The following is a 54806-nucleotide window of genomic DNA, read 5'->3' as shown; positions in this document are numbered from 1 at the left end:
CTGAGTGCGGGCGCGAATGACGAGGAGATTTTCTTCTCGGTCAGCGACGAGGGGCCGGGGATTCCCGAGGATGAACGGGCGAAGATTTTCGACATGTTTTACACCGCTGCCCGGGGTGATCGCGGGGGGCAGGGCACCGGCCTCGGCCTTGCAATCTGTCAGGGCATGGTCGGCGCGCACGGCGGTCGTATCAGCGTCGCCGACGGCATCGACGGACACGGCACCTGCATTACCTTGCACTTGCCGTTGCAGACCCAGCCGGGAATGGACAATGAAGCCTGATCGCGACTGCGCTACTCTCTTGCCAATCTTTTGTGTTGATGTGAATTCATGAGCCAGACCGCGACCATTTTGGTCATCGACGACGAACCGCAGATCCGCAAGTTTCTGCGCATCAGCCTCGCTTCCCAGGGCTACAAAGTGCTCGAGGCCGGCACCGGTGCCGAAGGGCTGGCGCAGGCCGCACTGAACAAGCCGGACTTGTTGGTGCTCGACCTCGGTTTGCCGGACATGGACGGCCAGCAGGTGCTGCGCGAGTTTCGCGAGTGGGCCACGGCGCCGGTGCTGGTGTTGTCGGTGCGCGCCAGCGAAGGGCAGAAAGTCCAGGCGCTGGATGGCGGTGCCAATGATTACGTGACCAAACCGTTTGGCATTCAGGAATTTCTCGCCCGGGTTCGTGCGTTGTTGCGTCAGGCTCCGGCAGGGGAGGCGCAACAGGCGGCGCTGACGTTTGGCCCGCTGACGGTGGACCTGGCCTATCGGCGGGTGTTGCTCGACGGTGTCGAAGTGGCGCTGACCCGCAAGGAATACGCAGTGCTGGCGCAACTGGCACGGCATCCGGGACGGGTGATTACCCAGCAGCAATTGCTCAAGGATATCTGGGGGCCGACGCACACCGAGGACAGCCATTATCTGCGGATTGTGGTGGGGCATTTGCGCCAGAAACTGGCGGATGATCCGACGCGGCCGCGGTTTATTGTCACTGAGGCCGGGGTTGGCTATCGGCTGTTGAGTGATGTTGGCTGATCTGGCCTCTTCGCGAGCAGGCTCGCTCCCACACTGGATCTGCGTCGTTCACAAATCCCCTGTGGGAGCGAGCTTGCTCGCGAAGATGTCATCAAACACACCCGAGAAATCAGGCCCGATCACCCCTGCTCACTGTCATACCGATCCAGCGTATCCCGGGCAATCTCGCGTCCCAACGCGATCAACTCTGGCGCCTTGTAAAACTCGAAAAACCGACACACCCGTTTCGGCACGTTGATCAGGATATCCGGCGGATACCCGGCGATCTTGTACTGCGCCAGCGAGGTCTGCATGACCTCGAAACTCTGGTTGATCAAGTCCAGCAACGAGGCCGGCCCAACGTTATCGATGATGAATGAACCGGTGGCCGATTTCGGTGCGCCTTCACGCTCGGGCGCGGCCGCCGGTTGCTGGCTCTCCGGCTCGGCGCCGTCAAGCCAGGGGTTAATGTCCGCCGCTTCGGCGCGCAGCGCTTCCTGTTCGAGGCGCAGCAGTTGCTCGGCCTGTGTACGGCGGAACGGCATCTTCGATCCCAGTGAACTGATCAGGCTGTCGAAGCGTGAGCGGAACGCCGCCGGGCGCTGGATCACCGGCAATTTGTAGTGACGCTGGTTGGTCGAGTTGAGATTGACCGCGATGATCAGATCGCAGTGGCTCGACACCACCGGCACGATCGGCAACGGGTTGAGAATGCCGCCGTCGACCAGCATGCGATTGCCCTGCATCACGGGGGTGAACAGGCTGGGAATCGCCGCCGAGGCGCGCATGGCCTGATGCAGGCAGCCTTCCTGAAACCAGATCTCCTGTTGATTGGTGAGGTCGGCGGCGACGGCGGTGTAGGGGATGCGCAAGTCTTCGATGTTGACCTCGCCGACGATCTTGCGGATCTGGCCGAAGACCTTTTCGCCGCGAATCGCACCGAGGCGAAAACTGACGTCGACCAGGCGCAAGACGTCGAGGTAATCGAGGCTTTCGATCCAGTTCTTGTAAACGTCGAGTTTGCCGGCGGCATAGATTCCGCCAACCACGGCGCCCATCGAACAGCCGGCAATGCAGGCGATTTCGTAACCGCGTTTCTCGATCTCTTCAATAACCCCGATATGGGCATAGCCCCGGGCGCCACCGGAACCCAGCACCAGCGCAACACGTTTTTTCATCCAGCGTCCTCCCGACAAGGTTCCACAATGCACCCATCGCCGGGCAGGCTCAATCGCCGAAGTCGTTGAGTGCGCCAGTGACGTCGTTTTTTCGCTACTGCATGGCCCTTCAGCGCTATCCTTCTCAGTTGCGTGGTTTCACCCGCCGGCGAGGCACTTTTTCGCAGCCAGACCGTCTTACCTGCACGACTGTTGACCTATTTGAGGTGTGAGTGATGAAAGCCTGGATCTGTGTGCCGTTGATGGCCTTGGCATTGGCCGGTTGCGCCGGTAAAACCGCTTACCGCGACAGCTGCGGCAGCCAGCTCGACGCGGCCTGGCATGAACTGGATCTGGCCAAGGCTGAAGGCTTTGCCGGCACCGTCAGCTACTCCAAAGCGTTGTCGCTGCTGACCGCCGCCAAGACCCAACAGCAATTCGAAGGGTTCGAAGGCTGCAGCAAGAAAGCCGAGAAGGCGCGCTTCTACATTCGCGAATCCCGCGCCGGGCGCTAAGCTGCTGACGTGAAGCAAGGAGGCTGCGTTCACGAAACGGCAGCATGTTCTTCAGAGCCATTTGAATCAGGAGCAAGTGATGTCTGCGTTGGTTGATCGGTTGGTGGCTCATGTCCTGAGTCTGGAAGTGCGGCTGCTGGCCTGTCAGGCGCGCTTGACGGCACGTACCGACCCCGAAGCGCTGCATGATCTGCGCACCACGGTGCGGCGTTTGCGCAGCCTGTTGCGACCCTTGCGCGGTTTGCCCGGGGTCGAGCAACTGGAAGATGCCGCCTCGGCCGTCGGCCAATTGACCACCCCGTGGCGCGATCGCGAGGTGTTGGCGGCCTACCTGCTCGCGCATGATCAGCCTGATGCTGCGCAACGTCGCATGGCGCAAATGGCCGAGGCCTATCCGGCGCTGGCGGCGAGTGCCGAAGTGGCCTCGCTGCTGATGATTCTCGACGCGTTCCCGCGATTCCTGCGCGCTTCCCAGCGTCAGGGCTTGCTCAAGGGTTTGGACAAGCGCATCGAAAAACGCTTGGGCAAGCAATGGCAGAAACTCGACGAGGCGCTACACGACCCGGCCCACGACCGCCATCGCCTGCGCTTGTTGATCAAACGCGTGCGTTACGGCATCGAAGCCTATCCCGAACTGGACCGCTTGCCCGAGGCGGCGCTGGCGCGTCTCAAGTCTGCTCAAGGCGCGTTGGGTGACTGGCACGACTGCTGGCAGTGGCTGGCGAAGGCCGAGCTTGAGGCTGATTTACAGCCCTGTGTCGCCACTTGGCAGGCGACCATGATCAACGCCGAAAGCAAGGCTGATCGCGTGCTGGAAAAACTCAGTTCAGCCTGTTTCAAATAACCTGAGCCCCGCGATATCCCCTGTAGGAGCTGCCGAAGGCTGCGATCTTTTGATCTTGTTGTTAAAAATCAAAATCAAAAGATCGCAGCCTTCGGCAGCTCCTACAGGGTTTTGTGACTAAATTTGAAATACGGTAAGGCCTTTCTGTCAGCCCATTTGACCGGAATAGACGCTGCGGCGCTGTGCAGGTCTGGTTAAGATTCCTGCATTCCTTTCTCGTTTTCTGAGGTTGCCATGCGCTTTAGCGATCTGCTCGAGGCGGTCCGCCGTCAACCGGAACTGACGATCCCTGCCGAATGGGGCCAGGGCCGTGCCAGTTTCGGTGGCCTGGTGGCCGCGCTGCAATACGAAGCCATGCGCGCGAAAGTCCCAGCGGATCGTCCGGTGCGTTCGTTGGCGATCACCTTTGTCGGCCCTGTCGAACCCGAAGTCCCGGTGAGTTTCGAAGTCGATGTACTGCGCGAAGGCAAGGCCGTCAGCCAGGTCATGGGCCGGGCGATGCAGAATGGTCAGGTGGTGACGATCGTTCAGGGCAGCTTCGGTGCTTCGCGGCCCTCGGAGGTGGCAGTCGAAGCGTATCCGGCGCCATCAATGAAGCACTGGGACGAATGCCAGGAGTTGCCGTATATCAAAGGCGTGACCCCGGAGTTCATGCGCCATCTGGCGATGCGCTGGAGTGTTGGCGGTATGCCGTTCACCGGCACTCAATCGCGGCTGATGGGCGGCTGGGTGCGCTTGCGCGGAGATGTCAAAGAAGAGCCGGTCAATGAGGCGCATCTGCTGGCCTTGGTGGACGCGTGGCCGCCCGCGCTGTTGCCGTATCTGAAGAAGCCTGCCCCCGGCAGTACGCTGACCTGGACCATTGAGTTCGTACAGCCGCTACACGATTTGAGCACGCTGGACTGGTGCCAGTACCTCGCCGACATCGAGTACGCCGCCGACGGCTATGGCCATGTGGCCGCCAAGCTGTGGAGCGCGGAAGGTGAGTTGATTGCCATGAGTCGCCAGACCGTCACGATTTTCGCCTGACTCAATGCCGACGGTGGCGCTCACGCCAGGCGCGCCACCAGCCGCCACTGAGAAAGAAGCGCGGAAAGGTCAGAAACTGCTCGACCAATAAACGCGACATCGCGTCTTTACGATCACTGAACGGCTCGGAGGCTTGCGCCTCCAGGCTGTGGCCATGACGCTGCAAACCCAGCGCCGCGATGATGCCGATTACGCCGATGGCGACGCTGGCCAGACTCAGGCTGAACACCCCGGAGACGATCAGCAGAAACGCGACGATGAACAACGGCACGGCAATCAGGTGCAGCACCAGATTGGTCGGGTGCTGATGATTGCCCGGGTAAGCGCGCCATTGCCACGCGGGAAGGTTGGGGTGACGTTTGCCCATGTTGACTACTCCTCGATCCATGTTGAACACATGGTTGAAGAATAGGCCCGGGCGCGGAGGGCGGCGAATCAAGGTTGGCTATTGGCATCATAGGGATGATGGACAAAAAAGATCGCAGCCTTCGGCAGCTCCTACATTGAAATGCGTACATCTGTAGGAGCTGCCGAAGGCTGCGATCTTTTGATCTTCAGAGTTTCAACTGCCCAATTGCTTTGTTGAGCTCCCCAGCCAGCGTCGCCAACTCATTGCTGGTCGTCGCCGAATCCACAGTCTGCTGCACAGTGTTCTCGGTCACATCGCGAATACTCACCACTGCCCGGTTCATCTCCTCGGCGACCTGGCTTTGCTGCTCCGCCGCCACGGCAATCTGCGTATTGCTTTCACGCATCTGCGCCACCGCGCCGGTGATTTCCGCCAGCGCCTCGCCAGCTTCTTGCGCTTGCTGCACGCAGTCGTCGGCCTTGTACGAGCTTTCCTGCATGAAATCCACCGCATCGCGGGTGCCAGCCTGCAGCGCCGAAACCATGGTGGTGATCTCGTCAGTCGAGGTCTGCACACGTTTGGCCAAGTTGCGCACCTCATCGGCCACCACCGCAAAGCCTCGGCCCATCTCACCGGCGCGGGCGGCTTCGATGGCAGCGTTCAGTGCCAGCAGGTTGGTCTGCTCGGCAATGCTGTGAATCACGCTGACCACGCCGTTGATCTTCTGGCTGTCTTCGGCCAGCCGTTGAATCATCTCGGCCGTTTGCTGCACTCCGCTGGAGAGTCCGGCAATCGACTGCTGCACTCGCGCGACGACTTGCTGACCGCTGCCGGCGAGACCATCGGCGGTCTGCGACAGGTCGCGGGTGGCGCCGGCGTGCTGGGCGATGTGGTAAACGGTGGCGGTCATTTCGTTGATCGCGGTGGCGGCCTGATCGGTTTCGCTCTGCTGGCCGAGCATGCCGTGGCGCACTTCGTTCATGCTCGATGCCAGCCGCGCTGCGCCGACATCCAGTTGCCGCGCGGTATTGGCCACCGTGGTGACGACACGTTGATAACCGGCCTGCATCGCGTTGAACGCATTGGCCATCTGCCCGACCTCATCTTTTCCGGCCAGCGGTACGCGAGCCGAGAGATCGCCGCTTTTCTCGACGTGGAGCATTACGTCTTTCAAGGTGTTGAGCTGGCTGAGCAGGAAGCGAATCAACAGTTGTGAGGCGCACAGCATGGCTAACATCAGAATGAACACCGCCGCTGCATAGTTGGCGAAACGCTCACTGAAGACCTGGCTCAGGCTCGGGCCATAAGCAATCACCGCAACCTGCTGGCCATCGGCACGACTGAACACCTCAGCGCCCATCAACGGATTTTCGCCGAACAACGGCATGTAATTGATGTCGTTCCAGCCGTTGCGTTCAGTGATTTCCAGCAAGGGTTGATCGTTCAGGCGCGGTGCTTCACCGCGTTTAAAGGTCAGCACTTGATCCGCCTTCGGCAGCGGCTGCCCGGCCGGCCAGGCCTTGAGCAATTGCGCCTGGGTTTGTGCGGATACTTGTGACGCGTGACTGCGCGCCTGTTGTTCGAGCTGCACGGCGTACAGCACCAGCAGCAGGGTGGTGACGAAGGCGACCGCATTGACCGCCCAGAATTTGTATTTCAGCGAGATATTGCTAAGCCAGGCACCCATGGAGGTCTTCTCTGATAGCGGAAACAGTTTTGGCAAGGTGCCAGCATTGTGCCGCTATGCAGAAGGCTCTATTTGATGTGGGTCAAGAGATCAAAAGATCGCAGCCTTCGGCAGCTCCTACATTCGGATGGCGTACACCTTGTAGGAGCTGCCGAAGGCTGCGATCTTTTGCGGCATTACGCCAATGCCGGGAGGTTGTAGAACGTTCGGGCACAGGCAGTGGTGTGCGCCGCCAGATCTTCCTCGGTTTCGCCGCGATGCAACGCCACTTCACGCAGCACTTCAGTCAGATACGCCGGCTCATTGCGCCCGTTCTTCGGTTTCGGCCGCAACGTGCGCGGCAACAGATACGGCGCATCGCTTTCCAGCATCAACCGTCCACGCTTGATCTCTTTCACCAGCGGATGCAAATGCGTGCCCCGGCGCTCATCGCAGATCCAGCCGGTAATACCAATGTGCAGATCCAGATCGAGGTAGCTGAACAGGGCTTTTTGCTCGCCGGTGAAGCAGTGCACCACAGCGGCCGGCAGGTGATCGCGGAAGTCCTTGAGGATTTCCAGCAGGCGCTGACTCGCGTCACGTTCGTGCAGGAACACCGGCAATTGCAGCTCAACGGCCAGCGCCAGATGCTCTTCGAGGACTTTTTCCTGCTGTGGGCGCGGCGAGAAATCCCGGTTGAAATCCAGCCCGCACTCACCCACCGCGACGACATTGGACTCCTTCAGCAAACTGCGCAGGCGGCGCGCGCTGTCAGCGTTCCAGTCACTGGCCGAATGCGGGTGAATACCGGCGGTGGCGAACAGTCGCTGGCCGCTTTCATCGAGTTGCTGGCACAGCTCCAGGGCTTGCTCGCTGCCCTCGACGCTGGTGCCGGTCAGCACCAGTTGGCAGACTCCGGCGGCATAGGCGCGCTCGAGCACGGCCTGATGTTTGTCGGCGAAACTGGGATTGGTCAGGTTGACGCCGATATCGATGAGTTGCATGGTTGCTACCTCGGGCCGAAGGCCGGAAAGCATACCAGAGCTGTAGATTCATAAGAAAAGCCAAGAACTACAACGAGTTATAGCTGTCTGTTGATGCCGCGACGCAGACCGGTTTGGTAGAAGTGCCATTACTGTGCCAGTCTCTCGCACGTTGCCAGCGCTCATGGCGCTCTGTTTTCGTCGGTGATTTCGATCTTTTAACGATGAAATCGCCCCGTATTCTTTCCGGAGAGTGGATGGTTCGTCCCTCGGTTTTGCTCCTGTTGTGTGGCTCGCTGCTACTGCCGATGACGGCGGTCGCGCGCCTGCCCGGGCCACTACAAGCCGTGCCGGCAGCCAAGGTGCGTGACCTGTCCGAGATTCGCAGCAGCCGCGTGTTGCGCGTACTGGTCAACCAGAGCCGCAACAGCTCCGGCGAAGTCCAGGGCCAGGCCATCGGCGTTGAATACCATCGTCTGCGCGCCTTCGAGCAATACCTCAATGGCCATGCCCGCGACGGCCAGGAAATCACCCTCAAGATCATTCCCAAAGCCAAGGATCAATTGCTCGGCGCCTTGCAACGTGGCGAGGGTGATCTGGTTGCGCCGGGCGAATTGCTTGAGCTGCAACCGGGCTATGCGGTTGCCAGTAGCGAACCGATCGCCAGCAACGTGCCGCTGGTGCTGGTCGGGATCAAGGGCGAGCGGCGTTACACCAAGGTCGAGCAGCTTTCCGGCAAAACCCTGGCGTTGCCCACCGGCAGTGCGGCGGGGGAGGCGGTCAGTCAACTCAATCAGAAACTCGCGTTGCACAAACTGGCACCGATCAAAATCGAATGGGTCGATCCGACCCTGGCCGTCGAAGATGTGCTGGAGATGGTGCAGGGCGGGATTTTTCACCTGACCATCGTCGAGCAACCCATCGCCGAGCGCTGGGGCAAGATTCTGCCGAAGCTGCGTTTTGACCGGCAACTGATGATCAGCGAGCCGGGCGAGGAGTACTGGTTCGTACGCCGCGACGCCTCAATGCTGCGTGCAAGCATTGATCGCTTTCTCGGCGGTTACAAGAAGCCATCCAATGAAGATGCGGCGTTTCTGCGCATCTATCGCCGTCTCTATCAAGTCCACTATCCATTGGCCAAGGCTGATCGCCAGCGCCTCGAAAAACTGCGCCCGACCCTGCAAAAGCATGCCGACGCGCAGAACATGGACTGGTTGAATCTGGCCGCGCTGGCGTTCAAGGAATCGGCGCTGCAACCCAACGCGCGCAGTGGCAGTGGCCCGACCGGGCTGATGCAGATCACCCCGTCCGCTGCTCAGCGCGTCGGCGTCAACAACATCCAGAATCTCGATGCGAATGTGCAGGCCGGGGCCAAGTACCTGGCGATGATCCGTCGCAAGTTCTTCAACAGCCCCAAGCTCAATGAGCGTGAACGCATGGCGTTCACCTTGGCGGCCTACAACATCGGCCCCGAGCGCGTGCAGGGCATGCGCGCTGAAGCCCGGCGACGTGGGCTGAACCCCAACCAGTGGTTCTTCCAGGTCGAGCGCATCGCCATGGAGCAGGTAGGAATGGGGCCGGTCAGCTATGTTAATAGCGTGAACAAGTATTACTTGGCGTTCGACCGGGAGCGGGAGTCGCTGGAGCCCGGGGCGCAAAAAGTCGTCTCACGGAAATGATCTAATAAACTGATTGTTATGGCGGAATAATTGCGCTTTTAACATGAGATTTACTGATTAATATAGCGGCCAACCAACACTCACAACTTCTCGCAAAAACAAGGAATGCCCCATGAGCTCTCTGATCAACAAAGTACTGTTCACCCGCGCCGGCTACGGTCTGACCATTCTGCGCATCGCTGTCGGCGTGATCTTCGCCGCTCACGGGTCGCAAAAACTCTTCGGTCTGTTCGGTGGTTATGGTTTGGCAGGCACCGCCCAGTACATGGACAGCATCGGTCTGCACCCGGGCTACCTGATGGCGACGCTGGCGGGCGGTACTGAGTTCTTCGCTGGCCTGGCGTTGATCATCGGCCTGCTGGTGCGCCCGGCGGCGTTGGGTCTGACCTTCCTGTCGCTGGTGGCGATCTTCACCGTGCACATCAGCAACGGTCTGTTTATGGCCAACAACGGTTACGAGTTCGCTCTGGCCCTGCTCGGTGGCAGCCTTGCTGTCCTGATCGAAGGTGCTGGTAAGCTCTCAGTGGATCGCGCCATCGCCGGTTAAACGCTCAGGCTCAAGGAAAAGGCCCGCATTGTGCGGGCCTTTTTTGTTGCGGCTGATTCTTGACACTGATCGGTCACGTTCTCTAGGATGTTGCCCATGCGCCGATTTAAACAGCTACTTGCGGGGCGCCAGGTGACTTTCAATAGTTACCGTCAGAAGCCGGAACAGGGCTTCGAAATACCGCTAAAGCGCTGGTTCGGTGTTGCCTCTCACCTGCCATGCAGACTTTTGAGGCAGAGACACGACACGATGAATGCACTACGCCCTCCAGCACGTCCTGCGCCGATCACTGCGCATATCACTCAACGCAACCCGAAAATTCTCCTTGGCGGCAAACATCAGCCGACGCTGTTGCGTTATCTCGATGGCTGGCCACGTCGCAGCGGCGGTCCTGCCGCATTCCTCATCCAGTTTGTCGAAGACGGCGAGTCGCTGGCGCGTTTTGCCAGTGACAGTTTTGATCTGGCGGTGATTCAGACGCCGAGCGCGGAAGATGCGCCGGAGATGATCAAACAACTGGTCCGCGTTGCGCGGCAGGGGCTGATCACTCGCCGTTGATACGCTTCACGGATAGTCGATGGCGACGATGTAAACGAACTGCTCACCGGTTGGCGTCTGCACCCTGACTTCTGCATCCAGTGCCTTGCCGATCAAGGCGCGGGCCAGTGGCGAGTCGATGCTGATCAGACCCAGTTTCAGATCCAGTTCATCCGGGCCGACGATGCGATAGCGCGATTGCTTGCCGTCTTCGTCCTCGATGGTCACCCAGGCGCCGAAGTAGACCTTGTTCGGGTCACTGGGTTTTTCGCTGACGACTTTCAGAGCTTCCAGACGTTTGGTCAGAAAGCGCACGCGACTGTCGATCTCGCGCAGCATTTTCTTGCCATAGGTGTACTCGGCGTTTTCCGAGCGATCACCCTGAGCCGCCGCCTCGCTGACCGATTGCGTCACCTGCGGGCGGCGCACATGCCACAGCTCATGGAATTCGGCGCGCATCCGCGCTTCACCTTCGGGGGTGATCAGCGCGGTGCCGGCAGTGCGGGGAGGGCGATAACGGCTCATGGCAACTTCTTGTGATTAAGACCGCTTGAGTCTATCAACCCTCGCGCAACACTGTCAGTGGACTTGCATTGAGTGCCCGGCGCGTACCGAATACACCGGCACCACCAATCAACGCCGCGCCAATCAATGGCAGCACCAGCAACCATGGGTGCGGGTGCCACGGCAGATCGAACGCGTAGCGATACAGCACCAGACTCACCACTTCCGAGCCGATGGCGGCGAGCAAGCCGCTCACTGCACCGAGCAGGCCGAATTCGATACGCCGCGCCTTGATCAGCAACTGCCGCTCCGCACCTAATGCACGCAACAGCGCACCTTGGCGAATGCGTTCATCCAGTGTCGCCTGCAAGCCTGAAAACAGCACTGCCATTCCCGCTGCCAAGACAAACAACAACACATACTCCACGGCCAAAGTGACTTGGGCAAGGATGCTGCGCAGCTGCTCCAGCAGCGCCTCGACCTGAAGAATGGTCACGGCCGGGAAGGTTCGCGACAGTTCGACGATCTGCTGATCATGACCGGGGGCCAGATAGAAACTGGTCAAATAAGTCGCTGGCAGATCCTTCAGCGTGCCGGGCTGGAAGATCATGAAGAAGTTTGGCTGGAAGTTATCCCAGTTGATCTCGCGCAGGCTGGTGACCTTCGCTTCACGATTGACCCCGCCGACGCTGAACACCATGTGATCGCCGAGTTTGAGCTTGAGGCTTTCGGCGACTTTGCCTTCCACTGATACGCCGGGAACACCGTCGGTTGGCTGATCCTTCCACCACTCACCGGCAGTGAGCTTGTTGCCCGCCGGCAAATCCGCTGCCCAAGTCAGGCTCAAATCGCGCTGCACGGCACGGTCGCCCGCCGAATCCTTGCTGACGATTTGCTGCACGGCTTCGCCATTGATGCTGATCAATCGGCCGGGCACTACCGGATACAGTGGCGCGGCTTGCGCAGACACTTTGATCAGGTGATCGGTGAACGCTTGTTTATCTGCCGGCAGAATATTCAGGGCAAAGTAGTTCGGCGCGTTTTTCGGCAACTGGTTTTGCCAGGTGTCGAGCAGTTCGCCACGCAGCAGCGCAATCAAGGCCATCGACAACAGAATCAGGCCGAACGCCAGCGACTGACCGGCCGCTGCCAAGGGGTGGCGCAGCAACTGGCCCAGGCCCAATCGCCATGGCAGCGAAGCACGGGCGAGCATCCGTCGCAGGCTTTGCAGCAGCAACAGCAGCATGCCGCCCAAAAGCAACGCGGCGACCACGCCACCGCCGAGCAGGGCGAATGTCAGCAGCAGATCGAGACTCAGGCGCCACATGATCAAACCGAGCGCACCCAGGGCGGCGCCGTAAACCATCCAGGTGCTCGACGGTATTGGCAGCATGTCCCGGCGCAGCACACGCAGCGGTGGCACGCGACCCAATGCGGCCAGCGGCGGCAAGGCGAAACCGGCCAATGCGACCAGCCCGGTGCCGATCCCGGCAATGGCTGGAAACAGACCGCCCGGCGGGACATCGGTTGGCAGCAAGTCATGGAGCAGGGCGAACAAGCCCAACTGCGCGAGCCAGCCAAGCAAAGCCCCGCTGAGCGCGGCGAACAAGCCGAGCACGGTCAGTTGCGAACTGAACAGCACCATGGTTTCCCGACGCGACAGACCGAGGCAGCGCAGCAAGGCACTGGCGTCGAAACGGCGACTGGCGAAACGGTTGGCCGACAACGCCACTGCTACACCCGCCAACAACACGGCGACCAGGCTGGCCATGTTCAGATAACGTTCGGCTTTGCCTAGCGCACCGCCAATCTGTCGGTTGCCATCGCGGGCGTCTTGAATCCGCTGGTTCGCGGCGAGCCCGGGTTTGATCAGTTGTCGATAGGTTTCCAGCGCCTGCGGCTCGCCGCGCCACAGTTCGCGATAACTCACGCGGCTGCCGGGTTGCACGACACCGGTGGCGGCAAGGTCTTCGAGGTTGATCATGACCCGTGGCGTGAGGCTGTAGAAGTTGCCGGCGCGATCCGCTTCATACGTCAGCACTCGGGCCAGTTTCAGTGTCTTCATGCCGACATCGATGCTGTCGCCGATCTTCAGATCCAGTGCGGTCAACAGCCGGGCCTCGACCCAGGCTTCGCCGGGCTGCGGTTCGCCACCTGATTCTTCGGTGGCGAACGGCGCTGGCGCACTCTTCAGTTCGCCGCGCAGCGGATAGGCGCGGTCGACGGCTTTGATGCTCGACAATTGAATGCCGTTGTCGGTGGCGATGACGCTGGAAAACTCCACCACCTGCGCATGCTTCAGACGCAGCTCGGTGCCACTCCTGATCTGCTCTTCACGGGCTGGCGAGCTGCCCTCAAGCACCAGATCGGCGCCGAGAAATTCGGTCGCGCGCAGCATCATGGCGCCGTTCAGACGGGCGCCGAAGTAGCCTATGGCGGTACTTGCCGCCACCGCCACAACCAAAGCGAAGAACAGCACCCGCAATTCCCCGGCGCGGGCATCGCGCATGAGTTGACGCAGGGCGAGACTGAACAGACGCAACAGCGGCAAACGTGCCATCAAGGCTCCAGAGGGGCGACCAACAGCCCGGCTTCAAGACGGATCAGGCGCCGGCAGCGATGGGCCAGGCGTTCGTCGTGGGTCACCAGCACCAGGGTGGTGCCGCGTTCCTTGTTCAATTCGAAGAGCAAATCGCTGATGCGCTCGCCGGTGTGGCTGTCGAGGTTGCCGGTCGGCTCGTCGGCGAAGAGCACGTCAGGCTCGGCAGCGAAGGCGCGGGCAATGGCCACACGTTGCTGCTCGCCGCCGGAGAGCTGGCGCGGTGAATGCGTCAGGCGCTGGCCGAGACCGACGCGCTGGAGCAATTCGGTCGCACGCTCACGGGCATCTTTGCGGCCGTCGAGTTCCAGCGGCAGCATCACGTTTTCCAGGGCGTTGAGGCTGTCGAGCAACTGAAAGGACTGGAAGACGAAGCCAACATGCTCGGCACGAATGCGTGCACGCTGGTCTTCATCAAGATTGCTCAGGCCCTGACCGGCGAGGATGACTTCGCCGCTGCTCGGAAGATCGAGACCGGCGAGCAGGCCGAGGAGGGTGGATTTACCCGAACCGGACGCGCCGACGATGGCGAGGCTGTCGCCCTTGTTCAGTTCCAGGCTGAGTTCGTGCAGGATAGTCAGTTCACCTTCCGCGCTGGGAACCACTTTGCTGAGGTTCTTCGCGGTGAGAATGCTTGCGCCCATGGAGAATCCGATGCGTGTGTGGTTTTTGAGTGCTGGCCTGGCCTTGATGTGCATGGCCCAGAACGCAGCGGCGGGTACTGTCCTGATCGTTGGCGATAGTATCAGCGCCGGTTTCGGACTGGATACCCGCTTGGGATGGGTATCGTTGCTCGAACAACGGCTCAAACAGGAGGGTTTCGACGACAAAGTGGTCAATGCCTCCATCAGCGGCGACACCAGTGCCGGAGGCCAGGCACGGCTGCCTGCGCTGCTTGCAGAGCATAAGCCGGAACTGGTGATCCTCGAACTGGGCGGCAACGACGGCTTGCGCGGAATGCCGCCAACTCAATTGCAACAAAATCTTGCCTCGATGATCGACAGCTCTCGTCAGAGCGGGGCCAAGGTGCTGCTGCTCGGCATGCAGCTGCCGCCTAATTACGGCAAGCGTTACACCGATGCCTTCGCCGAGGTCTACGGCAAACTCGCCGACGATAAAAAGATCCCGCTGGTGCCGTTTTTCCTCGACGGCGTCGGCGGTCATCCGGACCTGATGCAGGCCGATGGTCTGCACCCGGCGGCCGGGGCTCAGGGCAAGTTGCTGGAAAATGTCTGGCCGACGCTAAAACCGCTGTTATGAGGCTTTTCTAGTGGCAGGCTTTCGGCTAATGTGGCGCCCCCTTATTTGGAGCCCCCGATGTCGCGTTCTGCCTGGTCCCTGTTTGCCTACCAACTGATCGAGCCTGACGAGCAGCTGGATCTGTTCGCCTGCCAGGAAGTGCGGGTGCATCTGGTGACCCGTCAGCTCGAACTCGGTGGCTCGGCCGATCGCACCCTGTGCGGCAGTCTGCTGCCGGCGCAGCCGCGCTGGTCGAGTGTGGATCGCCGGGTGTTTCAGGATCAGCGCTTGTGTTCGCTGTGCCGGGCGATTCTGGAATCGCAGAAGCGCGGCACCTCGCCAATCTGGCCAGAGCTGCGTTTCGAGCTTTAAAGTCAAAAAGATCGTCCGGTCACGGCCCGAGCCTTCGGCAGCTCCTGCATGAAGAGTTTGCCTGCCTATCGGGCCATCTCCCCGAATATTCAAAGCGCGGTGTACAATCGCGCCCTTATACCCTTGTTGATCATGCGAAGGATTTTCCGGATGTTGCCGCGCTTTCCTGCCGTCACCCGCTGCCTGTCACTTGCCGCCCTGTGTGTGGCCGGTCCCGTTGCTGCATTGGAGTTTCCCCTGCCACCACCCGGTGAAGACATCATCGGTCAGGTGCAGGTGATCAAAGCCAAGTACGAAGACACCTTTGCCGATCTCGGCACGAAGTACGATCTGGGCTACTCGGAGATGGTCGCGGCCAACCCGGGCGTCGATGCCTGGTTGCCGGGGGCCGGCACCGAAATCGTCTTGCCGACCCGTTTCATTCTGCCGCCGGGCCCGCGTGAAGGCATCGTCATCAACCTCGCCGAATACCGCCTCTACTATTTCCCGAAAGGCCGCAACGTGGTGTACACGTTCCCGCTGGGTATCGGTCGTGAGGGTTGGGGGTCGCCAATCGCGCACACTTCGATCATCGCCAAGACGCCAAACCCGACCTGGACGCCTCCTGCGTCGATCAAGGCTGAACACGCTGCGGATGGAGATCCCCTGCCAAACGTCGTGCCGGCCGGCCCAGACAATCCATTAGGCCCGTTCAAGTTCACCCTGGGCACGCCGGGGTACCTGATCCACGGTTCGAACAAGAAATTCGGTATCGGCATGCGCACCAGCCACGGCTGCTTCCGCATGTTCAACAACAACGTGCTGGAAATGGCCAGCATGGTGCCGGTAGGCACGTCGGTGCGCATCCTCAACGATGCCTACAAGTTCGGCAGCAGTGGCGGCAAGGTTTATCTGGAAGCGCACACGCCGATCGACGACAAGGGCAACCCGTCGGTGGTCGACAAGCACACTGCGGTGATCAACGCGATGCTCAAGCGTGAAGACGTCACCAGCAATCTGCGCGTGAACTGGGATGTGGTGCGCGATGTGGTCGCGGCCGAAGATGGCCTGCCTACGGAAATCGGCACACCGAATACCTCGGCGCCGATGGTCTCGAATACACCGATCGACTTGCAGCAGTAAGTCGGAGGGCAGAACCCGCCGATGCGTGAAGCGTCGGCGGGTTTTTTATTGCCCGGGCAAAAGCATCAGGCATAAAAAAGCCGACCCGAAAAATCGGGTCGGCTCGATAACAATCCCGAAGGATTATTACTTGCGGCTAGCTTTGTCCAGCATGCGCAGAGCACGCTCGTTAGCTTCGTCAGCAGTCTGTTGTGCTTTTTGAGCAGCAGCCAGAGCTTCATCAGCTTTACGGTAAGCTTCGTCTGCACGAGCCTGGGAGCGAGCAGCTGCGTCTTCAGTAGCGGTCAGACGTGCTTCGGTTTCTTTCGATGCGCTGCTGCAACCGGTAGCCAGAACTGCGGCCAGAGCCAGAGCAGAGAATTTCAGAACGTTGTTCATCGTGTTCCCCTTCAAGGACTTTCAAATTAAGTGGCTGTCTCCTCACGATTGAGGAAATAGCCGGCGTACATACTACCCATTACTTGTAGTAAGTAAACTGACGTGAGGCAAGAAGCAAAAAAAATTGTAGGCGTTGATTCTTTTTCGAGCAACTTTTAACTGCGCTGTTTAAAAAATACCCAGCTGCAAGCCCCGAGCTGAGCGAGTTAATGAGAAAAAGTTCCCGTTGCCAGGTGCTGTTTTTGCAGTCTCGGCCAAAGTATGTCTAGATGAATACGTCCATACTTTTGTTCCGATTTTGCGTGCTGCTTCGCGTATCTTTCTGCATGTTGAGGTGACTTTAAAAAAGGTCGCACGTCTTAAGTCTCAACATCCGGCAATGTTCAGGTGAGCAGCCCGGGAAGATCTTCTTCCAGGCCCCACCCTGCGCCCATCGGAGCACCCCCCGTCAACTCGCTTGATGACGAGCGTACCTTGAGCATTTTTGCCAATGGTGCCTACTATTTATCAGGTGCCAGGTTGCGCGAGATCGGTGTGGCTCTTCTCGGTGTCCATCAGGCACGGGGTGGCGTAGATGTTCCTTCGCCGGAAAAACATCGGTAAGGTAGGGGTCAGAATTCAAGACCCGCGAGGAGTAGTGATGAGCGAGGCGTTGTCCATCCACCATGACCAGGCTGGTCATCAGTTCGAGACCAATGTGGACGGTCATCGTGCCTACCTGACCTATATGGATCTGGGGAAACAGACCCTGGATATCTATCGCACCTTCGTGCCCAACGCCCTGCGTGGCCGTGGCATTGCCGCAGCGCTGACCGAAAGCGCGCTGCAGTACGCTGAAGAAATGGGCTACACGGTGATCCCGTCGTGCTCCTACGTCGAGCGCTACATGGAACGTCATCAGCGCCGCGCCGCCAAAATCTGAATCGCACACACAAAAACGCCGGGCATTGCCCGGCGTTTTTTTATGCCTGTAAAACGCCTGTCAGCTGCGCTGGCGTTTTGGCAGAACATCCTTGAGCTTGGCGTGCATGCTGCGCAGGGTGTTCTCGGTGGCGGACCAGTCGATGCAGGCATCGGTGATCGACACGCCGTATTGCAGGTCGGCGAGGTCTTTCGGAATCGCCTGGCAGCCCCAGTTCAGGTGACTCTCGACCATCAGGCCGATGATCGACTGGTTGCCCTCGAGGATCTGGTTGGCGACGTTCTCCATCACCAGCGGTTGCAGAGCCGGATCCTTGTTGGAGTTGGCGTGGCTGCAGTCGACCATGATGTTCGGCTTGATCTTCGCTTTATCCAGCGCCTGCTCGCACAGGGCAACGCTGACCGAATCGTAGTTCGGCTTGCCGTTACCGCCGCGTAGCACCACGTGACCGTAGGCATTGCCTTTGGTGGTAACGATCGACACGCCACCTTCCTGGTTGATGCCGAGGAAACGGTGCGGGCTGGACACCGACTGCAAGGCGTTGATCGCCACAGTCAGACCGCCGTCGGTGCCGTTCTTGAAGCCGACGGCCGAGGACAGGCCGGAGGCCATTTCCCGATGAGTCTGCGATTCGGTGGTGCGTGCGCCGATGGCCGACCAGCTGATCAGGTCCTGCAGATACTGCGGGGAGATCGGGTCGAGGGCTTCGGTGGCGGTCGGCAAGCCTTTTTCGGCCAGATCCAGGAGCAACTGACGACCGATGTGCAGACCGTCCTGAATCTTGAACGAGTCGTCCAGGTACGGATCGTTGATCAGGCCTTTCCAGCCGACGGTAGTGCGCGGCTTCTCGAAATACACGCGCATGACCAGATACAGGGTGTCGGAAACTTCCGCCGCCAGCACCTTGAGGCGATCGGCGTATTCGTGGGCAGCCTTGATATCGTGGATCGAGCACGGGCCGATCACTACGAACAGACGGTGGTCGGTGCCATCAAGAATGTTGCGAATGACTTCGCGGCCCTTGGTGACAGTGCGCAGGGCAGCGTCGCTCAGAGGAATATCACGCTTGAGCTGATCGGGAGTGATCAGGGTCTCGTTAGAGGCGACGTTTAGGTCGTTGATCGGTAAATCAGCCATCGTTTACTCGTCAGGTCACGGGTGCCGGCCGCCAGCGATCCCCGCGCGGCGGAGCACAGCAGATTTAAGCGCGTCGGGGAGCGGAACCTTAGCGCGTAAAGCGCCTGCTCGACAATGGGCAAGTAACGGTTTAGAGAAGAGCGTCAGTCCAGCACTGGCTGGGCGAAAGCCTTGCGCACGCTGTCGTGGGAGAACTCGTCGGCATGCTGCTCGACCCATTGCAGGGCCAGCGCCTGAATATTCTGCAGGTCCTCGTGGGTTTCGTGCATGCGGCAGTAGCGCTCGATCTGACACACTTGCTCACCCATTCGCGCACTGAACAGCGTCTGCTCATCGGTAAACGCGATGCCCACCAGATAGCCTTTTTTGCGCCGCAGGCACCACGCCACGTAGCCCGGATAACAAATGTCGGCATTGAGTGTCGGCATGCGCACTTGCAGCGCCGTGCCATGGCGCCAGGCACGGTGGTAATTGCAAGCGATGCCGCCGAGGCTGATAGTGTGCAGCTGTTGCCTGGAAATACACTCAGGCTTGAGCAAGGTTAATTCAACCGGCACCTCGTCCGGATGAGGAATGAAACGTCCCATGAGCACAGACTCCCTGTGTCGGCCATTTGACATTGTTTCCCCCAGTATAGTGGTCGAATCCGAACTGACCGATTTCGACGCCGATCAACGGTTGTTGGCGCTGAGCGGCGTATCGCTGGTGATTTTCACCAGCGTCGGCTGCGCCAGTTGCCGTTATGCCCGTGAGGTGTTGCCGGGACTCGATCTGGCAATCGATCAGCTGTGCTGGATCGATGCCGGCGACAATGGCGGGTTGGTCGAGCGCTATCAGGTCTTTCATTTGCCGGCGTTGTTTGTGGTGCGCGACGGCGAGTTCTTTGGGGCATTGCACACGCGCCTGACGGCTGATGCGCTGAACGCGGCGCTGGCGCAGGCACTGGGTCGAATTGCAGAGGAGTTGCCGTGATGGGGGCAGTGAATACACCAGGCTTGGATAAACCCAAGGTGGGGATTATTGGCACCGGCGCAATTGGCGGTTTTTACGGTGTGATGCTGGCGCGTGCCGGGTTCGATGTGCACTTTCTGTTGCGCAGCGAGTTCTCGGCAGTCGCCGAGTGCGGATTGCAGGTGAACAGTGCGGTGCACGGTCAACTGACGTTGAATCCGGTGCAGGCCTATGCCGCGGCGCAAGACATGCCCAAGTGTGACTGGCTGCTGGTCGGCGCCAAGACCACCAGCAATGCCGGACTGGCACCGTCGATCATTCAGGCCGCGAAGCCCGATGCGAAGGTGTTGGTGTTGCAAAACGGCCTCGACGTCGAAGACAGCTTGCGTGAACTGCTCCCAGACTCCCTGCATCTTTTGGGCGGGCTGTGCCTGATCTGCGTGCATCGCGAGGAGCCCGGGCACATCACCCATCAAGCCCTGGGTGCGGTCAATGTCGGTTATCACAGCGGGCCGGCCATGGATAATGCCGAACGCATGGCGCTGGTTGAAGAAGGCTCTGGTCTGTTTCGGGCGGCGGGCATCGATTCGCAAGCGATGCCCAATCTGCATCAGGCGCGCTGGCAGAAACTGGTCTGGAATATTCCCTACAACGGTCTGTCGGTACTGCTCGGTGCGGGCACCACACTGCTGATGGCCGATGCCGACAGCCGCGCTTTGATCCAGGCGTTGATGGCCGAGGTCGTGCAGGGGGCCAAGGCATGCGGGCTGGAGGTGCCACCCGGTTATGCCGATTTCCTGTTCACGATGACCGAGAAAATGCCTGACTACCGGCCGAGCATGTACCACGACTTTTTGCACAAACGACCGCTCGAACTGGAGGCGATCTATGCTCGGCCACTGGCGGCGGCGAAAGCGGCGGGATGTGAACTGCCGCGGATCGAAGCGCTGTATCGAACGTTGAGTTTTATCGACCGACGCAACACTTGAGTCGACTTTTTGCGGTAGGTGGGGAGAAGGCATGGCCAAGAACATCGATGACAAACTGGTGCTGGCGATTTCGTCGCGCGCCTTGTTCGACCTGAGCGAGAGCCACAAGGTCTACCTGTCGAGCGGCGTCGAAGCCTACCGGCAATACCAGATCGAACACGAAGACGAAATTCTTGCGCCCGGCGATGCCTTCCCGCTGGTGGAAAAACTCCTGAGCCTTAACAGTCGCCTCGGCCGTGCACGGGTCGAGGTGATACTGGTCTCGCGCAACAGCGCCGACACTGGGTTGCGCGTATTTAACTCGATTCACCATTACGGTCTGGCGATTTCCCGGGCGGCGTTTGTCGGCGGACGCAGTCCGTATCCGTATCTGAAAGCCTTTGGTTGCGACCTGTTTCTTTCGACCCATGCCGAAGACGTGCGCGCGGCGCTGGACGCCGGTTTCGCTGCGGCGACGATTCTGTCCGGCGGCGCCAGCCGTGCGGCCAGTGACGAATTGCGCATCGCCTTCGACGGTGACGCGGTGATTTTTTCCGACGAGTCGGAACGCGTTTATCAGTCCGGCGGGCTCGAAGCGTTCCAGGCCAAGGAACGCGAGTCGGCTCGCGAGCCGTTGCGCGGTGGGCCGTTCAAGGGCTTTCTGGCGGCGCTCAATCTGTTGCAGCGCGAGTTTCCCGATGACGATTGCCCGATCCGCACGGCGCTGGTCACCGCGCGCTCGGCACCGGCCCATGAGCGGGTGATCCGTACCTTGCGCGAGTGGGACATTCGCCTCGATGAATCACTGTTCCTCGGCGGCCTGACCAAGTCGGCGTTCCTCGAAGCGTTCGCCGCCGACGTGTTTTTCGACGATCAGGCCGGGCACTGCGAACTCGCCCGCGAAGTCGTTGCCACTGGCCACGTGCCGCATGGCATCAGCAACGAACCGTCGGTCTAAAGCCTACGTGCTTCAAGACGTTGCGTCGCACGTCGTACTCGTCAAGGCACTGCTAAGCTGAATCAAATCTCCGCCATGTTGGCACGCGAGGAGGTCATATGATTCGTTCGATGCTGTATGCCACTGACCTCGGTCTGTACGCACCGCTAGTGATGCAGCATGCCCTGGCGTTGGCGCGAACGTTCGATGCCGATCTGTACGTGGTGCACGCGGTGGAGCCGATGGGGCTGTTTGCCGAATCGGTGTTGCAGAGCTATCTCGACGAGCAGGCATTGAACGAATTTCACAGCCAGGGTCTGAAAACAGTCATCGCCAATATCGAGCAGCGGGTGCTGGAAAGCTTTCGCGAAGAACTGGGCGATGAAGGCGCGCAGGATCTGCAGCGCATTCGCGCCGTGCGCGTGCTGCAGGGCGATCCGTCGCAGGTGATTCTCGACCAGGTGCAGAAACTCTCTGTCGATCTGGTGATCGTAGGCAGTCACAGCCACGGGGTGGGCGCGGAAACGCCGTTGGGGCGCACGGCGGCGCGGGTTCTGCAATTGGCTAAGGTACCGGTCTATCTGGTGCCGTTAGTGGAGCGTCGGCGGCGGGAGGATCGCTGAAACGGGAATAATGGCGCTTTGATAAAAAAGTTCTAGATTTATTATTCAAACCATTAATATAGTTATATACCGTCGCTGATGCCCGTGGCGTCTACCTGCTTTGAGGGATACATATGAAGCTTCAACAACTGCGCTACATCTGGGAAGTGGCGCACCACGACCTCAACGTTTCCGCTACAGCCCAAAGCCTTTACACCTCGCAACCGGGCATCAGTAAACAAATCCGCCTGCTGGAAGACGAACTCGGCGTCGAAGTGTTTGCCCGCAGCGGCAAGCACCTGACCCGCGTGACCCCGGCCGGCGAGCGCATCATCACCACTGCCGGTGAGATTCTGCGCAAGGTCGAAAGCATCAAGCAGATCGCCCAGGAATTCTCCAACGAGAAAAAAGGCACCCTGTCGATCGCCACCACCCACACCCAGGCACGTTATGCACTGCCGCCGGTGATCAGCAATTTCATCAAGCAATACCCGGACGTGGCGCTGCACATGCACCAGGGTTCGCCGATGCAGATCGCCGAAATGGCCGCTGACGGCACCGTCGATTTTGCCATTGCCACTGAAGCGCTGGAGCTGTTCGGCGATCTGGTGATGATGCCGTGCTACCGCTGGAACCGTTGCGTGGTCGTGCCGCAGGGCCACCCGCTGACCAAGCTGCCCAAGCTGACACTGGAAGCCCTGGCCGAATACCCGATCGTGACTTACGTATTCGGTTTCACCGGCCGTTCGAAACTCGACGAAGCCTTCAGCCATCGCGGCCTGACACCGAAAGTGGTGTTCACCGCCGCTGACGCCGACGTGATCAAGACTTACGTGCGTCTGGGGCTGGGCGTCGGCATCGTCGCTAAAATGGCGGTCGACACCAAACTCGACAACGACCTGGTGGTGCTGGACGCCAGCGAACTGTTCGAATCGAGCGTGACCAAGATCGGTTTCCGTCGCGGCACCTTCCTGCGCGGCTTCATGTGCGACTTCATCGAGAAGTTCGCGCCGCACCTGACTCGCGAAGTGATGGCCAAAGCCATTCAGTGCCACAACAAGCAGGAACTGGAAGAGCTGTTCGACGGCGTCGAGCTACCCGTTCACTGATCAGTTGCCTCACAGCACCTCGGTGACAGCAAACTGTTGCCGGGTGCCCGCCACCAGAATCTCCACCTCATCACCTTCGCACTTGCCCAATAGTCCTTTGCCCAGCGGCGAGCGCGGAGTGATGACGGTAATCGGCTGACCGACCACATCGACTTTCAGCCCTGCCGCATCCGGCGCCAGAAACAGCCATTGCTCGCGACCCTTTTCGTCTTCCAGACCGAGCAGGGCGCCGACTTCGATGCCTCGATTTTCATCGTAAGCACGCAGCGTCAGGTTCTGGCACAGCGCCAGTGACTGACGGATTTCCTCGACCCGTTTCGCTTGCCCGGCTGCCAGATACGATGCTTCAAGACCCAGGGTGTCGTACTTGTTTTCGGCGATGTTCTCTTCGTGCGTGGCAGTTTCGTAAGCGGTTTGCGCGGCGCGTTCGGCGATGTCGAGGTCGACGCGCAGTTTGTCGAGAATCTGTTGGTGGACGATGTGCTTGTTCATGATCAATCGCAGAATTGCAAAACGTTGGCGCGGGATTTTTCGCTTGGAGCCGTCTGATCCTGTTGCAACCAGAACTGGCATTTTGGATTGGACTGGTTACGCGTGCTGCCGCGTGCCTGATCCAGACGCGCCTGTTGTTCGTTCTTGCGCAGGTTTTCTTCGTATTGCTGGAACAGCGGGCTCGGCGGCGGAATGTCCGGTTGCACCTGCACGGCCGGTGGATTGGCCAGTTGCTGTACCGCGTGTGCAACCGGTGCGAGTTGTTCTTTGAAGACAAACTGCGACAGCAGCCAGCAAGTCAGCGCAATGGCGACAAAGCCCAGCCACAAGCCCAGGGCAATGCTGCCAGTCAAATGCAGCGCGCTAAGCTGAACAGGCAACGGGCGACGCGGGTTGGGGCGATAGGGCATGGCTGCCTCCTTGCGGATGATTGCGGGCAAGGGGCGATTGTCGCACGAAGATTAATCGCCGTCGGCTCTTCTGCACGAGGTCATTTATGCGGACAATTGCTGCTTTTGCCAACGGGAGTCTTGAATGCCGGAACTGAAACCCCGCTGGGATATTTTCTGCACCGTGGTCGACAACTTTGGCGACATCGGCGTGACCTGGCGTCTGGCCCGGCAATTGGCGGCCGAGCACGGTTTGGCGGTGCGCTTGTGGGTCGATGATCTGCGCGCCTTCGAGCGCATTTGCCCGGCGATTGATATCAATGCTGCACAGCAATGGCAACAAAGTGTCGAAGTGCGGCACTGGCCGGCCGAGTGGGTGCACACCGAGGCGGCGGATGTGGTGATCGCCGCGTTCGCCTGTCAGTTGCCCAGTGACTACATGGACGTGATGGCCGCGCGGGAGCAGCCGCCGTTGTGGATGAACCTCGACTATCTCAGCGCCGAAGACTGGGTCATTGGCTGTCACGGCTTGCCGTCGGTCAAATACAAATCGGTGCAGAAGTTCTTTTTCTTTCCCGGATTCCAGCCTGGCACTGGCGGGCTGTTGCGTGAGCGCGGCTTGCTTGAGCAGCGTCGGCAGTTTCAACAGGATGCCGATGCCCAGCGCCAATTCCTGCAAGGTCTCGGGGTTGATCGCGCAGCGGATGCGCAGCTGATTTCGCTGTTTGCCTACGAGAATGCCGGGCTGGCCAGTTGGCTGGATGTACTGGCTGCCGACGTGACGCCGACTCATCTGTTGGTGCCGGAAGGGCGGATTCTCGGCGATGTGGCGCGCTGGCTCGGAGTAGAGGCCCTGACGGTGGGCGAGATCAATGTGCGTCAGTCGTTGACCGTGCAGGTGTTGCCGTTCGTCCGTCAGGATCAATACGATCAGTTGCTCTGGTGCTGTGATTTCAACGCGGTGCGTGGGGAAGATTCGTTCGTACGGGCGCAGTGGGCGGGGCGGCCGATGCTCTGGCACATCTATCAGCAGGACGAGGATATCCATCTGGACAAACTCGACGCCTTCCTCGCGCTCTACACAAAAGGCCTGTCACCGGCCGCTGCCGAGGCGATCAACGGTCTCTGGCGTGCCTGGAGCGCCGGTCAGCCGATCGGCGAACACTGGCTCGACGCCCGTAATCATTGGCCGCAACTGCAGGAAAACGCCGAGGCGTGGTGTCTGGAACAAGGCTTGCAAGCCGATCTTGCCGCAGCGCTGGTAAGGTTTTACCTAAATTGGATATGATACGCGGCCTAGATTTTTGTAAATCCCATCCAAATTCGGATATTCGCAATGAAAACTGGTAAAGAACTCAAACCCGGTACCGTGATCCGTATCGACAACGATCCTTGGCTGGTTCAGAAAGCTGAATTCACCAAGTCGGGCCGTAACAGCGCGATCATGAAGACCAAGCTGAAGAACCTGCTGACCGGTTACAAGACCGAAACCGTTTACGGTGCGGACGACAAACTGGACGACGTGATCCTGGATCGTAAAGAAGCCACCCTGTCGTTCATCAGCGGTGACACCTACACGTTCATGGACACCACTGACTACACCATGTACGAACTGAACGCCGAAGACATCGAAAGCGTTCTGCCTTTCGTTGAAGAAGGCATGACCGACGTTTGCGAAGCCGTGTTCTTCGAAGAGCGTCTGGTTTCCGTAGAGCTGCCGACCACTATCGTGCGTCAGGTTGACTACACCGAAGGTTCCGCTCGCGGTGACACTTCCGGCAAGGTGATGAAGCCTGCCAAACTGAAGAACGGTACCGAACTGTCGGTTGCTGACTTCATCGAAATCGGCGACATGATCGAGATCGATACCCGCGAAGGCGGTTCCTACAAAGGCCGTGCCAAATAAGCACTGCTTTTTACGGAAAGAAAAAGCCCGACCATTGAGTCGGGCTTTTTTGTGCCTGCGATTTGAGGTTCACACCTATCCCCTGTGGGAGCGAGCCTGCTCGCGAATGCGTTCTGTCAGCCAGCACTTCAGCGGATGACACGCCGCTTTCGCGAGCAGGCTCGCTCCCACAATGGGATTGTGGTTACTTCAAGTGTTGTTTCAGTTCTTCAGACGCCTGCAGCATTGCCGAACGCACTGCTGGTACTTGGCTGACCACGTTAAGCAAACCGTAGTCGTGAATCATGCCGTTGTAACGCACCGACGTCACCGCCACACCGGCCTCGTCGAGTTTACGTGCGTAAGCTTCACCTTCATCGCGCAGCACGTCGGCGCCGGCGGTCTGCACCAGTGCGGGCGGCAGGCCCTTCAGTTGCGCGGGAGTTGCCCGCAGAGGCGAGGCGTAGATCTCGTTGCGCTGTTTGGCGTCGGTGGTGTAGTTGTCCCAGAACCACTTCATCATGTTGCGCGTGAGGAAGTGTCCTTCGGCGTACTGATTATACGAACCAGTGTCGAAACTGGCGTCCGTCACTGGCCACAGCAATACCTGGAATCTGATCGCCGGGGTGCCTTTGTCTTTGGCCATCAGCGCCACTACGGCCGCCATGTTGCCGCCGACACTGTTGCCCGCCACGGCCAGACGCTTGCCGTCGACATTGATCTCTTTACCGTGCTCTGCCACCCATTTCGTCGCGGCGTAGGCTTGGTTGATTGCCACCGGGTAATGCGCTTCCGGCGAAGGCGTGTAGTTGACGAATACCGCCGCCGCCCCCGAACCGACCACCAGATCACGCACCAGTCGTTCGTGAGTCGGGAAATCGCCCAAGACCCAGCCGCCGCCGTGGAAGAACATAAACACCGGCAGCTCGCCCTTGACCCCGGCCGGCCGGACGATGGTCAGGCTCAACGGTTGGCCATCGACCTGGATAGTCTTCTCGCTGACGTCGGCTTTGGGCAGCGTCAGCTTGACCCCGGACTGCGCGCCGACCAGCACGGCTCGGGCATCTTTCGGCGACAGCTGCTCGATCGGCTTGCCGCTGCCGGCATTCAGCACATCGAGAAAAGCCTGAGTGTTGTGTTCGACATCACCGGCGAATGCGCTGTGGATGGACAGGGCGAGAAGGGTACCGGTCAAGACTTTGCTGAAAGTGTTCATGTTCATTTCCTGTTCGGGCCTGGGGCGTCAATGGTTAAACGGTGACGTGCAGACGCACATCGACGTTGCCACGGGTGGCGTTGGAGTAAGGGCAAACCTGGTGAGCCGCGTCGACCAGCGCTTGCGCATCGGCTTGTTCCAGGCCTGGCAGGCTGATGTGCAGGTCGATGTCCAGACCGAAGCCGCCAGGGATCTGGCCGATACCGACGTGAGCGGTGATCGAGGCGTCGTCAGGGATTTTGCGTTTGCTCTGGCTGGCGACGAATTTCAGCGCGCCGATGAAGCAGGCCGAATAGCCGGCAGCGAACAGCTGCTCAGGGTTGGTCGCCGCGCCGCCGGCACCGCCGAGTTCTTTCGGGGTGGCCAGTTTGACGTCGAGGACGTTGTCGCTGGAGATCGCACGACCATCACGGCCGCCAGTGGAGGTTGCGATTGCGGTGTAGAGAGTTTGCATGGTGCGAGCCTCGTTGAGTGTGTCTGTTCGCGCTAATTGTTTGCGCGCTAAGTAAGTGCGAGGTGAATGTATCGCGCTAATATTTAGTGCGCAAGATAAATTTTTGAAGAAACTGCGCTTTTACGAAGGAGCGGGTATGGGAGGGGGGCTGTAAGGCTTGAGTTAGAGCGGATGGGGCGGTAGGTCAGGTGTTGAAAATATTCTGCTGGCGATGAAATCCATGTGGGAGCGAGCCTGCTCGCGAATGGGATGTCCCACTCAACAAACAGGTTGGCTGAAAGATCGCATTCGCGAGCAGGCTCGCTCCCACAGGGGACTGTGTGAAGGTCAGATCAGGCTTTCCTGCAAATGACCGCGCAGTGCCTGCAGCTCCGCTTGCAGGTTTTGCAGGCGTTCCAGAGAAAAACCGCTGGCGCCAAGGATGCATTGGGGAACGGTCTGGGCTTTTGCTTTCAACGCTCGGCCTTGCTCGGTCAATTCGACGATCACCACACGCTCATCCTCGCGGCTGCGGGTGCGGCTAAGCAAGCCTTCGCCTTCCAGGCGCTTGAGCAGTGGCGTCAGCGAGCCGGGATCGGTCAGCAACCGTGTGCTGATTTCTCCAACGGTCAAACCATCCTTCTCCCACAACACCATCATCGCCAGGTACTGCGGATAGGTCAGGTTCAAGGCTTGCAGCAGCGGTTTGTAGACCTTGGTCATCATCAGCGAAGTGGAATGCAGGGCGAAGCAGGCCTGGTTATCCAGCAGCAGGTCGTCGCAGTTGTCGCGTTCGGAAGTCATGTCAAAGCCTTGTTCGGTGATGGTCATGAATCTAGCGCTCGAATCTTTAATGCGCCAGATAATTCTCCGGATCTAATGGCGTCCCAGATCCCGTTGCAACGCCAGATCCCATGGCGGCACCGGACTGAAACGAGTCTTGAGGTATTCAAGCAACAAGCGGCTGCGCGAGTTGGTTTGCTGTTCCATGCGCAGAGCGTAGATGCCGGTGGATTCCGGCGCCGGCAGGCCGTTTTCGCAGAACAGCGGGACGAGTTCCCCGCGCAGCAGGTATTCGCTCGCCAGCCAGGTCGGCAAGTGCGCAACCCCTAATCCCGCCAAAGCCCCACACACCAACGCTTCGGCATTGTTGGCGCTCATGCGAATGCGTGCCGGACGGTGCAACTGCATCTGGCCGTCATGCTCGAACCGCCAGGCGAAGGGCGGGGCGAGGCCTTCCCAGTCCAGGCCATCATGCTCGCCAAGTTGCGCCGGGCTGCCGGGCACGCCCCGGCGTTTCAGATAGTCAGGACTGGCGCAGGCGATGCGCACCATGCTCGCCAAAGGCGTGGCCACCAATCGCGTGTCAGCCATTTGCCCGGCCCGCAGCACCAGATCGACTTTGCCCAGATTCGAGCCGCCCATGTCGACGAAACTGTCGATCAAGTGCAACTGCACATCCAGCCCCGGGTAAAGGACGAGAAAGTCGGCGATCACCGGTGCCAGATGCCGGCGCCCGAACGCGGCGGGGGCATCGATGCGAATCAATCCTTCCGGCGCGCTGCTCAAGGACACGGCTTCGGCCCGCGCCAGTTGCAATTCGGCGACAATGCGCCGGGCACGTTCGGCGAACGCCAGACCGGCCGGCGTCGCGCGTACTGCATGGGTGCTGCGTATAAATAACTGACTGCCGACGGCGCTTTCCAGGCTGTCGATGCGTCGCGCGACGGCCGAAGGTGTCAGCGGATGACGGCGCGAGGCTGCAGAAAAACTGCCGCTCTCCAGTACATCGAGAAACAGCCCGAGTTGGTCAGTCAGTTGGTTAGGATTCATGTGAATTCACGCTTGTGCGAAATCGGCATAGCCATTGTGCGTTGCTGTGCGTTTCCCCGCCAGCCGTGACTGCGTAGGATGAATCGCCTGACGTAAGAGGAATTCAGCTGTGATGGAGTTTGTGTTGTACCTGCTGTTCGGCGCCGCCCTTGGCACACTCGGCGGCATATTCGGCATCGGTGGCGGTTTGATCGCTATTCCGTTGCTTGGCGTGTGGTTTGGTCTCGATCAGCAGATCGCCCAGGGCACGGCGTTGGTCATGGTGGTGCCGAACGTGATGTTGGCGTTGTGGCGTTATCACCAGCGCAATCGCATCGAACTGCGGCATGCGCTGCCTTTGGCGGTGATGGGTTTCTGCTTTGCGTGGATCGGTTCGATCTGGGCGGTGGGCATCGATGCGCAAACCATGCGCATTGGTTTCGTCGCGTTTCTGGTGGTGCTCTCGGCGTACAACCTGCTGAAGATGTTCGGCAAGCCACCCGCTGCGACTTCTGAAATGCGTTATTCCTGGCCGTGGCTCGGCGTGCTCGGCGCGGCGTCCGGAACCATGGGCGGTTTGTTCGGTGTCGGCGGCGCGGTGGTGGCCACGCCGGTGTTGACCAGCCTGTTTGGCACCACGCAAGTGGTCGCTCAGGGCTTGTCGCTGGCGCTGGCCTTGCCGAGCACTGGCGTTACCCTGGTGACCTACGCGGTGCATCACGAAGTGGACTGGATGATCGGTCTGCCGCTGGCCATCGGTGGTCTGGCGAGCATCAGTTGGGGCGTAAAGGTCGCCCACGCCATGCCGGAAAAACTCCTGCGCGGGCTGTTCTGCGGTTTCCTGGTGCTGTGCGCGGTGATGCTCGCGTTTAAAGTTTAAAGCCTTCGACGATGTGCTCGGCCAGGCACTCGGTGATCGGCGACGGATTGTTCAGGTTGCGGATCAGCATGATGCTGGCCTCGGGCAACAGCGGCAGATCTTCGGCGGCGCCGAGAATGCGCATATCCGGGGTGATCAGGCTTTCCAGTTGCGCGGTGATCGCCAGACCCGCGCTGACCACGGCCATCAACGCCGAGAGGCTGGTGCTGTTGTAAGCGATGCGGTAGTCGCGGCCCATCGCATCCAGCGCATTACACGCCCACAAACGGCAGAAACAATCACTGTTGAACATCGCCAGGGGCAACGGCGTCTGTTCGTGGGCGCTGAAGTTTTGCGCCTCGGCCCAGACAAACCGCTCCTTGCGCAGCAATTGGCCGATTTCGTTACCCGGCTCGCGGGTGACGATCGACAAGTCGAGGTCCGTGCGCTGCAACAGTTGTTTGGTCGATTCGCAATGCACTTCGATCTGGATCAGCGGATAGAACTGCGCAAACCGCGACAGAATCCCTGGCAGAAAACGCATCACGTAATCGTCCGGCGTACCGATGCGCACGGTGCCGACCATGTGCGGCTCGCGCAAGGTGTTGAACACTTCACTGTGCAGCTTGAGGATGCGCCGCGCGTAACCGAGCAGCACCTGGCCTTCAGCAGTCAGGCGCACCTGGCGTCCGTCGCGCTCGAACAACTGCCGCTGCAACACGTCCTCTTCCAGACGCTTCATCTGCATGCTCACCGCCGACTGTGTGCGGTTGACCATTTCACCGGCGCGGGTGAAACCGCCTTGATCAGCGATGGCGACGAAAGTGCGCAGGACATCGGTATCGATACTGGGGTAGACCGACAATTGATGAATCTCCGTGATGCATGCCATCAGAAACATTCGTTGGATTGATCTTAGCGCCGGCGCGAGACTTGAGCCATCCACAAAGGAGGCAACACGATGAAAGGTCAAAGAGAGTATGTAGACGACGCAAAATTTTCCGGACACGGCCATATCGTTTCCGACCTGCTGCACAAGTTTAGCCGCTGGTACGAACTGCACCGTGAACGCGAGTTGCTCGCCAGTCTGAGCGACGAAGCGTTGAAGGACATCGGGGTCAGTCGTGCCGACGTCGAACACGAAGCCGTGCGCCCGTTCTGGGATGACCCGATGCATAAATGATGAGCAGAGTGCTACACAAACCAACTTCCAGTGAGGTAGGTTGCGAGCAGACAAGGAGATGCTCATGCCCGCGACTCTGGCCTTTTCCCTCAAACAGGCGCGACGACTGGCGCTGGCTGCCCAAGGGTTCAACGGGCGCCAGCCGCCGACCGTCAAGGCGCCGCACGTTAACCGGCTGATCGAACGGCTGGGCCTGCTGCAAATCGACTCCGTCAACGCCGTGGTGCGCTCGCACTACTTGCCGCTGTTTTCCCGCTTGGGTTCCTATCCCTCTGAATTGCTCGACCAGGCTGCCTGGAGTTCGGGGCGACGTCGCACGTTGTTCGAATACTGGGGGCACGAAGCCTCGTTGCTACCGATGTCGATGTATCCATTGCTGGGCTGGCGCATGCAGCGAGCCAGGCGTGGCGAAGATATTTATCAGCAACTGGCCAGATTCGGTCGCGAGCAGCAGGACGTGGTTCGTCGGGTCTTGAGTTCGGTCGAAGAGCAGGGCGCGTTGGGCGCCGGCAGTCTTTCAACCCGTGAAGACAAGGCCGGGCCGTGGTGGGACTGGAGCGCGGAAAAGCATGCGCTGGAGTGGCTGTTCGCGGCGGGTGAAGTAACGGTTGCCGGGCGGCGTGGTTTTGAGCGTTTGTATGATTTGCCTGAGCGGGTGATTCCCCCCTCGATTCTGCAACAAGCGTTGCCGGATGAGGCTGAAGCGCAGCGTGGTTTGCTGTTGCATGCGGCGCAGGCGTTGGGCGTCGGCACTGAGAAAGACCTGCGTGATTACTTTCGCTTGAATCCGGCGGATGCGCGTCCACGTCTGGCGGAGCTGGTCGAGGCGGGGCAATTGCAGCTGTGCGAGGTCGCCGGTTGGCGGCAAATCGCCTATTGCCTGCCGGCGCCGAGCGTCCCGCGCAAGGTCATGGCCAGTGCGCTGTTGTCGCCGTTCGATTCGTTGATCTGGGAGCGCAATCGCACCGAGCGTTTGTTCGATTTCCGTTATCGGCTGGAGATTTATACACCGCAGGACAAGCGGGTTTACGGCTATTACGTGTTGCCGTTCTTGCACAACGAGCGGATTGCCGCGCGGGTCGATTTACGCGCCGAGCGGGCGGCAGGGCGGTTGGCGGTGCATGCGCTGCATGAGGAAGAGCCGGGGCTGGATGAGCAGGGGATGCTGGCGCTGGCGCTGAATTTGCGGCAGATGGCGGACTGGTTGGGGCTTGCGCGGGTGCAGTTGAATTGTCAGCGCGAGAGTGCGCTGCGGTTGCGGGTGGCATTGGCGCAGATCGGCTGTGACTGAGCTGGCCTCTTCGCGAGCAGGCTCGCTCCCACACGGGATCTGCGTCGAACACAAAATCCCTGTGGGAGCTAGCCTGCTAGCGATTGGGGGCGACGCGGTCTAGCGGCGAACCTGCTTCAGAGTTTCGGCAATCAAAAACGCCAGCTCCAGAGACTGATCGGCATTCATCCGCGGATCACAATGCGTGTGATAGCGGTCCGACAAGCCATCTTCGGTAATCGGCCGCGCGCCACCGATGCATTCGGTGACGTTCTGCCCGGTCATCTCGATGTGAATGCCGCCGGCATAACTGCCTTCCGCTTCGTGCACCTGGAAGAACTGCTTCACCTCGCCAAGGATCTGTGCAAAGTCGCGGGTCTTGTAGCCGCTGCTGGCCTTGATGGTGTTGCCGTGCATCGGGTCGGAGCTCCACAGCACTTGCTTGCCTTCACGCTGCACCGCGCGGATCAGCGCCGGCAGGTGATCGCCAACCTTGTTCGCACCCATACGCGCAATCAGGTTCAGGCGCCCCGGATCGTTGTCCGGATTGAGCACGTCGATCAGGCGGATCAGGTCATCGGGATCCATGCTCGGGCCGACTTTGACGCCGATCGGGTTATTCACGCCACGGAGGAATTCGACGTGCGCGCCGTCAAGCTGACGGGTGCGGTCGCCGATCCACAGCATGTGCGCCGAGCAATCGTAGTAATCGTTGGTCAGGCTATCGCGGCGCACGAAGGCTTCTTCGTAATTCAGTAGCAGCGCTTCGTGGGCGGTGAAGAAACTGGTTTCGCGCAGTTGCGGCGAACTGTCCATGCCGCAGGCGCGCATGAACGCCAGGGTTTCATCGATACGGTCGGCGAGGTGGCTGTACTTCTCGGCCAGCGCCGAGTTGGCGATGAAGTCCAGGTTCCACTTGTGCACCTGATGCAGGTCGGCAAAGCCGCCCTGAGCGAAGGCGCGCAGCAGGTTCAACGTTGCGGTGGACTGGTGATAGGACTGCAGCAGGCGCTCTGGATCCGGCACGCGGCTCTTTTCATCGAAGCCGATGCCGTTGACGATGTCGCCCCGGTAGGCCGGCAGCGTCACGCCGCCGATGGTCTCGTCGTTGGCTGAGCGCGGCTTGGCGAACTGACCGGCCATGCGCCCGACCTTGACCACCGGGCAGCCGGCGGCAAAGGTCATGACGATCGCCATTTGCAGCAACACTTTGAAGGTGTCGCGAATCTTTGCCGCAGAGAATTCGGCAAAGCTTTCCGCGCAATCGCCGCCCTGCAGCAGGAACGCCCGGCCCTGGGTCACTTCGGCAAACTGTCGGCGCAGCTCACGCGCTTCGCCGGCAAACACCAGTGGCGGATAACTGGCCAGCGTCTGCTCGACCTGGCGCAGGTGCGCTGCGTCGGGGTATTGGGGTTGTTGCTGGATCGGCAGGGCGCGCCAGCTGTCAGGGCTCCACGGTTGGCTCATCACGGTCTCTAATTGGTTCTACGCACGGGAAGCCCATGGTAGCAGCAATTAGTGCGTGACCTGCTCCCGCCCCATCACCGACAATCGCCGCTTTGCCACGGCACCGCAGCGGTGCCATCGCGTCACCGCGCCCGGTGACCATCAGGAGACGAAATGACTGAGGAGCGCGTCGAGCATCTGCTCGCCGAAGTACAGGATGAGTTCGGCGTGATTCGCGTGCTGGAAGTGGCCGATTACCGCTTTCTGGAGTTCGGCGATGCGATCGAGCAGAGCTGCGTGTTCACCGCAGACCCGAGCTGGCTCGAATACGATTACACCCGGGCGATGCTGATCGGTGCGTTGTGCCATGAGCAGCCAGAGAGCGCACTGTTTCTCGGGCTCGGCGCCGGTACATTGACTCAGGCCTGCCTCAAGTTTCTGCCGCTGGAAGATGTCGAGGCCATTGAACTGCGCCCGGATGTGCCGCGCCTGGCCATCGAATACCTCGGGCTGGACGATGATCCACGGCTGTACATCCGTGTTGGCGATGCGCTGGAGTTACTGCCGACAGCCGAGCCTGCAGATCTGATTTTTGTCGACCTGTATACCGACGTCGGGCCGGGCGTCGGGCATCTGGCCTGGAGTTTTCTCGGCGACTGCCAGAAACGCCTGAATCCGGGTGGCTGGCTGGTGATCAATCAGTGGGCCACCGATGATGGCAAGCCGTTGGGCGCCGCGTTGTTGCGCGGGCTCTATCACCGGCATTACTGGGAATTACCGGTGAAGGAGGGCAACGTGATTCTGATTGTGCCGGCGGACCTCGATCAAGCGCTGGACATACAGGCGCTGACGGCGCGCGCCGAAGCGCTGGCGCCGCGGTTGGGATATTCGTTGCAGTCGTTGATCAACAGCATTCGCCCGGCCACCTGAGGCATCTGTGATGGCCCCTTCGCGAGCAGGCTCGCTCCCACATTGGAATGCATTTTCCCTGTGGGAGCGAGCCTGATAACCTGCGAAAATTTCAGATCCCTTTGAAGATCCCGGGTCGCCGCTCCACCAATGAGCGCACACCTTCCTTGGCATCCTCACTGGCCAACAATTTCTTCACCAGTGCCGGCAATCCCTGCGCCGCCGCCGTCTCACCCTCATACCTTGCCTGCCGCGCTGACATCAACGTCGCCTGCACCCCCAGCGGCGCCTGCCGGGCAATCCGTTCCGCCAATTCAATCGCCCTTGGCAGCAGGTCTTCACTGGCCATCACTTCCTGCACCAATCCCAGGTGCAACGCATCGTGGGCATCAAACTCATCGCCGGTCAGTAACCAGCGCATCGCGTTGCCCCATCCCGCCACCTGATGAAAACGTAAAGTCGCGCCACCAAAAGGAAAAATCCCACGCTGCACTTCCATTTGCGCGAAGCGGGTATTGCTCGCACAGAGGTTGATATCCGCCGCCAGCATCAACTCGATGCCGACGGTCAGGCAGTAACCCTGCGCGGCGACAATCACCGGTTTGCTCACCCGTGGCCCGACGAAAACTCCCCAAGGATCGCAACCGCCGGTCGGAACCTGCCAGCCTTGCGCCAAAGCCGAGCTGGCATTCACCAGATCCAGACCGGCGGTGAAGTGTTCGCCGTGGCCGAACACCACCGCCACCCGCGCCTCGCTGTCGGCCTCGAACTCGCCGTAGGCCAGGCTCAGCTCGTTGAGCAGGTCGAGGTCGAACGCATTGCGTTTGGCCGCTCGATCAAGGCCAATCAGGTGGACGTGACCACGACGTTCACGGCTGACGCGGCCGGGGCAGGGCTGATTCATGGCGAAATCCTCGGGCGGGAAGGGGCGGGTGCAGCGACGGCATGCCGCACATCGGTGAATCGTTTAAGCGTCATCGCCCGCAGGGTCGGGCCTTTGAAAAATAGACCTTGGCGCGATTATCCGCAAAACCCCGTTACACAGCGGTGACACACGCATTCAGCCGATAAAAAAAGCTCCCTTTTTGGGCAAAATCCGGTATAGTGCGCGCCGGCCTTTAACCGGGCCGCGTTTAGGTAGCGCAATTTCCCGAAGTCAGCTTCGGCTGCACGTCCGCATTGCGGGCTCTTCCCGGACGATTCTTTTTTTCATTCATTCGTTTTCGCAAATCCCCGCCGACAAAGCTGCCAGGGCGACTCTTGAGTCTCAACACGGCATGCGCAGCTTTGGAGCATGGGTCTTTGCGGATGCACTTAGAGGCAGACCCATGACCCAGGAAACCGGCGGATTCGCCGCTTTTAATCTTAACCCGAATATTCTTGCAGCCGTCGCAGCGACCGGCTACGAAGAGCCTTCGGCGATTCAGCAGCAATCGATCCCGATCATCATGGCCGGCCAGGACATGATTGGCCAGGCGCAAACCGGTACCGGTAAAACCGCCGCGTTCGCACTGCCTATCCTGCACCGCATCGATCCTGCCAAGCGCGAACCGCAAGCCCTGATCCTGGCGCCAACTCGTGAGTTGGCGCTGCAAGTAGCAACCGCTTTCGAAACCTACGCCAAGCAAATGCCGGGCGTTACTGTTGTGGCCGTTTACGGCGGCGCGCCGATGGGCCCGCAACTGAAAGCAATCCGTAATGGCGCGCAGATTGTTGTCGCCACTCCGGGCCGTCTGTGCGACCACCTGCGTCGTGACGAAAAAGTTCTGTCGACCGTGAACCACCTGGTTCTCGACGAAGCTGACGAAATGTTGAAGCTGGGCTTCATGGATGACCTGGAAGTCATCTTCAAGGCTTTGCCACCTACCCGTCAGACCGTATTGTTCTCGGCCACCCTGCCGCAGTCGATCCGCGCCATTGCCGAACGCCATCTGCGCGATCCGCAACACGTGAAGATCCAGACCAAGACCCAGACCGTTACCGCGATCGAGCAGGCTCACCTGTTGGTTCACGCTGACCAGAAGACCTCCGCCGTTCTCAGCTTGCTGGAAGTGGAAGACTTCGACGCGCTGATCATGTTCGTGCGCACCAAGCAAGCGACCCTGGATCTGGCCAGTGCCCTCGACGCCAAAGGCTACAAAGCCGCGGCGCTGAACGGCGACATCGCCCAGAACCAGCGTGAGCGCGTGATCGACTCGCTGAAAGATGGCCGTCTGGACATCGTTGTCGCGACCGACGTTGCTGCCCGTGGTCTGGACGTTCCGCGTATCACTCACGTGTTCAACGTTGACATGCCGTACGATCCGGAATCCTACGTTCACCGTATCGGCCGTACCGGCCGTGCCGGTCGCGAAGGTCGTGCCCTGCTGCTGGTGACTCCACGTGAGCGCCGCATGCTGCAAGTGATCGAGCGTGTCACCGGTCAGAAAGTCGCTGAAGTTCGCCTGCCGGACGCTCAAGCCGTTCTCGATGCACGCATCAAGAAGCTGACCAACAGCCTGTCGCCGCTGGTCGCTGATGCTGAATCGACTCACGGTGAACTGCTCGATCGTCTGACTGCAGACATCGGCTGCACCCCGCGTGCTCTGGCTGCTGCGCTGCTGCGCAAAGCCACCAACGGTCAAGCGTTGAACCTGGCAGCGATCGAGAAGGAGCGTCCACTGGTGCCGAACAACGCACCGCGTGGCGACCGTCCTGAGCGCACGGGTGATCGTCCTGATCGTGGTGACCGCGAGCGTCGCGCGCCAATGCCTTTGGGCGAAGGCCGTGCTCGTTGCCGTACCGCGCTGGGTGCGCGTGACGGTATCGCTGCGAAGAACCTGCTGGGCGCCATCCTCAACGAAGGCGGTCTGGCCCGTGAAGCGATCGGTCGCATCCAGGTGCGTGACAGCTTCAGCCTCGTCGAGCTGCCGGAAGATGGTCTGGACAAACTCCTGACCAAACTGAAGGACACTCGCGTTGCCGGTAAGCAGCTGAAACTGCGTCGCTACCGCGAAGATTGATCCGCCCTTGGGCTGATTGATCGAACATAAAAAATCCCCGACTGGTTCGGGGATTTTTTTTGCCTGCTTTTCAAGATCAAAAGACCGCAGCCTGCGGCAGCTCCTACATGTTGCAATCTGTTCACCTGTAGGAGCTGCCGAAGGCTGCGATCTTTTGCTTTTGCTTCTAGCCGAAGCGATAAATATCCATGCCCAGCGCACCCATCGTGAATCCCTGATGCGCCACGCTGAACTCACCGCCCGCACCCCGGGCAAAATACAGCGGCAACAAATGCTCATCACTCGGATGGCTGCGCACCGCATGTGGCGCCTGCCGGCGATAGTCATGCAGCGCCGCCTCATCGTCGGCCGCCAGTTTCTCGATCACCCAGTCACGGAAGTCCCGTGCCCACGGCTCAACACTTTCCGGGCCAGCGTGCCAGTCCAGTTCGCCCAGGTTGTGGGTGATGCTGCCAGAGCCGATCAGCAAAATACCCTGATCACGCAGGCTCGCCAGTGCCCGCCCGACCCGGGTTTGCAGTGCCGGACCAGCGCGGCTCGGCAGCGAAACCTGCACCACTGGAATATCCGCCTGCGGGTACATCAGCGACAACGGTACCCAGGCACCGTGATCGAACGGGCGGTGCGGATCGAGGCGGGCAGGCAGGTTGTTGGCTGTCAACAAATCAGCCACTTCGGCAGCCAGCGGCGGATTGCCCGGCGCCGGGTATTGCACTTCAAACAGTGCGCGAGGAAACCCGCCGAAGTCGTGCCAGGTTTCCGGTTGCGCATGGCTGCTGACCAGCAGTTCTTGGCTTTCCCAGTGCGCGGAGACGATGACGATGGCTTTGGGTTTCGGTAATTCGGCGGCCAGACGAGCCAGCGCCGGGCCACTGGCGCCGGGCTCCAGTGCCAACATGGGTGAACCATGGGAAATGAACAGGCTGGGCAACATGATGGGTTCCTGAGCGTTAAGATGGTTTCATCTTCAGTCAGATCACTGATCTAAATCTAATATAAGTTTTAACGCTTTCTTATCGAATTATTGGGAGTGATCCATGCAGCCTGAGTTTTGGCACAAGAAATGGGCGTCGGGCCAGATCGGTTTCCATCTGCCTGAGGTGAACCCCTATTTGCAGCGGCACTGGGCGGATTTGGCGCTGCCGACAACCGCGCGGGTGCTCGTGCCTCTGTGCGGAAAAAGTCTGGATTTGGCGTGGCTGGCCGGGCGCGGTCATCAGGTGCTCGGGATCGAACTGTCGGAAAAGGCTATCGAGGACTTTTTCAGTGAGCATCAGATTGAGCCCCAGATCAGTCAGAAGGGCGCATTCAAGGTCTATCGTGGTGACACCATCGAGTTGTGGTGCGGCGATTTCTTTGCGCTGACCGCCGCCGATGTGGCCGATTGCACCGCGTTGTACGACCGCGCCGCGCTGATTGCCTTGCCGGCGCCGATGCGTGAGCGTTATGCGGCGCATCTTCAGCAGATTCTGCCGCTGGCTGTGCAAGGGTTGTTGATTACGCTGGATTACGATCAGGCGCAGATGCCGGGGCCGCCGTTTGCGGTGGGGGATGATGAAGTAAAGCGGTTGCTGGGAGATCTCTGGCAGGTGCAGGCGCTGGAAGAGCAGGATGTGCTGGGGGAGGGCGGGAAGTTCCTTCAGGCTGGCGTGACGCGGCTGGAGGAGCGGGTTTATCGGGTTTCTTCTCTCTAAGTTGTGTTGGATGTTCCTGCCTCATCGCGAGCAGGCTCACTCCTACAATGATGGGTGCTGAATCACAGATTGTGTGACCTCCACAAAACCTTGTAGGAGTGAGCCTGCTCGCGATGAGGCTAGCCAGAACAACCTGAGTTCAAGCCATCGAAAAAGGCCCCGCATCACTGCGGGGCCTTTTTCATTTTTACGCCGATTGGATCAGCCGCGACGACGCAGGGCGTCGATACGCTCTTCCAGCGGCGGGTGGCTCATGAACATACGGGCAAAGCCCTGTTTGATGCCACCGTTGATGCCGAAGGCGTTCAGGGTGTCCGGCATGTGCACCGGCAGGCCTTGCTCGGCGCGCAGGCGTTGCAGTGCGCCGATCATCGCGCTGGTGCCGGCCAGCCGTGCACCGGCTTCGTCGGCACGGAATTCGCGCTTGCGCGAGAACCACATGACGATCGCACTGGCGAGAATGCCCAGTACCAGTTCGGCGAAAATGGTCGCCACGTAGTAGGCGATGCCCTGACCTTCTTCGTTCTTGAAAATGACCTTGTCGACGAAGTTGCCGATGATCCGCGCGAAGAACATCACGAAGGTGTTCACTACACCCTGGATCAGCGCCAGGGTGACCATGTCGCCGTTGGCGACGTGGCCGATTTCGTGGGCCAGTACGGCTTTCACTTCATCGGGCGAAAAACGCTCGAGCAGGCCTTGGCTGACCGCGACCAGCGCGTCGTTCTTGTTCCAGCCGGTGGCGAAGGCGTTTGCTTCGTAAGCCGGGAAAATACCGACTTCGGGCATCTTGATCCCGGCTTCGCGGGACAGTTGCTCGACGGTTTGCAGCAGCCATTGCTCATGCCGGGTCCGTGGCTGGCTGATGATCTGGGTGCCAGTGCTCATCTTCGCCATCCACTTGGAGATGAACAGCGAGAACAGCGAGCCGGCGAAACCAAAGACTGCACAGAAAACCAGCAGCTGACTAAGGTCGAGATCAACCCCGTTGGCCGCCATGAACCCGTTGAAGCCAAAAAGGCTCAGGGTGATGCTGGCTATCAGCACGACCGCCAGGTTAGTGGCCAAAAACAGCAGGATGCGCATCATGGTTGTAGAAATCTCCTCAAGCTAAAGATGTAGCGTACTGCGGGGTATATAAGGTGCTGCACCGGGCTATTCAACTGAGTGACTATTTCAAACTGTGTCCTACAGCGAATTCTTCGGTGCCCGGCACTTTTCCCACGACAGATAACGATAGGGATGATGGTCAGCCGCGACCCGTCGCCATTACGCCGGGCGCAGGTAAACGGTACGAATCGCAAGTGTAGAAGGCGTGCGCGGACGCGGAACGCAGAAGTGTTGCTGAATCAGACAGTGCGCAACGGTTGCCCGTTGCGCACTGCTGGCCAGTTACTGGCGGTAGGACTTGAGGAAGTTGCCGATACGGCCGATGGCCATTTCTAGATCGTCGACGCGGGGCAGGGTGACGACGCGGAAGTGATCCGGCCACGGCCAGTTGAACGCCGTGCCTTGCACCACCAGCAACTTCTCGGAGAGCAGCAGGTCGAGGACGAATTTCTCGTCGTTGTGGATCGGGCAGACCTTCGGGTCGATTTTCGGGAACGCATACAGCGCGCCCATCGGCTTGACGCAGCTCACGCCCGGAATGTCGTTGAGCAGTTCCCAGGTGCGGTTACGCTGTTCCAGCAGGCGACCCTGTGGCAGCACCAGGTCGTTGATACTCTGATAGCCACCCAGTGCGGTCTGGATCGCATGCTGGCTCGGCACGTTGGCGCACAGGCGCATGTTGGCCAGCATGTCGATGCCTTCGATGTAGCTCTGGGCATTGTGTTTCGGGCCGGAGATGGCGATCCAGCCGGAGCGGAAACCCGCCACACGGTAGGACTTCGACAGACCGTTGAAGGTCAGGCACAGCAGGTCCGGGGCCAGCGACGCGGTGCAGATATGCACGGCATCGTCGTACAGAATCTTGTCGTAGATCTCGTCGGAGAACACCACCAGGTTGTGCGCACGGGCGATTTCCAGCATGCCCAGCAACACTTCCTTCGAATACACCGCGCCGGTCGGGTTGTTCGGGTTGATGATCACCATGGCTTTGGTGTTCGGGGTGATCTTGGCCTTGATGTCAGCCAGATCCGGGAACCAGTCGGCGCCTTCGTCGCACAGGTAATGCACGGCGTTACCGCCAGCGAGGCTGACGGCGGCAGTCCACAGCGGATAGTCCGGAGCTGGCACCAGCACTTCGTCGCCGTTGTTGAGCAGCGCCTGCAGCGACATCACGATCAGTTCGGAAACGCCGTTGCCCAGGTAGATGTCTTCGATGCCGACACCTTCCACATTCTTTTGCTGGTAGTACTGCATCACCGCTTTGCGCGCGCTGAACAGGCCTTTGGAGTCGCTGTAGCCTTGCGCGGTCGGCAGGTTGCGGATCACATCCTGAAGAATTTCGTCCGGCGCTTCGAAACCAAACGGCGCCGGGTTGCCGATGTTCAGCTTGAGGATGCGCTGGCCTTCCTCTTCCAGTCGTTTGGCGTGCTTGAGCACCGGGCCGCGAATGTCGTAGCAGACGTTGGCGAGCTTGTTCGATTTGCTGAACTGCATGGCGATGTGATCCCGAAAATGAACGATCCAGGCGGCGGGTGGACAACCGTACTGGGATTCCTGCGTCTTCACACAGGCGGACGTCTTGAGCCGTGGCTCCCATAATCCGTTTGAATGCGCCCGGTCTGGCTGCCAGACTGGTGCGTGACGAGGCGCAATCATACGTGCCGCCCGATCCGTGGAAAAGGTACAGATCGGGCTTTTTCAGCCGCTGAGGTGTGATGATGGAAAAGTTGGAAAAAACCCTGGAAGAATGGCGGGCGATGCTCGACCCTGAGCAGTACAACGTTTGTCGTCTGAGTGCGACCGAGCGCCCGTTCTCCGGCAAATACAACGACACCAAGACCGATGGTGTCTACCACTGCGTCTGCTGCAACGAGCCGTTGTTCGATTCCAAGACCAAATTCGACTCCGGCTGCGGCTGGCCAAGCTTCTACGCGCCAATTGGCGAAAGCGCGATGACCGAAATCCGTGACATCAGCCACGGCATGATCCGCACCGAGGTGAAGTGCGCGCGCTGTGATGCGCATCTGGGCCATGTGTTCCCGGACGGCCCACCGCCGACCGGCCTGCGTTATTGCATCAACTCGGTGTGTCTGAACCTCGAGCCGCGCGCATAAACGATTGAGGGCGACCTTCGGGTCGCCTTGTTTTTCGATAATTAAATTGCACACAATTCAATTGCTCGCTATTTTTGCGTCTTCTTCCCGATTTCAGAGTGCCGACTATGAGCGACAACCTGCTGAACATCCCGTGCACCACGATCAAAGGTGAGCAAAAGACCCTGGCCGATTTCGCCGGCAAAGCGGTACTGGTGGTCAACACCGCCAGCAAATGCGGTTTCACCCCGCAATACAAAGGCCTCGAAGAACTGTGGCAGACCTACAAGGATCAGGGCCTGGTGGTCCTGGGCTTCCCGTGCAATCAGTTCGGCAAGCAGGAGCCGGGTAACGAAGGCGCGATCAGCGAGTTCTGCGAGCTGAACTTCGGCGTCAGCTTCCCGCTGTTCAAGAAGATCGACGTTAACGGTGCCGACGCGCATCCGCTATTCGTGCAGCTGAAAAAACGCGCGCCGGGTCTGCTTGGCTCCCAGGGCATCAAGTGGAACTTCACCAAGTTCCTGATTGGCAAGGACGGAAAACTGGTCAAGCGTTTTGCTCCGACCACCAAGCCGCAGGAGCTGAGCGGCGAGATCGAAGCCCTGCTCAAATGAACAGCCTGCCGGTCGATTCGCTGAAGCTCGACAACCAGTTGTGCTTCAAGCTGTACGCCGCCTCTCGGGCGGTGATTCGTGCCTACAAGCCGATGCTTGATCAGCTCGGCCTGACGTACCCGCAATATCTGGCGATGCTGGTGTTGTGGGAATGGCAGGACGCCGCGCCGGAGCAACCGACGGTCAAGGCGTTGGGCGAGCGCCTGGCACTGGACTCGGGCACGCTGACGCCATTGCTCAAGCGTCTTGAGCAGTTGCAATGGGTGCAGCGCCAGCGTTCGACGCGTGACGAGCGCGAAGTGCACTTGAGTCTGACGCCGGCAGGGCAAGCCTTGCGCGAGCAGGTCGGGCCGCTCAAGGCCCGACTGCTGTGCGACAGTGGGGTCGATCTGGACCGCCTCAATGATCTGCGAGACGGCCTCGATCACTTGCTGGGGCAGATCAAAGCGCTGTCGTAGTCGGGATCCACTGATCGAGCAGGGCCGCCAGTTCTTCACGGCGGAACGGCTTGGCCAGATAGTCGCTCATGCCGGCTGCGCGGCAGCGTTCGCGTTCTTCGGACATGGCGTTGGCGGTCAGGGCGACGATGGGCAGGTGCGGCCAGCGTCCGCTCTGACGGATCTGCCGGCTGGCTTCGTAGCCGTCCATCACAGGCATGTTGCAGTCCATCAGCACCAGATCGAATTCGTGATACTCCAACTGATCCAGCGCTTCGGCACCATGGGCGGCGACGATGACCTCGCAGCCCAGTTTGCCGAGCATGCCTTTGGCCACCAGTTGATTGACCGGGTTGTCCTCGACCAGCAACACCCGCCCGCGCCGCACCGAGGGAGATGTTTCGAGCTGCGCATCGTTATTGGCGACGACATCCGGTTGCAGGGTGCGTCGCAGGTTCTGGTACAGCGCGTTACGCGCCAACGGTCGCGCCTGTTGTTGCAGGGGCGCGAGCGCGGCGGCTTCTTCGCTCGGCAGGAAACTGCCGTAGGCGGTCACCAGCAAAATCGGCGCACCGAGCGTCGGGCGCAAGCCGAACAGACACTCCGGACAATCGGTGATCACCACGTCCGGCGTCAGGCCCAGCAGCGAGTCATCGATGGTGCGCTGTTCATACGTCAGTCCCCACACCGGCAGCAGGCTCTGCAACAGTTCGGCCAAGCCACTGCTGGCGGCGGTGATGGCGAGGATTTTCCCGTGCAGCGGCGCCGGCGTCAGCGCGCGGGTGTGACACGGCAGTGGTAGCTCGGCACAGAACTGACTGCCAAACCCGGTCTCGGAACTGATGGTCAGGCGCCCCTGCATCGCTTCGCAAAGGTTGTAGGTCAGCGCCAGCCCAAGTCCGGTGCCGCCGTACTGGCGAGTGATGCCGGCGCCCGCCTGAGTGAACGGCTGGAAGATTTTCAACTGCGCATCCTGGGCGATACCTATGCCGGTGTCGCAGACCTCGATGCGCACGCCCTCCTTGTAAGTCGACAAGCGCACATCCACCCGGCCGAACCGAGTGAATTTCAGCGCGTTGGACAACAGGTTGCTGACGATCTGCCGCACGCGGGTCGGATCGCCCAGCACCAGAGCCGGAAAGTGCGGATCGATCAGGCAGGTCAGCTCGACGCTCGGCGCGGCGTTCTGCGACAGCAGGTTGGCGGTGTCTTCGATCAAGGAGCCAAGATCGAACGGGATGTGCTCAAGCTCCAGTTGCCCGGCATCGAATTTTGACAGGTCGAGAATATCGTTGAGCAACTCGACCAGCACTTTGCCCGAGTCGTGGGCGATCGACAGTTGTTGCTGCTGTTCGGCATTCAACGGGCCGTCGAGTGACAGTGCGATCATCCCCAACAGGCCGTTGAGCGGCGTGCGGATCTCATGGCTCATGTTGGCGAGGAACGCCGAACGGGCCTCGGCCATTTCCAGGGCGGTGCTGCGGGCGACTTCGAGTTCCTGATTGGACTGGCTGAGTCTGGCATTGATTGCCTTGAGCTCAGCTGTGCGTGCCGAGACGATATTTTCCAGTTGCCCGAGGTAGTCGGTCAGGCGGTTTTCGGCGTTGCGTCGCTGCTGGATCTCGGTGGCAATGTTTTCGAATTGTTGATTGGCGACTTTGACCAGCACGCCGATTTCATCGTTGCCGTGGCCGGACGGGCACTCCAGGGTGGTTGGCTCGGCGCTGCGCGGGTCGCGCCCGCTGAGTTCGCGGATCACCCGCACCAGCGGTTTGGTCAGCATCACATAGAACAGCGCCAACAGGATGCCGGTGAGAATCAGGCTGCGGGCGAACCCATTGAGCAGGGTCACTTCGGCGCGGCGCAGGAAGCGGCTGCCGAAGGCATAGGTGTCGACCTCAAGGCTCAACACGCCCAGCGATTCGTTGGGCAGATGATCCAGATACAGACGATCCTCGAACTGGCGCTTGGCGCCAAACAGGAAGTCACTGATTACCCGATAGCCGCTTTGCAGTTCCGGACGTTTGACGCTGGCCAGCACCGTATTGTTGTTGTCGATCAGTTGCGCAGAAATGATCGCCGGTGAGCGCAACAGGCCCAGGGTCAGTTCCTGCGCCAGTTCGGCGTCGATGTTGTAGGCGATCCGTGAGGCCGGGTTGTGGCTGATTTCCAGCAACGACAGGATTTCACGGTTGATGGAGGCGTCTTCACTGGCATAATCGATGCCGATTTGCAGCAGGCTGAGCAGCGTGCCCAGAATGAACCCGACCAGCACGGTGAGCCTGGCTTGCTTGTAAGACAGCCGGTGGGTGAATTTGATATCCATGGGGTGTTGAACCACTTCCGTTTCCCTTCGCTGCTCAAGCATAGTCGATCATGTATGGATACCGAGGTTCCCGAATCGCCTTGTAACAAGGCTTGGTAGGGTGATTTTTATCTGTGTGTCGTCGCAGGATTCGCCATCATCACTGTGAACGAGCCCGAGGAGAAGACGTGGATTCCCGATTGAATGCTTTTCTTGAACGCGCCGAGTCGGTTCTGGCGCGGATCGAACCGTTGTTGCCGGCACCACGGCCGGTGATCGACTGGGGCACTTGTCTGGCAGCGCGCTGGCAACGCGACGGGCGCAGCGGCTATCTGCTGCCGCTGGAAGTCAGCCTCGATATGCGCCTGTCTGACCTGATCGGTGTTGACCGTCAGCTCGAACAACTGGGGCGCAACACCCAACAATTTCTTGATGGCATGCCGGCCAACCACGCGTTGCTCTGGGGCTCGCGCGGTACCGGCAAGTCGTCGCTGGTGCGGGCCTTGCTGGCGGAACACGCCGCCGCCGGCCTGCGCCTGATCGAGATCGAGCGCGATCATCTGGCGGATCTGCCACGGGTGGTCGAGCAGATCGGCAAACTGCCACAACGCTTCGTGCTGTTTTGCGATGACTTGTCGTTCGAATCCGGTGAAGGCGATTATCGGGTCCTCAAAAGCGTGCTCGACGGCTCGCTTGAGCAGGCCCCGGACAATGTCTTGCTGTACGCCACCTCCAACCGCCGCCACCTGGTGCCGGAAAAGGAGAGCGATAACGAAAACTGGAAACGCGTCGACGGCGAACTGCATCCCAGCGAAGCCGTTGAAGACAAGATCGCGCTGTCGGACCGTTTCGGTCTGTGGCTGTCGTTCTATCCGTTTACCCAAGAACACTTCCTCAACGTCGTCGAGCACTGGATCGGCCAATTGGCGGCCAAGGCCGGCCTGAGCTGGCAGCGTGACGAAGAACTGGACATCCTCGCCGTGCGTTGGGCCACCGGCCGCGGTAATCGCAACGGACGTTGCGCGTACCAATTCGCCCGTTATTGGGTGGGACTGAAATTGTTGGAGCACAAGGCATGATTGATTTGCAACAAAGCGGCCAGGGCCTCGAAGGCTACGGCATGTTGGCCGCACAACTGGAATCGCTGCTGGCGGACGAGCGCGATTTCATCGCCAACGCCGCGCAGTTTTCGGCATTCCTGTTCAACCAGCTCGATGACCTTAACTGGGCGGGTTTTTACCTCAATCGTAACGAAGAGCTGGTGCTTGGTCCGTTCCAGGGGCAGATCGCCTGCGTGCGTATTCCGTTTGGCCGTGGTGTGTGCGGTGCGGCGGCGGCCACTCTGCAAACCCAGCGGGTTGAAGACGTGCACGCGTTCCCGGGGCATATCGCCTGTGACAGCGCCTCGAACAGCGAGCTGGTCGTGCCGTTGGTCAAGGAGGGTCGCCTGATCGGTGTACTCGACCTCGACAGCCCGAAACTTTCGCGTTTCGGCGCGCAGGATCAGGCCGGTATCGAGCAACTGGCAGCGATCTTCCTGCGTCTGACCGACTGCTGATCACGCGGTGAGGCCAGCCTTGTGCAACAGGCTGGCCGGATCCACGCTGTCGATCTGCGCGGGATCGAGAAAGCGCACGGCGTACTGCATGTAAACGCCTTCGTTGATGAACAATCCGAATAGCTGGGCATCGATGTGCGCCTCACGGCACATGGTGGCCATGATCGCCAGCGCCTCACTCAAGGTTTTCGCTTTCTTGTAAGGGCGGTCGGCCGCGGTCAGCGCCTCAAAGATATCGGCAATCGCCATCATCCGCGCCGGCAGGCTCATCTCCTCACGCTTCAGGCGTTTCGGGTAACCGGTGCCGTCCATTTTTTCATGATGACCACCGGCGATTTCGGCAATGCTGTCGAGGTGGCCGGGGAAGGGCAGGTGGCTGAGCATCATGATCGTCTGCACCATGTGGTGATTGATCATGTAGCGCTCCTCACGGGTCAGGGTGCCTCGGCTGATGCTCAGGTTGTACAGCTCGCCGCGATTGTATTTATAGCGCGGTACATCCAGTTTGAAGCCCCACGGATTGTCTTCGGGGATCAACTCGTTCGGGTCGCGTTCGAGCAAGTGCTCGGGCTTGTCTGCCAATAGCTTTTCACTGACCGGCAAACTCGGCGCCGGCGTGCGCGACTGGCGCCGGTTCTCTTCCCAAGACACACCCAAGCGGTCATCAAGAGTGCGCAGCCAAGTGCGTTGCGCCAGATGATCAAGCCGTTGCAGATCCGCCTCTGCCATCGCTTCACTGCCCAGATTGCAGCGCGCGACAAACGCAAAATCGTCGTCCAGCGCCGTCAGCGTGGCGTCGCGCAGTTCGGCCAGTGCTGTCTCATCGCCGCCCAGAGCGCGCGCCTGCCAATAGCTGATCCAGGCATCACGCTTGAGCACTTCGAAACGCGTGCGGATTTCATGAATACGGTCGTTGATGGTTTCCAATTTGGTGGCCTTGTCGACCACGTATTCCGGCGTCGTCACCTTGCCACAGTCGTGCAGCCACGCAGCGATATGCAGGGCTTCCCATTCATCCTCGCTCGGTTGGTAGGCACGGAACGCCGGCGCCTGACTGGCCGCTGCCGCCTGGGCGAGCATCAGCGTCAGCTCCGGCACGCGCTGACAATGGCCGCCGGTGTACGGACTCTTGGCGTCGATGGCGCCGGCGAGCAATTGAATGAAAGCGTCGAGCAACTGCTTCTGGCGAGCTTGCAGGCGCTGGCTCTCGATGCTCACCGCCGCCGCGCCGGAGACGGCCTGGAGGAAAGCGATGCGATCAGGGCGCAGTTTCTCCAGATCGGCTGCGGTGCCGCTGTCGTTCACCAGCAGAATCAGCAGACCAATGGTTTCGTCGTGGCGGTTGTGCAGGCGGATACCGATCAGATGGATACGTGGCGATTGCATTGCCAGCAGGATTTTTTGCAGATCGCCGGCCTGATCGAAGCCAAAGTTGCTCACCACGTTGTTGGCGCTGACCAACTGTCTGAACCATGCCGGGCCTTTGTTCAGTTGCAGGTCGTGGCCCTGAATGTCGAACGCCTCCAGGGTCTGTGGCGTGCCGTCGATCACCAGTCCGTAAGGTTCCATGCGGCTGCTGTCGCTTTCACGCAGATAAATCAGCCCTGCCTGCGCCTGAGCGATCTGCACCGTTTCGAACAGCACCCGCTGCAGCAGGGAGGCGAAACGGGTTTCGGCGCCGAGGGTGTCGGTGATCCGGAAGAAACTCGCCAGGGTGTCCTTCATCCGCGCCATCGACACGCTCAACTGGTCGACCTCAAGCACCGGCGAACGGCGTGCCAGCGGAAAATTGAAATCGAAACTGCGAATCGCGTCGGCTTCCTTGACCAGCGCATGCAGCGGCTTGACCAGCACCCGCGAAATCACCCAGCCCAGCGGCAGGCACAGCAACAGGGTCGCGAGGGTGATCAGCGCGCCTTGCCAGCGCAGGCGGTAGGCATCGACCAATAACTCGTCCTCCGGCACCAGCAGCGCCAACTGCAGACCTGTCGGGCCGCCCTCCTTAATGCTGCTGCGGGCGACAATCCACTGCCGACCATCCGCTTCCAGGCGCTTGCCCGTATGGGTATCGGACAATAGTGCATGGAGGATCGGGCTCAGGTCCGCCGCTTTGGCCAGGTGCGCAGTGCTGCCATCGACGATCAGGCGTCGACTGTCCGGGTAGGCCACGGCGTTGCCCTCGGTATCGAACAGGGCAATCTCGGTTGACGGGGTGACGACATGTTTGCTCAGCGCGGCCGACAGGGCGACCAGCGTCAGGTCGGCGCCGATCACGGCGTTCTCGCCGCTGCGTCGTGCCAGCGTCGTGCCGACATTTTGCGTGGAGAAAAACACGTAGGGTTCGGTGGTGACCTGTTCTTCTTGTTGATATGCATCGTTGAACCACGCACGGCTGCGCGGATCGTAGGTGTCGTTGGCGTTGTCCTGACGGCTGATTGGCGTCAGTGCCTGATCGAAAAACAGTGACTGCGAGTGCTGTATTCCCTGCGGGTCGTGCTCGATACTCCAGACCTGATACGCCGCAGCATCGGGCGCCTTGAGCAGTGTCTTCAGCGCCGCGCTGCGCAGGGGGCGGACCATGAAGAAGTCGCCGTTGGCGTAACCCAGGTACAGCGACGCCAGGTTGGGATTGTCGCTGAGCGACTGACTGAACGGCCGCAGCAAGGGCAGGCGTTGTTCAAGGCGTGTGCCCTGAGTGGCGGGGTTGTCCGCCAGCAAACTCAGCAGGTGACGGATCGGCTGATAGGTCGCCGACATGTCCAGTCGCACGTCCTGTTCGATCCGCTCGAACAGCTTTTCGCTGCTCGAGAGAATGATCTGAGTCGTCTGGTGATAATTGAACAGGCCCAGCACGACCCCGGTGAGCAGCAACAGGAATGTGAACATGACGCTGATATGCACATGCAGCGGAAACCGGCGTTGTTCCGGGCGCAGTGGGCTGGGCATTTCTGGCTCTCCATGATGGTTAACTCACTGCTCAGCGCCAAGCATAGTTAAGGCAAGCTCATTATGCTTTGATCCGACACCGCCATTTGCTGTTGCAATGCCTGCTCCAGTTCGAGCATCGCCCGGTTGCTCGCCTCGCAACGGCGGGCGATTTCGTCTGTCGACATGGCCTCGGCGCAGGCTCGCTCAAGGGCATCGCAACATTCGATCACGCGCGATGCCTGAGCGATACGTGCCGCGCCCTTGATTTTGTGAGCAACCACCGCCAGCGCCGGGCGATCATGTTCTGGTGACAATGCGAGCAACTCCTCTCGGTCGAGACGGCTGCTTTTGAGCAATTCCGCCAGCAAACGACGAGCCTGGGCCGGATTGCCACCGGTCAGCATGTTCATGTTTTGCAGGTTGAAGGCCGGCGGCGCTGACGTCGGCGTGATGCCGTCGACCCACTGGCTGAGCAGGCTCAGGCTCAGGGGTTTGAACAGACAGTCGTTCATGCCGGCCTGCTTGCAGCGCTGGATTTCTTCGGGTTGCGCATTGGCGGTGAAGCCCAGCACGGTGCAGGGAGGGCAACGTGCATTTAGTTCCTGCTGACGAATGGCGCGGGTCAATTCATAACCATTCATCAACGGCATGTTGCAGTCGACAATCACCAGATCGAAGTGGCCGGCCTTCCACAGTTCCAGGCCGCTGCAGCCGTTCTCGGCAATGCTGAAGTGATGGCCGAGAAACTCCAGCTGCTGACACATCAACATGCGATTGGCCGGATGGTCATCCACTACCAGTACGCGCAGGGGAGTCTGTGATGTCTTGATCGCGGGTTCACTTTTGACCGTGCTGAGCTGTATCGGCAGGGTTTCCAGTGCCAGGGAGACGCAGACCTGAGTGCCGATACCTGGCTGGCTGCTCAATTGCAGTTGCCCGCCCATCATTTCGCACAGGTTGCGGCTGATCACCAGTCCCAGGCCGGCACCGCCTCTGCCTTGTTGGCTGCTGTTTTCCGCTTGGGTAAACGGTTCGAACAGGCGCTGCTGATCCTCGGCACTGATGCCGACGCCGCTGTCCTGTACGGTCAGCTGCATCAGGGCGCGGGCGGGCACCTCGGTGTTCATGAGGTCCAGGGTGATCCGCACATGCCCTTGCTCGGTGAATTTGATCGCGTTGCTGACCAGATTCGACAGCACCTGCTTGAAGCGCAGTGGGTCCAGATACACATCGACGGCCAGGTCCGGCGGATTGAAGATGACTTGCAGGGAGAGGTTTTTCTGCCGGGCGAGGCCGTCGAAGATCCTTGCAACAGACGCCACGGTATCGACCAGATTGACCCGTTCCGGGCAAAGACTGAGGCGTCCGGATTCGATCCGCGCGATGTCGAGAATATCGCCTATCAAGCCCAGCAAGTCCTTGGCCGAATGGTAGGCCGTATCGATAGATGAACGATCCGGATGCTGCGGATCCATGCGTTTGAGCGTCAGTTCGAGCATGCCGATCACCGCGTTCATCGGCGTGCGGATCTCGTGACTCATGGTCGCCAGAAAGGTGCTTTTCGCCCGGTTGGCCTCATCGGCCCGTTCTTTGGCCGTACGCAAATCGTCGAACAACTGACGGCGCTCGCTGATGTCGATCCAGCCGCCGATGATGCCTTTCACCTCGCCGCTGGAGTCGCGGTACGGCAGTATCCAGTGATAGATCGTCAGGCGCCGGGTGCCGATGTGCAAAGGCCGATCGACGACCATCGGCGTACCTTGGGCCACGACGCGCTGGTAGTCGGCCTGAAAGGCCTGGGCCTCGAAGGCGTTGCTCAGGGATCCCTCGATGACGTTTTTGCCGATAACGTCCTCGCGCCGGGCGTTGAATACTTCGAGATAGCTCTCGTTGCAACTTTGCAACAGGCCCTGACGGTCGCGTACATAAATCGGATGGGGTGTGCCGTCGACCAGCGAGCGCATGAATTCGAACTGGTCGTTCAGCGCGCGCTCGGCGGCCTGGCGTTGTTTGATCTGGTGGCGCATGTAGGCGTTCCAGGCCAACAGCAACAGCAGTAACGGACAAGCGCCGATGATCACTTGATAGAACAGGCGCTGATAGTTGTGCCAGATGTTCTGCGAGGCAGTGGAGTAACCGCGCCAGCGGCCATTGATCACACCCAGTTCGTCGGGGGCGATGCTCAACAAAGCCTTGTTGATGATCGACGTCAGTTCCGTGTTGTCGCGCGCGGTCGCCAGTGAGAACGCCGCCTGACCGGTGCCGATAGTGGTGGTGATCTGCAGCGCCTGATTAAAGATCCGCGAAGAAATGAAGTAATTGGCAATCACCAGCGAGTTCACCGCGCCGTCGGCATGGCCTTCAGCAAGCGCCGACACCGCGCTGAATGTATCCGCCGTTTCGATTAACTGGATGCGCGGGTACTCTCGACGCAGGTATTCGACCATCGGATTACCTTGGGCAATCGCCAGTCGCTTGCCTTTGAGCTGGCCCAGATTGGTCGGGCCATCGGCGCTTTTGCGGGTCAGCAGAACATAGGAGTTTTCCAGGTAGGGACGACTGAAGTTGAGAGTCTTCTCGCGCTCCTCCGTCGGCAGTAATGCGGCGACCAGATCGGCTTGATGACGGTCTATCTGTTGGATCATTTCCGAGTCGTTGCGGCTGCGATGGATCTCGAAACGCAGGCCGGTGCGCAGGCGGATCAGCTCGAGCAGGTCGGCGCTGATGCCGCGAAAATTGCCGTCTTTGTCAAAGAATGTCAGGGGTGCGTACGCTTCATTGACCACCACGCTGACAACCGGGTGCTGTTTGAGCCAGGCCTCTTCGCGCTGGGTCAATTGCAGTTTCTGATCGGTGAGCAACAGATCGCTGCCAGCGCTCCAGCGCTTGGCAATGTTGTCACGCTCACTGGCCGGCACGGCCTTGAGCACGCTGTCGATGATCGCCAACAGTTGCGGGTTGTTACGGCGCACGGCGAAGCTGAATCCCTGGGCTTCCTGCTTGCCGAAATTGGCCATGCGCACGTTGTTCAGATAACCCTTGTTGATCATGTAGTGAGTTGAAAGGGTGTCGCCGAGGAATACGTCGGCCTGGTCGAACGCAACGGCGTTGATCGCATTCTGGTAGGAGGGGTAGCAGGTAATAAGCGCTTTGGGATACAGCGCCTTGACTTCGGGCAACGGCAGATAGTGATAGACCATGCTCAACCGCAGCCCGGCAAGGCCTTCGGTGAGTGAACGGGTTTCGTCTTCGCGGGTGACCAGCACCGGCAGGTCAATGGCATAGGGAGTCGACAGCGCCAGGTTGGCATTGCCCGCCTCGAAGCCGTTCGCAGTACCGAGCAGGTCGATCCGACCATCGACCAGTGCGCGAATGGCCGCCTCCCGAGAGGGGAAGCGTTGCACCCTGATCGGCAGACCGGTGGCCTGGCCGAGGAGTCCGGCGTAGTCGGCCGTCAGACCTTCGTAATCCTTGCCACTGACCGTCATGTCGAAAGGCGGGTAGTCGGGCGCCGAGGTGCCCAGAACCAGTTCGTTACGTTCAAGCAGCCACTGCCGTTGGGAGTGTTCGAGCGTGACCGGCACCGGTTCATTGACCGACCGGCTGAGCAAGGCATAGTCCGGTGAGATGCCGGGCATGGCGAACGCGTTGGCGCTCAGGTAAAGACCTGCGCACAACGCAATTAAATAGTCCTTTAAACGGCTGGGCATGCGGGCTCTCACACGAGTGCGTTTCGTTTGGCCATCTCGATAAGTTCTACAAGGGATTTGGCTTTGAGTTTTTGCATCAGGCGCTTTTTGTAGGTGCTGACGGTTTTATTACTGAGAAACATGCCCTTGGCGATTTCCTTGTTAGTGCGACCTTGGGCGAACAGTTGCAATACCATCAGCTCGCGATCATTGACGGACTTGAATAGTTCCAGTTCGGCAAATCGGATATCGTCACTGCGCACCGGGTTTAATGCCTGGCTGGGGAAATAGTTGTAACCGGAAAGTACCGCTTTGATTGCACTGACCAGTT

At 59.9% G+C, this 54806-nt stretch carries 56 protein-coding genes (2 of these 56 running past the window's edge); 30 read left to right on the top strand and 26 right to left on the bottom strand.

Features of this window, described 5'->3' with window-relative positions; genetic code table 11:
- Together BK670_RS22565 and BK670_RS22560 are read left to right on the top strand one after the other, a co-directional pair.
- A protein-coding gene (locus tag BK670_RS22565) for a sensor histidine kinase (protein WP_123453061.1) crosses the window boundary here: on the top strand, window positions 1–282 show its end. Its footprint begins 2370 nt before the window's first position; only the last 282 of its 2652 coding nucleotides appear in the window; its start codon lies beyond the left edge, outside the window; its stop codon occupies window positions 280–282.
- Between the two features lie 48 nt (window positions 283–330).
- Entirely contained in the window at window positions 331–1026 is a 696-nt protein-coding gene (locus tag BK670_RS22560) for a response regulator (RefSeq protein WP_047598664.1), read from the top strand.
- 119 nt (window positions 1027–1145) lie between these two features.
- Here the strand turns inward: BK670_RS22560 and BK670_RS22555 are convergent, their stop codons facing one another.
- Window positions 1146–2183 (bottom strand): patatin-like phospholipase family protein, encoded by a 1038-nt coding sequence (locus tag BK670_RS22555; protein WP_123453059.1) that lies wholly within the window; start codon window positions 2181–2183, stop codon window positions 1146–1148.
- 215 nt (window positions 2184–2398) lie between these two features.
- On the opposite strand from BK670_RS22555, the gene BK670_RS22550 reads away from it, so the two are divergent.
- The 3 genes from BK670_RS22550 to BK670_RS22535 all read left to right on the top strand — a co-directional run bounded on the left by BK670_RS22550 (window position 2399) and on the right by BK670_RS22535 (window position 4550).
- On the top strand, window positions 2399–2677 hold the full coding sequence (locus BK670_RS22550; protein ID WP_007908543.1) for a hypothetical protein: 279 nt from the start codon (window positions 2399–2401) through the stop codon (window positions 2675–2677).
- Window positions 2678–2756: 79 nt separating this feature from the next.
- Complete coding sequence (locus BK670_RS22545; RefSeq protein WP_123453056.1) at window positions 2757–3521, top strand: CHAD domain-containing protein; 765 nt, start codon at window positions 2757–2759, stop codon at window positions 3519–3521.
- Window positions 3522–3755: 234 nt separating this feature from the next.
- Window positions 3756–4550, top strand: coding sequence for an acyl-CoA thioesterase (locus BK670_RS22535; protein ID WP_064120268.1), 795 nt, complete (start codon window positions 3756–3758; stop codon window positions 4548–4550).
- 1 nt (window position 4551) lies between these two features.
- Here BK670_RS22535 and BK670_RS22530 read toward each other — a convergent pair whose 3' ends face one another.
- From BK670_RS22530 to BK670_RS22520, 3 genes are all read right to left on the bottom strand, one after another.
- Window positions 4552–4917: a DUF962 domain-containing protein gene (locus tag BK670_RS22530; RefSeq protein ID WP_095048527.1), complete on the bottom strand. Its 366-nt coding sequence runs from the start codon at window positions 4915–4917 to the stop codon at window positions 4552–4554.
- 187 nt (window positions 4918–5104) lie between these two features.
- Window positions 5105–6586 carry a methyl-accepting chemotaxis protein gene (locus tag BK670_RS22525; RefSeq protein ID WP_123453054.1) on the bottom strand — a complete coding sequence of 494 codons (1482 nt, stop codon included), beginning with the start codon at window positions 6584–6586 and terminating at the stop codon, window positions 5105–5107.
- Between the two features lie 176 nt (window positions 6587–6762).
- A complete protein-coding gene (locus BK670_RS22520) occupies window positions 6763–7569 on the bottom strand; it encodes a TatD family hydrolase (RefSeq protein ID WP_123453052.1) in 807 nt (268 codons plus the stop codon).
- A 236-nt stretch (window positions 7570–7805) separates the two neighbouring features.
- Here BK670_RS22520 and BK670_RS22515 point away from each other — a divergent pair, with 236 nt between their 5' ends.
- The 3 genes from BK670_RS22515 (at window position 7806) to BK670_RS22505 (ending at window position 10332) form a co-directional block, all read left to right on the top strand.
- Window positions 7806–9227: an MltF family protein gene (locus BK670_RS22515; RefSeq protein ID WP_123453050.1), complete on the top strand. Its 1422-nt coding sequence runs from the start codon at window positions 7806–7808 to the stop codon at window positions 9225–9227.
- 112 nt (window positions 9228–9339) lie between these two features.
- Entirely contained in the window at window positions 9340–9774 is a 435-nt protein-coding gene (locus tag BK670_RS22510; RefSeq protein ID WP_007908568.1) for a DoxX family protein, read from the top strand.
- A 249-nt stretch (window positions 9775–10023) separates the two neighbouring features.
- Window positions 10024–10332, top strand: a complete 309-nt coding sequence (locus BK670_RS22505) for a class I SAM-dependent methyltransferase (protein ID WP_123453048.1) — start codon at window positions 10024–10026, stop codon at window positions 10330–10332.
- A gap of 6 nt (window positions 10333–10338) precedes the next feature.
- Here the strand turns inward: BK670_RS22505 and greB are convergent, their stop codons facing one another.
- From greB to BK670_RS22490, 3 genes are read right to left on the bottom strand one after another with little or no spacing between them, the layout of a single operon-like run.
- Window positions 10339–10836 carry a transcription elongation factor GreB gene (gene greB / locus BK670_RS22500; protein ID WP_003226818.1) on the bottom strand — a complete coding sequence of 166 codons (498 nt, stop codon included), beginning with the start codon at window positions 10834–10836 and terminating at the stop codon, window positions 10339–10341.
- Window positions 10837–10870: 34 nt separating this feature from the next.
- Window positions 10871–13375 carry an ABC transporter permease gene (locus BK670_RS22495; protein ID WP_123453046.1) on the bottom strand — a complete coding sequence of 835 codons (2505 nt, stop codon included), beginning with the start codon at window positions 13373–13375 and terminating at the stop codon, window positions 10871–10873.
- Window positions 13375–14058, bottom strand: a complete 684-nt coding sequence (locus BK670_RS22490; protein WP_007908572.1) for an ABC transporter ATP-binding protein — start codon at window positions 14056–14058, stop codon at window positions 13375–13377. Before BK670_RS22490 ends, BK670_RS22495 begins: the two co-directional genes overlap by 1 nt.
- A 10-nt stretch (window positions 14059–14068) precedes the next feature.
- On the opposite strand from BK670_RS22490, the gene BK670_RS22485 reads away from it, so the two are divergent.
- From BK670_RS22485 to BK670_RS22475, 3 genes are all read left to right on the top strand, one after another.
- Window positions 14069–14674, top strand: a complete 606-nt coding sequence (locus tag BK670_RS22485) for an arylesterase (protein WP_016985507.1) — start codon at window positions 14069–14071, stop codon at window positions 14672–14674.
- 57 nt (window positions 14675–14731) lie between these two features.
- Window positions 14732–15025: a hypothetical protein gene (locus tag BK670_RS22480; RefSeq protein WP_007908575.1), complete on the top strand. Its 294-nt coding sequence runs from the start codon at window positions 14732–14734 to the stop codon at window positions 15023–15025.
- A gap of 150 nt (window positions 15026–15175) precedes the next feature.
- Window positions 15176–16147 (top strand): L,D-transpeptidase family protein, encoded by a 972-nt coding sequence (locus BK670_RS22475; protein ID WP_123453043.1) that lies wholly within the window; start codon window positions 15176–15178, stop codon window positions 16145–16147.
- Window positions 16148–16273: 126 nt separating this feature from the next.
- On the opposite strand, the gene oprI is transcribed toward BK670_RS22475, so the two are convergent.
- A complete protein-coding gene (oprI, locus tag BK670_RS22470; protein WP_003199355.1) occupies window positions 16274–16525 on the bottom strand; it encodes an outer membrane lipoprotei OprI in 252 nt (83 codons plus the stop codon).
- A gap of 640 nt (window positions 16526–17165) precedes the next feature.
- On the opposite strand from oprI, the gene BK670_RS22465 reads away from it, so the two are divergent.
- Window positions 17166–17447, top strand: a complete 282-nt coding sequence (locus BK670_RS22465; RefSeq protein WP_003226804.1) for a GNAT family N-acetyltransferase — start codon at window positions 17166–17168, stop codon at window positions 17445–17447.
- Between the two features lie 60 nt (window positions 17448–17507).
- On the opposite strand, the gene BK670_RS22460 is transcribed toward BK670_RS22465, so the two are convergent.
- Together BK670_RS22460 and BK670_RS22455 are read right to left on the bottom strand one after the other, a co-directional pair.
- The gene (locus BK670_RS22460; RefSeq protein ID WP_016985505.1) at window positions 17508–18584 is read right to left on the bottom strand and encodes a 3-deoxy-7-phosphoheptulonate synthase; all 1077 of its coding nucleotides are present in this window, start codon (window positions 18582–18584) and stop codon (window positions 17508–17510) included.
- A 143-nt stretch (window positions 18585–18727) separates the two neighbouring features.
- Complete coding sequence (locus tag BK670_RS22455) at window positions 18728–19171, bottom strand: PilZ domain-containing protein (RefSeq protein ID WP_123453041.1); 444 nt, start codon at window positions 19169–19171, stop codon at window positions 18728–18730.
- Here BK670_RS22455 and BK670_RS22450 point away from each other — a divergent pair.
- The 5 genes from BK670_RS22450 to cysB all read left to right on the top strand — a co-directional run bounded on the left by BK670_RS22450 (window position 19170) and on the right by cysB (window position 23151).
- Entirely contained in the window at window positions 19170–19556 is a 387-nt protein-coding gene (locus BK670_RS22450) for a YbbN family protein (RefSeq protein WP_123453039.1), read from the top strand. The genes BK670_RS22455 and BK670_RS22450 overlap by 2 nt on opposite strands.
- Window positions 19556–20524, top strand: coding sequence for a putative 2-dehydropantoate 2-reductase (locus BK670_RS22445; RefSeq protein ID WP_123453037.1), 969 nt, complete (start codon window positions 19556–19558; stop codon window positions 20522–20524). Before BK670_RS22450 ends, BK670_RS22445 begins: the two co-directional genes overlap by 1 nt.
- 31 nt (window positions 20525–20555) lie before the next feature.
- Complete coding sequence (locus BK670_RS22440; protein ID WP_122844743.1) at window positions 20556–21461, top strand: 5'-nucleotidase; 906 nt, start codon at window positions 20556–20558, stop codon at window positions 21459–21461.
- Between the two features lie 98 nt (window positions 21462–21559).
- Window positions 21560–22063, top strand: coding sequence for a universal stress protein (locus BK670_RS22435; protein WP_123453035.1), 504 nt, complete (start codon window positions 21560–21562; stop codon window positions 22061–22063).
- A gap of 113 nt (window positions 22064–22176) precedes the next feature.
- Window positions 22177–23151: an HTH-type transcriptional regulator CysB gene (cysB, locus tag BK670_RS22430; RefSeq protein ID WP_003183769.1), complete on the top strand. Its 975-nt coding sequence runs from the start codon at window positions 22177–22179 to the stop codon at window positions 23149–23151.
- Window positions 23152–23160: 9 nt separating this feature from the next.
- Here the strand turns inward: cysB and BK670_RS22425 are convergent, their stop codons facing one another.
- Window positions 23161–23643, bottom strand: coding sequence for a GreA/GreB family elongation factor (locus BK670_RS22425; RefSeq protein WP_123453033.1), 483 nt, complete (start codon window positions 23641–23643; stop codon window positions 23161–23163).
- A 2-nt stretch (window positions 23644–23645) separates the two neighbouring features.
- Window positions 23646–24053 carry a hypothetical protein gene (locus tag BK670_RS22420; protein WP_123453031.1) on the bottom strand — a complete coding sequence of 136 codons (408 nt, stop codon included), beginning with the start codon at window positions 24051–24053 and terminating at the stop codon, window positions 23646–23648.
- Window positions 24054–24177: 124 nt separating this feature from the next.
- Here BK670_RS22420 and earP point away from each other — a divergent pair, with 124 nt between their 5' ends.
- Both earP and BK670_RS22410 read left to right on the top strand, forming a co-directional pair.
- Complete coding sequence (gene earP / locus BK670_RS22415) at window positions 24178–25320, top strand: elongation factor P maturation arginine rhamnosyltransferase EarP (RefSeq protein ID WP_123453029.1); 1143 nt, start codon at window positions 24178–24180, stop codon at window positions 25318–25320.
- Window positions 25321–25368: 48 nt separating this feature from the next.
- The gene (locus BK670_RS22410; protein WP_003226785.1) at window positions 25369–25938 is read left to right on the top strand and encodes an elongation factor P; all 570 of its coding nucleotides are present in this window, start codon (window positions 25369–25371) and stop codon (window positions 25936–25938) included.
- Window positions 25939–26122: 184 nt separating this feature from the next.
- On the opposite strand, the gene BK670_RS22405 is transcribed toward BK670_RS22410, so the two are convergent.
- From BK670_RS22405 to BK670_RS22390, 4 genes are all read right to left on the bottom strand, one after another.
- Window positions 26123–27133: an alpha/beta hydrolase gene (locus tag BK670_RS22405; RefSeq protein WP_123453027.1), complete on the bottom strand. Its 1011-nt coding sequence runs from the start codon at window positions 27131–27133 to the stop codon at window positions 26123–26125.
- A 34-nt stretch (window positions 27134–27167) separates the two neighbouring features.
- On the bottom strand, window positions 27168–27587 hold the full coding sequence (locus BK670_RS22400; protein ID WP_123453024.1) for an organic hydroperoxide resistance protein: 420 nt from the start codon (window positions 27585–27587) through the stop codon (window positions 27168–27170).
- 327 nt (window positions 27588–27914) lie between these two features.
- Window positions 27915–28397: a MarR family winged helix-turn-helix transcriptional regulator gene (locus BK670_RS22395; RefSeq protein WP_123453022.1), complete on the bottom strand. Its 483-nt coding sequence runs from the start codon at window positions 28395–28397 to the stop codon at window positions 27915–27917.
- 45 nt (window positions 28398–28442) lie between these two features.
- Window positions 28443–29399, bottom strand: a complete 957-nt coding sequence (locus BK670_RS22390) for a LysR family transcriptional regulator (protein WP_123453019.1) — start codon at window positions 29397–29399, stop codon at window positions 28443–28445.
- Window positions 29400–29508: 109 nt separating this feature from the next.
- On the opposite strand from BK670_RS22390, the gene BK670_RS22385 reads away from it, so the two are divergent.
- Complete coding sequence (locus BK670_RS22385) at window positions 29509–30258, top strand: sulfite exporter TauE/SafE family protein (protein WP_176470076.1); 750 nt, start codon at window positions 29509–29511, stop codon at window positions 30256–30258.
- Here BK670_RS22385 and BK670_RS22380 read toward each other — a convergent pair.
- The gene (locus BK670_RS22380; RefSeq protein ID WP_185036826.1) at window positions 30248–31102 is read right to left on the bottom strand and encodes a LysR substrate-binding domain-containing protein; all 855 of its coding nucleotides are present in this window, start codon (window positions 31100–31102) and stop codon (window positions 30248–30250) included. The two genes, BK670_RS22385 and BK670_RS22380, sit on opposite strands and share 11 nt — an antisense overlap.
- Before the next feature lie 96 nt (window positions 31103–31198).
- Between BK670_RS22380 and BK670_RS22375 the strand changes: the two genes are divergently transcribed.
- Entirely contained in the window at window positions 31199–31420 is a 222-nt protein-coding gene (locus BK670_RS22375; RefSeq protein ID WP_123453015.1) for a DUF1127 domain-containing protein, read from the top strand.
- A gap of 64 nt (window positions 31421–31484) precedes the next feature.
- Window positions 31485–32711 (top strand): winged helix-turn-helix domain-containing protein, encoded by a 1227-nt coding sequence (locus tag BK670_RS22370; RefSeq protein WP_123453013.1) that lies wholly within the window; start codon window positions 31485–31487, stop codon window positions 32709–32711.
- Window positions 32712–32810: 99 nt separating this feature from the next.
- Here BK670_RS22370 and BK670_RS22365 read toward each other — a convergent pair whose 3' ends face one another.
- Window positions 32811–34157: a class II 3-deoxy-7-phosphoheptulonate synthase gene (locus tag BK670_RS22365; RefSeq protein ID WP_095182202.1), complete on the bottom strand. Its 1347-nt coding sequence runs from the start codon at window positions 34155–34157 to the stop codon at window positions 32811–32813.
- Window positions 34158–34310: 153 nt separating this feature from the next.
- On the opposite strand from BK670_RS22365, the gene BK670_RS22360 reads away from it, so the two are divergent.
- The gene (locus BK670_RS22360; protein ID WP_123453011.1) at window positions 34311–35066 is read left to right on the top strand and encodes a spermidine synthase; all 756 of its coding nucleotides are present in this window, start codon (window positions 34311–34313) and stop codon (window positions 35064–35066) included.
- 91 nt (window positions 35067–35157) lie between these two features.
- Here BK670_RS22360 and BK670_RS22355 read toward each other — a convergent pair whose 3' ends face one another.
- Complete coding sequence (locus tag BK670_RS22355) at window positions 35158–35949, bottom strand: crotonase/enoyl-CoA hydratase family protein (protein WP_123453009.1); 792 nt, start codon at window positions 35947–35949, stop codon at window positions 35158–35160.
- Between the two features lie 424 nt (window positions 35950–36373).
- Here BK670_RS22355 and BK670_RS22350 point away from each other — a divergent pair, with 424 nt between their 5' ends.
- Window positions 36374–38047 carry a DEAD/DEAH box helicase gene (locus BK670_RS22350; protein ID WP_123453007.1) on the top strand — a complete coding sequence of 558 codons (1674 nt, stop codon included), beginning with the start codon at window positions 36374–36376 and terminating at the stop codon, window positions 38045–38047.
- A gap of 166 nt (window positions 38048–38213) precedes the next feature.
- Here BK670_RS22350 and BK670_RS22345 read toward each other — a convergent pair whose 3' ends face one another.
- Entirely contained in the window at window positions 38214–38981 is a 768-nt protein-coding gene (locus tag BK670_RS22345) for a DODA-type extradiol aromatic ring-opening family dioxygenase (protein ID WP_123453005.1), read from the bottom strand.
- A 103-nt stretch (window positions 38982–39084) separates the two neighbouring features.
- Between BK670_RS22345 and BK670_RS22340 the strand changes: the two genes are divergently transcribed.
- Complete coding sequence (locus BK670_RS22340; protein WP_123453003.1) at window positions 39085–39741, top strand: thiopurine S-methyltransferase; 657 nt, start codon at window positions 39085–39087, stop codon at window positions 39739–39741.
- 201 nt (window positions 39742–39942) lie between these two features.
- Here BK670_RS22340 and htpX read toward each other — a convergent pair whose 3' ends face one another.
- Window positions 39943–40830: a protease HtpX gene (gene htpX, locus BK670_RS22335; RefSeq protein ID WP_007908619.1), complete on the bottom strand. Its 888-nt coding sequence runs from the start codon at window positions 40828–40830 to the stop codon at window positions 39943–39945.
- Window positions 40831–41133: 303 nt separating this feature from the next.
- The gene (locus BK670_RS22330; protein WP_007908620.1) at window positions 41134–42345 is read right to left on the bottom strand and encodes a pyridoxal phosphate-dependent aminotransferase; all 1212 of its coding nucleotides are present in this window, start codon (window positions 42343–42345) and stop codon (window positions 41134–41136) included.
- Between the two features lie 224 nt (window positions 42346–42569).
- On the opposite strand from BK670_RS22330, the gene msrB reads away from it, so the two are divergent.
- The 3 genes from msrB (at window position 42570) to BK670_RS22315 (ending at window position 44016) form a co-directional block, all read left to right on the top strand.
- Entirely contained in the window at window positions 42570–42965 is a 396-nt protein-coding gene (gene msrB, locus BK670_RS22325) for a peptide-methionine (R)-S-oxide reductase MsrB (RefSeq protein WP_123453001.1), read from the top strand.
- Between the two features lie 107 nt (window positions 42966–43072).
- Window positions 43073–43558: a glutathione peroxidase gene (locus BK670_RS22320; RefSeq protein ID WP_007908624.1), complete on the top strand. Its 486-nt coding sequence runs from the start codon at window positions 43073–43075 to the stop codon at window positions 43556–43558.
- Window positions 43555–44016, top strand: a complete 462-nt coding sequence (locus BK670_RS22315) for a MarR family winged helix-turn-helix transcriptional regulator (RefSeq protein ID WP_123452999.1) — start codon at window positions 43555–43557, stop codon at window positions 44014–44016. Before BK670_RS22320 ends, BK670_RS22315 begins: the two co-directional genes overlap by 4 nt.
- Here BK670_RS22315 and BK670_RS22310 read toward each other — a convergent pair.
- Complete coding sequence (locus tag BK670_RS22310; RefSeq protein ID WP_123452997.1) at window positions 44000–46321, bottom strand: hybrid sensor histidine kinase/response regulator; 2322 nt, start codon at window positions 46319–46321, stop codon at window positions 44000–44002. The two genes, BK670_RS22315 and BK670_RS22310, sit on opposite strands and share 17 nt — an antisense overlap.
- Window positions 46322–46488: 167 nt before the next feature.
- Here BK670_RS22310 and BK670_RS22305 point away from each other — a divergent pair, with 167 nt between their 5' ends.
- On the top strand, window positions 46489–47379 hold the full coding sequence (locus BK670_RS22305) for an ATP-binding protein (RefSeq protein WP_007908631.1): 891 nt from the start codon (window positions 46489–46491) through the stop codon (window positions 47377–47379).
- Window positions 47376–47858 carry a GAF domain-containing protein gene (locus tag BK670_RS22300; RefSeq protein ID WP_123452994.1) on the top strand — a complete coding sequence of 161 codons (483 nt, stop codon included), beginning with the start codon at window positions 47376–47378 and terminating at the stop codon, window positions 47856–47858. Before BK670_RS22305 ends, BK670_RS22300 begins: the two co-directional genes overlap by 4 nt.
- Here the strand turns inward: BK670_RS22300 and BK670_RS22295 are convergent, their stop codons facing one another.
- The 3 genes in view from BK670_RS22295 to BK670_RS22285 are tightly spaced (at most 47 nt apart) and all read right to left on the bottom strand, a layout consistent with a single transcriptional unit that may run on beyond the window.
- Window positions 47859–50804 (bottom strand): HD domain-containing phosphohydrolase, encoded by a 2946-nt coding sequence (locus tag BK670_RS22295; RefSeq protein ID WP_123452992.1) that lies wholly within the window; start codon window positions 50802–50804, stop codon window positions 47859–47861.
- 47 nt (window positions 50805–50851) lie between these two features.
- Window positions 50852–54496 (bottom strand): transporter substrate-binding domain-containing protein, encoded by a 3645-nt coding sequence (locus tag BK670_RS22290; RefSeq protein ID WP_123452990.1) that lies wholly within the window; start codon window positions 54494–54496, stop codon window positions 50852–50854.
- Window positions 54497–54504: 8 nt separating this feature from the next.
- Window positions 54505–54806 carry the 3' portion of a response regulator transcription factor gene (locus tag BK670_RS22285; RefSeq protein ID WP_123452988.1) on the bottom strand. 325 nt of this gene lie beyond the right edge of the window, so only the last 302 of its 627 coding nucleotides appear in the window; its start codon lies off the right edge, out of view; its stop codon occupies window positions 54505–54507.

Origin of the sequence: Pseudomonas fluorescens (assembly GCF_003732425.1) — a bacterium.
In the GTDB taxonomy this organism is placed as follows: domain Bacteria; phylum Pseudomonadota; class Gammaproteobacteria; order Pseudomonadales; family Pseudomonadaceae; genus Aquipseudomonas; species Aquipseudomonas fluorescens_BE.
Note: the sequence above shows the minus strand (reverse complement) of the source record. Positions and strands in the feature narration are given on the sequence as shown.

What these genes read in the sequence shown, in the direction of transcription:
- BK670_RS22560 (WP_047598664.1), top strand. Translation starts at nt 331, where the DNA reads ATGAGCCAGACCGCGACCATTTTGGTCATCGACGACGAACCGCAGATC.
- BK670_RS22555 (WP_123453059.1), bottom strand. Translation starts at nt 2,183, where the DNA reads ATGAAAAAACGTGTTGCGCTGGTGCTGGGTTCCGGTGGCGCCCGGGGC.
- BK670_RS22550 (WP_007908543.1), top strand. Translation starts at nt 2,399, where the DNA reads ATGAAAGCCTGGATCTGTGTGCCGTTGATGGCCTTGGCATTGGCCGGT.
- BK670_RS22545 (WP_123453056.1), top strand. Translation starts at nt 2,757, where the DNA reads ATGTCTGCGTTGGTTGATCGGTTGGTGGCTCATGTCCTGAGTCTGGAA.
- BK670_RS22535 (WP_064120268.1), top strand. Translation starts at nt 3,756, where the DNA reads ATGCGCTTTAGCGATCTGCTCGAGGCGGTCCGCCGTCAACCGGAACTG.
- BK670_RS22530 (WP_095048527.1), bottom strand. Translation starts at nt 4,917, where the DNA reads ATGGGCAAACGTCACCCCAACCTTCCCGCGTGGCAATGGCGCGCTTAC.
- BK670_RS22525 (WP_123453054.1), bottom strand. Translation starts at nt 6,586, where the DNA reads ATGGGTGCCTGGCTTAGCAATATCTCGCTGAAATACAAATTCTGGGCG.
- BK670_RS22520 (WP_123453052.1), bottom strand. Translation starts at nt 7,569, where the DNA reads ATGCAACTCATCGATATCGGCGTCAACCTGACCAATCCCAGTTTCGCC.
- BK670_RS22515 (WP_123453050.1), top strand. Translation starts at nt 7,806, where the DNA reads ATGGTTCGTCCCTCGGTTTTGCTCCTGTTGTGTGGCTCGCTGCTACTG.
- BK670_RS22510 (WP_007908568.1), top strand. Translation starts at nt 9,340, where the DNA reads ATGAGCTCTCTGATCAACAAAGTACTGTTCACCCGCGCCGGCTACGGT.
- BK670_RS22505 (WP_123453048.1), top strand. Translation starts at nt 10,024, where the DNA reads ATGAATGCACTACGCCCTCCAGCACGTCCTGCGCCGATCACTGCGCAT.
- greB (WP_003226818.1), bottom strand. Translation starts at nt 10,836, where the DNA reads ATGAGCCGTTATCGCCCTCCCCGCACTGCCGGCACCGCGCTGATCACC.
- BK670_RS22495 (WP_123453046.1), bottom strand. Translation starts at nt 13,375, where the DNA reads ATGGCACGTTTGCCGCTGTTGCGTCTGTTCAGTCTCGCCCTGCGTCAA.
- BK670_RS22490 (WP_007908572.1), bottom strand. Translation starts at nt 14,058, where the DNA reads ATGGGCGCAAGCATTCTCACCGCGAAGAACCTCAGCAAAGTGGTTCCC.
- BK670_RS22485 (WP_016985507.1), top strand. Translation starts at nt 14,069, where the DNA reads ATGCGTGTGTGGTTTTTGAGTGCTGGCCTGGCCTTGATGTGCATGGCC.
- BK670_RS22480 (WP_007908575.1), top strand. Translation starts at nt 14,732, where the DNA reads ATGTCGCGTTCTGCCTGGTCCCTGTTTGCCTACCAACTGATCGAGCCT.
- BK670_RS22475 (WP_123453043.1), top strand. Translation starts at nt 15,176, where the DNA reads ATGTTGCCGCGCTTTCCTGCCGTCACCCGCTGCCTGTCACTTGCCGCC.
- oprI (WP_003199355.1), bottom strand. Translation starts at nt 16,525, where the DNA reads ATGAACAACGTTCTGAAATTCTCTGCTCTGGCTCTGGCCGCAGTTCTG.
- BK670_RS22465 (WP_003226804.1), top strand. Translation starts at nt 17,166, where the DNA reads ATGAGCGAGGCGTTGTCCATCCACCATGACCAGGCTGGTCATCAGTTC.
- BK670_RS22460 (WP_016985505.1), bottom strand. Translation starts at nt 18,584, where the DNA reads ATGGCTGATTTACCGATCAACGACCTAAACGTCGCCTCTAACGAGACC.
- BK670_RS22450 (WP_123453039.1), top strand. Translation starts at nt 19,170, where the DNA reads ATGAGCACAGACTCCCTGTGTCGGCCATTTGACATTGTTTCCCCCAGT.
- BK670_RS22455 (WP_123453041.1), bottom strand. Translation starts at nt 19,171, where the DNA reads ATGGGACGTTTCATTCCTCATCCGGACGAGGTGCCGGTTGAATTAACC.
- BK670_RS22445 (WP_123453037.1), top strand. Translation starts at nt 19,556, where the DNA reads ATGGGGGCAGTGAATACACCAGGCTTGGATAAACCCAAGGTGGGGATT.
- BK670_RS22440 (WP_122844743.1), top strand. Translation starts at nt 20,556, where the DNA reads ATGGCCAAGAACATCGATGACAAACTGGTGCTGGCGATTTCGTCGCGC.
- BK670_RS22435 (WP_123453035.1), top strand. Translation starts at nt 21,560, where the DNA reads ATGATTCGTTCGATGCTGTATGCCACTGACCTCGGTCTGTACGCACCG.
- cysB (WP_003183769.1), top strand. Translation starts at nt 22,177, where the DNA reads ATGAAGCTTCAACAACTGCGCTACATCTGGGAAGTGGCGCACCACGAC.
- BK670_RS22425 (WP_123453033.1), bottom strand. Translation starts at nt 23,643, where the DNA reads ATGAACAAGCACATCGTCCACCAACAGATTCTCGACAAACTGCGCGTC.
- BK670_RS22420 (WP_123453031.1), bottom strand. Translation starts at nt 24,053, where the DNA reads ATGCCCTATCGCCCCAACCCGCGTCGCCCGTTGCCTGTTCAGCTTAGC.
- earP (WP_123453029.1), top strand. Translation starts at nt 24,178, where the DNA reads ATGCCGGAACTGAAACCCCGCTGGGATATTTTCTGCACCGTGGTCGAC.
- BK670_RS22410 (WP_003226785.1), top strand. Translation starts at nt 25,369, where the DNA reads ATGAAAACTGGTAAAGAACTCAAACCCGGTACCGTGATCCGTATCGAC.
- BK670_RS22405 (WP_123453027.1), bottom strand. Translation starts at nt 27,133, where the DNA reads ATGAACACTTTCAGCAAAGTCTTGACCGGTACCCTTCTCGCCCTGTCC.
- BK670_RS22400 (WP_123453024.1), bottom strand. Translation starts at nt 27,587, where the DNA reads ATGCAAACTCTCTACACCGCAATCGCAACCTCCACTGGCGGCCGTGAT.
- BK670_RS22395 (WP_123453022.1), bottom strand. Translation starts at nt 28,397, where the DNA reads ATGACCATCACCGAACAAGGCTTTGACATGACTTCCGAACGCGACAAC.
- BK670_RS22390 (WP_123453019.1), bottom strand. Translation starts at nt 29,399, where the DNA reads ATGAATCCTAACCAACTGACTGACCAACTCGGGCTGTTTCTCGATGTA.
- BK670_RS22375 (WP_123453015.1), top strand. Translation starts at nt 31,199, where the DNA reads ATGAAAGGTCAAAGAGAGTATGTAGACGACGCAAAATTTTCCGGACAC.
- BK670_RS22370 (WP_123453013.1), top strand. Translation starts at nt 31,485, where the DNA reads ATGCCCGCGACTCTGGCCTTTTCCCTCAAACAGGCGCGACGACTGGCG.
- BK670_RS22365 (WP_095182202.1), bottom strand. Translation starts at nt 34,157, where the DNA reads ATGAGCCAACCGTGGAGCCCTGACAGCTGGCGCGCCCTGCCGATCCAG.
- BK670_RS22360 (WP_123453011.1), top strand. Translation starts at nt 34,311, where the DNA reads ATGACTGAGGAGCGCGTCGAGCATCTGCTCGCCGAAGTACAGGATGAG.
- BK670_RS22355 (WP_123453009.1), bottom strand. Translation starts at nt 35,949, where the DNA reads ATGAATCAGCCCTGCCCCGGCCGCGTCAGCCGTGAACGTCGTGGTCAC.
- BK670_RS22350 (WP_123453007.1), top strand. Translation starts at nt 36,374, where the DNA reads ATGACCCAGGAAACCGGCGGATTCGCCGCTTTTAATCTTAACCCGAAT.
- BK670_RS22345 (WP_123453005.1), bottom strand. Translation starts at nt 38,981, where the DNA reads ATGTTGCCCAGCCTGTTCATTTCCCATGGTTCACCCATGTTGGCACTG.
- BK670_RS22340 (WP_123453003.1), top strand. Translation starts at nt 39,085, where the DNA reads ATGCAGCCTGAGTTTTGGCACAAGAAATGGGCGTCGGGCCAGATCGGT.
- htpX (WP_007908619.1), bottom strand. Translation starts at nt 40,830, where the DNA reads ATGATGCGCATCCTGCTGTTTTTGGCCACTAACCTGGCGGTCGTGCTG.
- BK670_RS22330 (WP_007908620.1), bottom strand. Translation starts at nt 42,345, where the DNA reads ATGCAGTTCAGCAAATCGAACAAGCTCGCCAACGTCTGCTACGACATT.
- msrB (WP_123453001.1), top strand. Translation starts at nt 42,570, where the DNA reads ATGGAAAAGTTGGAAAAAACCCTGGAAGAATGGCGGGCGATGCTCGAC.
- BK670_RS22320 (WP_007908624.1), top strand. Translation starts at nt 43,073, where the DNA reads ATGAGCGACAACCTGCTGAACATCCCGTGCACCACGATCAAAGGTGAG.
- BK670_RS22315 (WP_123452999.1), top strand. Translation starts at nt 43,555, where the DNA reads ATGAACAGCCTGCCGGTCGATTCGCTGAAGCTCGACAACCAGTTGTGC.
- BK670_RS22310 (WP_123452997.1), bottom strand. Translation starts at nt 46,321, where the DNA reads ATGGATATCAAATTCACCCACCGGCTGTCTTACAAGCAAGCCAGGCTC.
- BK670_RS22300 (WP_123452994.1), top strand. Translation starts at nt 47,376, where the DNA reads ATGATTGATTTGCAACAAAGCGGCCAGGGCCTCGAAGGCTACGGCATG.
- BK670_RS22295 (WP_123452992.1), bottom strand. Translation starts at nt 50,804, where the DNA reads ATGCCCAGCCCACTGCGCCCGGAACAACGCCGGTTTCCGCTGCATGTG.
- BK670_RS22290 (WP_123452990.1), bottom strand. Translation starts at nt 54,496, where the DNA reads ATGCCCAGCCGTTTAAAGGACTATTTAATTGCGTTGTGCGCAGGTCTT.